The organism is Streptomyces sp. 11-1-2, assembly GCF_003595545.1.
Lineage (GTDB): Bacteria > Actinomycetota > Actinomycetes > Streptomycetales > Streptomycetaceae > Streptomyces > Streptomyces hygroscopicus_B.
Genome location: NZ_CP022545.1, coordinates 3505259 through 3562929, shown reverse-complemented (window position 1 = coordinate 3562929; position 57671 = coordinate 3505259). Strand labels below are relative to the sequence as shown.

Here is a 57671-nt window from a genome sequence, read left to right as displayed (position 1 = left end):
GAGCGCTCAGCGCCCCTTCGGCATCCGCATCCCCTTGGGCATCGGACCCTTCGGAATCGGCATGTTGCTCATCAGATCGCCCAGCGCGCGCAGCCGGTCGTTGACCACCGTGACCTGTGCGCCCGGCAGCACCCGCGGAAGCTTCAGCAGCGTGGTGCGGAGTTTCTTGATCTCGACCTGGCCCTCGCCGGAGCCCACGATCACATCGTGGACCGGGACCTCAGCGACGATGCGCGCCATCTTCTTCTTCTCGGCGGCCAGCATGCCCTTGAGCCGGTTCGGGTTGCCCTCGGCGACCAGCACGACGCCCGCCTTGCCCACCGCGCGGTGGATGACGTCCTGGTTCCGGTTCATGGCCACCGCGGGGGTCACCGACCAGCCCCGGCCCACGTTCTCCAGCACCGCCGCCGCCGCGCCCGGCTGGCCCTCCATCTGTCCGAAGGCGGCCCGCTCGGCACGGCGGCCGAAAATGATCGCCATCGCGAGGAACGCCAGGACGAAGCCCAGGATGCCAGCGAAGATCGGGTGACCGATCAGGAAGCCGATCGCGAGAAGGACACCGAAGGTGACAATCCCCACGCCGGCGACGACAAGAGTGACCTTCGGGTCGACCCGCTTGGTCATCTTGTAGGTCAGGGCGATCTGCTTCAGCCGCCCGGGGTTCTCGGATGTTTCCTTCCTCGCCATACAGCGAAGTTTACGTGGCCTGGGAGGTACTGGTGGACACGGCCTCCAGTACGTGTTCGGCCTCGTCCCGGTCCTTGGCCCGACGGCGGTCCTCGAGCACGGCCGTCCAGGCGTTGCGGCGGGCGGTGCGCTGCCCGCCCCGCAGCAGCAGACCCTCCAGGGCGAGGAGCGCGTCGGTGACGGACGGGCGTACGGGCGCAGCCGGCATGGGTACCCCTCGGAAGCGGCGGATGATCGCTACGCACAACGTATAAGCGGTGCGTGGCTCAATCGTTACCCATTGGTGTTACCAGTGCGTGACTGGCCGGTCAAACACCGATGAAGCCCTGCTGCGGCCCGTATCCCGCCCTTGACCTGCGGCGTTTTCGGAGCCCTCGGATATGTGTGTGCTCGCAATCACACAGCGTGTTGCTCACACGGCCGATCGGAGCACGTTACGTGACGGAGTGTGAACTCAGACCGCCGGGGAGGCCGCGGCGACATTGCGCCGCTCGATGGCCTGCTGGTACAGACGGCCGGCCCGGTACGAGGAGCGGACCAGCGGGCCGGACATGACGCCCGCGTAGCCGATCTCCTCGGCCTCCTCCTGGAGCTCCACGAACTCCTGGGGCTTGACCCAGCGCTCCACCGGATGGTGCCGGGCGGACGGCCGCAGGTACTGGGTGATGGTGATCAGCTCACAGCCCGCGTCATGGAGGTCCTGCAGCGCCTGGCTGATCTCCTCGCGCTCCTCGCCCATGCCCAGGATCAGGTTGGACTTGGTGACCAGACCCGCCTCGCGCGCCTTGGTGATCACCTCGAGCGAGCGCTCGTAGCGGAAGCCGGGACGGATGCGCTTGAAGATCCGCGGCACCGTCTCGACGTTGTGCGCGAGCACCTCGGGGCGGGACGAGAAGACCTCGGCGAGCTGCTCGGGGACCGCGTTGAAGTCCGGGATCAGCAGCTCCACACCGGTGTTCGGCATCAGGGAGTGGATCTGGCGGACGGTCTCCGCGTAGAGCCAGGCACCACCGTCCTCCAGGTCGTCGCGGGCCACACCGGTGATGGTCGCGTACTTCAGCTCCATCGTGCGTACGGATTCGGCCACCCGACGCGGCTCGTCGCGGTCCAGCTCCTGCGGCTTGCCGGTGTCGATCTGGCAGAAGTCGCAGCGCCGGGTGCACTGGTCGCCGCCGATGAGGAACGTCGCCTCGCGGTCCTCCCAGCACTCATAGATGTTCGGACAGCCCGCCTCCTGGCACACGGTGTGCAGGCCCTCGCGCTTCACCAGGCCGTGCAGTTCGGTGTACTCGGGGCCCATTTTCGCCCGGGTCTTGATCCACTCGGGCTTGCGCTCGATGGGGGTCTGGCTGTTCCGGACCTCCAGGCGCAGCATCTTGCGTCCGTCGGGTGCGACTGCGGACACGTCCGGCACTCCTCTTTGCTTGGCTCTGCTTGGCGGCTCGGCGTGGCGAGTTTGCCGGCGGGCTTTCGAATCGTCGGCGGTCACCAGAGTACGCCCGTGGTTCGTACGCATTTACGTCCAGGGCAACCGATAGCGGCGAGGGCGCATTCCCGGAGGGCCGGACCCGGAAGGGCCGCCTTCCCGGAGTTGCCGGACCCGGCAGGGCTGGGCTGGTAGGGCCCGATCGGCGGGCCCGATCGGCGGGCCCGATCGGTGGGCCCGGCCCGGGAAGGTCAGACCGCCCGGGGCAGCGGGACGGCGGACTCCAGGACCTCTCGCAGATGCCGCTCGACGACCGGCAGCACCTCGGAGATCGGCACATCCCGGCCCAGCTCCTCCGAGAGCGAGGTCACACCCGCGTCCCGGATCCCGCACGGCACGATCCGGTCGAACCAGGTGTTGTCCGGATTGCAGTTGAGCGAGAAGCCGTGCATCGTCACGCCCTTGGCGATCCGCACCCCGATGGCGGCCAGCTTGCGGTCCTCACGGCGCTGCCCGGCGTTGGACGGGGCGTACTCCGGCCCGTTCAGCCGTGCGTCGAACTCCTCGTCCTCCAGCCGCGGGTCGAAGTCCAGCTTCAGCCCGCCGAGCGCGGGGCGCTGATCCACCGGGTCGCCCAGCACCCACACCCCGCTGCGGCCCTCCACCCGGGTCGTCTCCACGCCGAACTCCGCGCAGGTGCGCAGCAGCGCCTCCTCCAGGCGGCGGACATGCGCGATGACGTCCACCGGGCGCGGCAGCTTGAGGATCGGATAGCCCACCAGCTGACCGGGGCCATGCCAGGTGATCTTGCCGCCGCGGTCCACGTCCACCACCGGGGTGCCGTCCAGGGGGCGCTCGTTGTCGGCCGTGCGCCGCCCCGCCGTGTAGACCGGGGGGTGCTCCAGCAGCAGACAAGTGTCGGGGATCTCGTCCGCGAAGCGGGCGGCGTGCACCCGGCGTTGCTCCTGCCACGCCTCCTCGTAGTCCACGGCGTCCGCGCCGAAGCCCAGGTGGACGTAGCGCAGCGCCGGTGAACCGGGGACCGACCCCGGCGAAGCAGTGGTCACGGCGGTCACGGCAAGCTCCTTCTCGGCCCACGTGCGATTGGGGGCGGAGCCTCGCGGCGGCGCCCCCGCCACTGTACGACCGTGTCCCCTTACGTCCTCACCCGGCCCGTTCTCACACGATCGGATGAATGCCGCCCGACGGCCGCGATCAGCCCTCGAGGGGCAGTTACATTCGCGCCGTTCCACAGAGCGATCAGGGAGACCGGCAAGCTGATGACGGAACGACCCCCACAGCGCATTCCCAATCGTCAGCTCGCCGCGCTCATCGCCGAGGCTGGCTTCTCCAACGCTGGGCTCGCCCGGCGGGTGGACCAGCTCGGGCTGGAGCACGGCCTGGACTTGCGATACGACAAGACATCGGTGACGCGGTGGCTGCGCGGACAGCAGCCACGCGGCACCACCCCGGCGCTGATCGCCGAGGTGTTCACCCGGCGGTTGGGGCGTCGGCTGACCGCCCAGGACCTGGGGCTGGACGCCTGTGCGCCCGTCTACGCGGGGCTGGAGTTCGCCGCCACGCCGCAGGAGGCGGTGGACATCGTCAGCGGGCTGTGGCGGAAGGACTCCGGAAGCCATGCGGAGCTGCGGAAGATCGCCTTCACCCCGGCGGGTCTGGTCGTCCCCAGCCGCGACTGGCTGATCGGGCGGCCCGACGACCGGGTGGCGCGCGGTGAGCCACCGGCGGGCGCCGTCCCGGCCGGGACGGGGCTCGGGGGCGGTAGCGGGGCCGGGGCCGCGGCAGGGCGGCTGCCCGCGCAGGGCGGCCGAGCGGGTGGCCCGGCGGGTGGCCCGGCCGGGGTGGCCGGGGTGGCACCGGGACGTGCGGCCATCCAGGGCGCGCACGGCGCTCAGGGCGCTCACGGCGCCCACGGCACTCAGGGCGCCCATGGCACTCAGGGCGCTCACGGTGCCCAGGGCCGGGCGCCGCTGCCCCGTCAGCGCCGGCACGACCGCGACCGGCGCGCACCGGGCTACCGGGTGACCTCCGGCGACATCGCGGCCCTGCGCTCGGTCGGGGAGCTGTTCGCGGCGCTGGACCAGACGTACGGCGGCGGACACGCCCGCCAGGCCCTGGTGCGCTACCTCGAGCACGAGGGCGAGCCGATGCTGCGCGGCTCGTACAACGAGGCGACCGGGCGGCGGCTGTTCGGCGCGGTCGCCGATCTGACCCGGCTGGCCGGATGGACCTCGTTCGACATCGCCGCCCACGGTCTGGCACAGCGCTACTTCGTCCAGGCGCTGCGGCTGGCACAGGCGGCCGGGGACCGCACATACGGCAGCTATGTGCTGGTGACGATGAGCCGCCAGGCCGTCTATCTCGGCCATGGGCGAGAGGCCGTGCAGCTGGCCCGGGTGGCCCAGCAGGGGGTCGGCGGCGGCGCCCCGCCGGTGCTGCAGTCGCTGCTGCACGCGATCGAGGCGCGCGGCCATGGCGTCCTGGGCGAGGTGCGCGCGTGCACCGCCTCGCTCGCCCGCGCCGAGCGGGCGCTGGAGACGGCCCGGCCGGGGGACGAGGTGCCGTACTGGGCGCGGCTCTTCGACGAGGCCCAGCTGGCCGACGAGTTCGGCCACTGCCACCGCGATCTGCAGCAGTACCGGGCCGCAGCCCAGCACGCGGAGCGCTCCCTGCAACTGCACGGCGCCGGGTTCGCGCGCAGCCGGCTGTTCTGCCGGGTGGTCCTGGCGAGCGCGCGGCTGGGCCTCGGCGAGCTGGAACAGGCGTGCCAGCTGGCGGCGGAGGCGGCGCAACAGGCTTCGGAGATGCGGTCGGTGCGGGCGGTGGAGTACGTACGGGACTTCGAGCGCCGCCTGGAGCCCTACCGGGACGCGGCCCCGGCCCGCGGCTACCGGGAGCGAGTGGCGGCGCTGGGGTAGGGGCGGGGGTGTGGAGGGTGTGGGGCGCGGAGGCCGTGGCTGCTCAGGCGGCGGGGGCGCGGGGCGCAGGGGCCGCAGGGTGGGGCGGTGGCTGCTCAGGTGGCGGGGGCGCGGGGCGGACGGTCGCTGATCAGGCGGCGGGGCGCGCGTCCATGCGGTCCAGGACGGGTGCCCGGGCCGGGTGTGGTCAGGTGTCCAGGACAGGTACCCGGGCCGGACGAGGTGGGGTGTCCAGGAGGGGTGTGTCCCAGGGCCAGGAGGGGTGTGCCCAGGGCACCGGGTGGGTCAGACGTCCACGACGACGCCGAAGGTGCGCTCCAGGCCGGTACGGCCCGCATCGGTCAGGTGGATCACGCGGCGGCGGCTGCCACGGCGGATCCAGTCCAGCGCGAACAGCCGGTCCGTCAGGGCGGCGCCCAGCGCCCCGGCCAGATGGTGGCGCTGTTCGGTCCAGTCCACGCAGTAGCGGATCAGCGGGCGGCGCGCGGGGAGCCCATCCGCGTCCACGCCGAACGCCGCCAGCTCCGCGCGCCCCTGGTCCGTCAGCCGGTACGTGGTGTCGTTGCCCGGGGCGGACAGCCGGTCGCTCTCCGCCGCCCCGGGGTGGAAGCGTCCGTCGCCGCCTTCCAGGACCCCGCGTTCCAGCAGCGCCGCCATCAGGGCTACTCCGAGGGCGCCCGCGACATGGTCGTAGCAGGTACGCGCCCGGCGCAGGGCGTGTGCGTGGGTGCTCTGGCGCAGCGAGGTGACCGGCAGCGGCGGGGCGATCCGGGCCAGCGCCTCGAGGGCCTCGCCGACGGCGGGGCCGGTCAGCCGGTAGTAGCGGTGCCGCCCGTGCGGCTCGACCCGTACCACCCCGGCCTCCAGCAACTTGGCCAGATGCCCGCTCACCGTGGAGGCGCTGACCCCGGCCTCGGTGGCCAGCACGCTCGCGGGCAGGGCGCGGCCCTCCAACAGCGCCTGCAGAACGCGGGCGCGAGACGGATCGGCGATCGCGGCGGCAGCGCGGGCGATGTCGGCGTCACGGGCGTCCGTGGTGGTGGCCATGCGTCCAGCCTAGGTCGGGGTCGCTTCGGCAGCGGACGAAGTGTGCGCGGGCGCCCGTGCCAACCTTCGGCGATACGGCCCGCAGTGCGTGCCCTGCGGTGTGTGCCCTGGGCGGGGCTGGGGACCGGGGCCGTGCGATGTGGCCCCCGCTCCGCCCGTCCTGGGCGCGCCACGCCTCAGCCTGCGTGCGTTGGCCTGTGTGCCTTGCCGCTGCGCGTTTGGGGCTGGATGCCTGGCCCTACGCGTCTACGCGCTCGGCGCCTCGGCCTGGGTGCCTTGCGCTGCGTGCTTGGGGTGGGATGCCTCGCCGTATGAGGCTCCGGCCGCAGGCCGTGTGCTGCGGCGGGGGCATGCGCTTTGGGCCGGGCCGGGGGCGGGTGATGCGGTCCGTGGCTCCGTTCCTCGCGCGCCTCGGCGCGCCACGCTTCGGTCTGTGGCGAAGGGATCAGGGGCGAGGGTGGGGGCATGAGGACGTACCGCTCCACGCATCGGATCTCGGAATCCTCGGCCCCGCCCGTGGCGGTCGCCGTGCGGAGGGTGCCGTTGCTCGCCATCTGCCTCGGGTACTTCCTGGTCATCCTCGACGTCACCGTCGTCAATGTGGCCGTACCCCGCATCGGCGCCGGGCTGGCGGCCGGGCAGGGGGCGCTGCAGGGGGCACCTCCCGGCCGAAGGCTGGGGGAGGATCGTGGACGGGTACACGCTGGTCTTCGCCGGGCTGCTGCTGTTCTGCGGCGGGCTGGGGGACCGGCTGGGCCATCGGCGGGTGTTCCTCGCCGGGCTCGGGCTGTTCACGGTGGCCTCCGCCGGGTGCGCGCTCGCGCCGACCGCCGCCGTTTTGGTCGGCGCGCGGCTGGCGCAGGGGGCCGGGGCGGCGACCATGGTGCCCGCCTCGCTCGCGCTGCTCGGGGCGCTGCACCCCGAACCGGCCGCGCGGGCCAGGGCGTTCGGGGTGTGGGGTGGCATCGCGGGGGTCGCCGCCGCGGCCGGTCCGGTGCTCGGCGGGGTGCTGGTGTGGGGCGTGGGCTGGCGGACCGTGTTCCTCGTCAACGTCCCCCTGGGCGTGCTCGCCGTCTGGCTCACCATCCGTCATGTGCCCGGCCCGCGCCGCGTGGGGAGCGTCCGTCGCTGGACCTCGCCGCCCAGCTCACCGGCGTCGTCGCGGTGGCCGCCCTCACGGCCGGGCTGAACGAGGCGGGAGGGCGCGGCTGGACCGATCCGCTGGTGCTCGGCGCCCTGGCGGTCGCGCCGCTCGCGGGAGTGCTGTTCCTGTGGCTGGAGCGGCACGCGGCGGCGCCCGCGCTGCCGCCGCGGCTGCTGACCGGTTTCCGGTTCCCGGCGGCCCTGGCCGTGGGGGTGCTGCTCAACCTCGGCTTCTACGGGCTGCTCTTCCTCACCACCCTCTACTTCCAGCGCCACCGGGGCTGGGACCCGCTCTCCACCGGTCTTGCGCTGCTGCCGATGGGCGCGCTGGTGGCGGTCGCCTCGCCGCTGTCCGGGCGGGTCGCGGCGCGCGTCGGCACCCATGTCCCGGCCGTGGCCGGGCTGTTGACCGGGGCCGTGGGCTTGCTCGGCTGGGCGGCCGTGGGGCCGCATACGCCGTATGCGCTGCTGGTCGTGCCGCTGTTGCTGGCCGGGTTCGGCACCTCGTTCACCATGCCGTCGGCGACGATCGCGGCGATGGAGGCCGCGCCGCACGAGGTGCGCGGCGCGGCGTCGGGCGCGTTCAACGCGGCGCGGCAGCTGGGCAGCGCCATCGGCGTGGCGCTGTTCGGAACCCTCGCCGCGGCGTCCGCGAGCTCCGCCTTCTACGCCGGGATGCGGCTGTCCGCCGTGATCGCGGCCGGATGCTTCCTGGGAGGCGCGGTGCTTGCGGCGGTCTCGGGACCCGCCGCCCGCCCGGCGCCCAACTCCTCTGCCAGCGAGGCGTCTTGACGCGTACGCCAGGGGCTTGGTCGTCGAGGCGCGGGCCGTCGAGCGGCACGCGCTCGTCAGTGCCGCGCCGCGGGTGAGACGGCCCCGGCCTCAGGTCGTGCGGCAGTCGCGGTGGCGGGTGCCGGTTGTCCCGGGCAGCGAGCCGAACCGGGGCCTGAGCCCAGCGGGCCTGCCGTGCACCCCAGGGGGTGACGCCGGTCAGGCCGCCGTGGCGCCGCGGGTGCTGGTCTCTACCCTGCCGCACCCTGCCGCGAGCCGTAACGGGAGCCTGGGCCTCGGTGGCTGGGCACCGCAGGATCGCTCGCGGGTCAGGTAGCTGTGGCGGCGGGTGCTCGTTGTCCCGGGCTGCCAGCCGTGACCGGAGCCTGAGCCTCGGCCGCCGTGCACCGCAGGACGTCGCGCGTCAGGTCGCCGCAGCCGCGGCCGCGGGTGCCCGTTGCTCCGGGCCGCAGGGCGCGTAACCGGAGCCTGAGCCTCAGCAGCGTCCTGCCCCGACACGCATGCGGCCGCTCAGGCCGCCGCAGCCGCGGGTGCCCGTTGCTCCGGGCCGCAGGGCGCGTAACCGGAGCCTGAGCCTCAGCAGCGTCCTGCCCCGACACGCATGCGGCCGCTCAGGCCGCCGCGGCCGCGGGTGCCCGTTGCTCCGGGCCGCAGGGCGCGTAACCGGAGCCTGAGCCTCAGCAGCGTCCTGCCCCGACACGCATGCCGCCGCTCAGGCCGCCGCAGCCGGGAAGGAGCCCGCGCCGGTGTTGCGGGCGTTCGCGTCGGAGCCGGCGTCCGGTGGGGCGCCGAAGTCGCTGAGGACCGCTCGCGCCGCCCGGCGGCCGGAGGCCAGGGCACCCTGGACCGTGCTGGAGTCCCGGTGGTCGCCGCAGACGTACAGCCCCGACAGCAGCCGCACCGGGCGGCGCGGGTCGTGTGGGGCGGGCATGGCCGGGACCGCGTACGGGTCGTGGTGTGTGGCCAGCAGCTCCCAGCCCGCGGTCGACGTGCCGTACACCGCCGCCAGTTGGGCCCTGACGGTCCGGTCGAGTTCGGCGGCGGGCAGCGCGGCGGAGGTGCCCAGCACCGTGGAGGTGATCAGCACCCGGCCGGGCGGGGTGCGGGAGGGGTCGACCTCGCTGGCCACCATGGTGTGGGCGACCGGCCCCCGGCCGCCCGCGGCGAGTATCAGCGCGGGCTCGCGCAGCGGCGGCCGGTCGGCGGTGTGGTGCGTCACGGTCACCGGGTGGAAGGCCGGCACCCGCAGTCCGGGCAGGAGTCCGGCCGCGTCGTGCGCACCGGTGGCCACCAGCACCGCACGGCAGCCGATCTCGCCGTGTTCGGTGGTGGCGACGGCGGTGGTGGAGGCCGATACGGCCCGGACGCCCGTACGGACCGTCCCCGGCGGCAGCGCGGCCGCGAGCAGCTCGGGGACGGTGGACGCGCCGCCCGCCGGAAGGCAGAGGCGGCCGCGTGCGTAGCCGCGCAGCGCGAGGTCGGCGCAGCGGCTGGAGGTGGTGAGGTCCGGGTCGCTCAGCAGCGAGACGAGCAGCGGACGCAGCACCCCCTCGACCGTACGAGCAGGTAGGCCCCGCCCCCCAGGGTCTCGGAGACCGGCCGGTCGGGGCGGGCGAGAAGGCGGTCCGCGGGCAGGGCGGCGAGCCTGCCGAGCGCGGCACCGAGTCGGGCCTGGTCGAGCCCGCTGCCGAGCGGCGCGCGGGCGGCGTTCGCGAGGGCGCGTGCCGTGGTGAATGCGCCCCTCATGCTCCGGGGGGTGTCCACCCGGTGCGTACGCCCCTCGTTGTGGACCAGCACTCCCTGGGCGAAGGGGCGCAGGGCGAGGGCGCCGAGCCCCGGAGTACGCCGCAACTCCGGGAAGGAGGTGTTCATCAAGTGACCGGTACGGTCCAGCCGGAAGCCGTCGACGGTGTCGGTCGTCATCCGTCCGCCCACGTGGGGCGCGGCCTCGAGCACCGTGACCGCCACTCCCGCGTCGGTCAGCCGATGAGCCGCGGCCAGTCCCGCGAGCCCGGCGCCGACGATGACGACGTCCGTGCGGTGCGCGCGCTTGAGCACGTGTCCTCCCCGAGGTCGGTGCGTCCGTCACGGGGGCTGCTGCCCCGGTCGGCGGCCCGGATACGTGGGTCCCGCGTGACGGCTCGCGAGACGGTCTTGACAGTACGGACAAAAACGGTCGATGCCAGACGCGCATCGACCGGGCACGGGCGCACACCGGTCGCACACGTCATCGAGCGATGCGCGACCGGGGGAGTGCGAGGGGCGTCAACGGGGCGCCAACCCTCTTACGGCAGGGCCGCCTTGATGGCCTCGTCCACATGCGGGTGGGTGAAGGTGAAGCCGGAGTCCAGGAGGCGGCGGGGGATGGCCCGGACGCTGCCGAGGACGTCGCCGGACATCTCGCCCAGGGCGATCCGGAGCGCGGGGGCGGGGACCGTGAAGAGCGTGGGGCGGCGCAGCACGCGGCCCATGGCCGCCGTGATCTCGCGGTTGGTGACCGGCGCCGGGGCGGTGAGGTTGACCGGGCCGGTGAGCTCGGGCGTGTCGAGGATATGGCGCAGCGCGGCGATATGGTCCCGCAGCGCGATAAAGCTCCAGTACTGCCGGCCGCTGCCCATCCGCCCGCCGAGGCCCAGCTTGAACAACGGGAAGAGACGCCCCCACGCCCCGCCCTCGGAGGAGATCACCAGGCCGGTCCGGGTGAAGACCGTACGGACGCCCGCCTCCTGCGCCGCGGTCGCCGCCTCCTCCCAGTCCTGGCAGAGATCCGGAAGAAAACCGTGGCCGGGGGGCGCACTCTCATCGACCGCGCGCTCCCCGGTGTCACCGTAGAACCCGACCGCGCTTCCGCTCACCAGCACCCGTGGCGGGGTGTCCAGCGAGGCGATCGCCTCGGCGAGGGCGGCGGTGCCCAGCACCCGGCTGTCCCGGATCTCCTTCTTGTACGCGTCGGTCCAGCGCCGGTCGCCGACGCCCGCGCCCGCGAGATGGACCACGGCCTCACAGCCCATCAGTCCTTTCGTGTCCACCCGCTCCCGCCGCGGGTCCCACTCCACCTCGTCCTGCGCACGCGGCGGACGCCGCACCAGACGCACCACCTGGTGGCCGTCCTCCCGCAGCGAGCGGACGAGTGCCGTGCCGATGAGCCCTGAGGAGCCGGTGACCGCGATACGCATGGCCCCCATCCTGCCCTCGATCACGGGAGAGATGTCGGACAACAGGCGGGCGTGGCACAGTGACTCGCATGTCCCAGCCCTCCGGCCCGCCTCAGCCGTCTGGCCCGCCTCAGCCGTCTGGCCTGCCCCGGGCTTCCGGCCTGCCTGAGCCCTCCGGCCGACCCCGAGCGTCCCGGCAGCCCGAACTGGTCGTCCGCCCCGCCGTGATCGACGACGAGACGGCGCTGGCCGAGCTGGACCGCCGCACCTGGTCGGTGCTGCATTCCGTACAGCCGAAGCCGCAGCCGCCGTACGACCTCTTCTTCACCCGGCGCAACCGCGTCGAGCACATCCTCGTGGCCGAGCTCGGCGGATGCCCCGTCGGCTATATACGGCTCGTGCCGTCGACCCCGCTGGCCTGCAACACGCATGTCCGCCAGATCCAGGGGCTCGCGGTGGACGAGCGGACGCGGGGCAAGGGCGTGGCGCGGGCGCTGCTCGGCGCCGCGTACGAGGAGGCACGGCGGCAGGGCGCGACCCGCATCACGCTGCGCGTGCTGGGCCACAACACCCCGGCACGGCGGCTGTACGCGTCGGAGGGGTTCGCGGTGGAAGGCGTGCTGCCGGGGGAGTTCCTGCTGGCGGGGGAGTACGTGGACGATGTGCTGATGGGGCGCTCGCTGGACCGCTGAGGCGCTGATGGGGCGTTGCCGAGACGCTGCTGAGCGCCGGAGGGTCAGCCCCTGAAGCGTCAGCCCCTGAAGCGTCAGCCCTTGAAGCGCTCCCACAGCCGGGGATACCGCTGCGCCAGCACCGCCTCGCTCTCGAAGTCGAGGGGCTCCCCGATCGGTTCCCGGGGCGCGGGGGCGAGCCCCAGCTCCGGCAGGGGCGCCCCGGTCAGCCGCTCGTACGCCTCGTCCGCCGCGTACCCCAGGTCCTCGCAGTCGCCGTCCACCTGCTCATCGAAGTCCTCGAGCAGGTCGGCGAGTGCGTCCGGATCGTGCAGCGCGCCCTCGAAGATCTCCCGGCCCTGGCCGATCAGCCAGAAGCGGAACGCCTCGAAGGCATCGTCGCTGACCCCGCCGAGCAGCACCCAGGCGGCGCCCCACACGTCCCAGCGGTACGCCCGGTTGGAACGGGCCTCGAAGTGCCGGGCGAAGTCCAGCACCGCGTCGGGGTCGAGTTGTGACAGCGAATCGACGAGCAGGTCGGACTGGTCCTCGGGGTCGCCGTCCGCGACCTCCCGGGCGCTGTCGACCAGCCCCCAGAACTCCGTTTCGTCCATCATCACGGGACCTCGTCCATCATCACGGGACCAGGATCGGCCCTCCCGCGCACCCCCGCACGCGGAACGCGCCGGATGCGACCGCTTCGTAATACCAGACAGAAGATGTCGGATTTCCCTGCGAAGGTCGACCTGGGTCGCCCCGGATCGACTGGGTTCGACCCGGGTCGACCCAGGTCACCCACATGGCATCCCCACCGAGAGGACGTATGGACGTGAGCACACAGGGCGCACTGGCGGGCAGGGTCGCGCTCGTCGCGGGGGCGACGCGCGGCGCGGGCCGGGCGATGGCCGTCGAGTTGGGGGCGGCCGGGGCCACCGTCTACGCGACGGGGCGCACCACACGGGAGCGCGTCAGCGAGGTGGGGCGGGCCACGGAGACCATCGAGGAGACGGCGGAGCTGATCACGGCCGCGGGCGGTACGGGCATCGCGGTGCCGACCGACCATCTGGAGCCCGAGCAGGTCCGGGCGCTGGTGGAGCGGATCGACCGGGAGCAGGGCCGGCTGGACGTCCTGGTCAACGACGTATGGGGCGGCGAGGCGCTGATCGAGTTCGGCAAGAAGACCTGGGAGACGGATCTGACGGGCGGGCTGCGGATGCTCCGGCTCGGCGTCGAGACCCACCTCATCACCAGCTACTACGCACTGCCGCTGCTGATCCGGCACCCGGGCGGGCTGGTGGTCGAGGTGACCGACGGCAACGAGGAGTTCAACAAGACCTACCGCGAGAACCTCTTCTTCGACCTCACCAAGAACGCCCCGATCCGGACGGCCTTCGGGCTCGCGGAGGAGCTGAAGGAGTTCGACGGCACGGCGGTGAGCATCTCGCCGGGCTTTCTGCGCTCCGAGCAGATGCTGGACCACTTCGGGGTGACGGAGGAGAACTGGCGCGACGCGGTGGAGAAGGAGCCGCACTTCGCCATCGCCGAGTCGCCGTACTTCGTCGGACGGGCCGTCGCCGCGCTCGCCGCCGACCCGGACCGGGCGCGCTGGAACGGGAAGTCCGTCTTCAGCGGAGATCTGGCCAAGGTCTACGGCTTCACCGACCGGGACGGCTCCCGGCCGGATGTCCTCGGCTACTTCCAGGACGTCGTCTTCGGCGGCAAGGCGGGCACGGCCGCGGACTACCGATAGGGCGAGAGCGCGGAGCCTTGCCGGGGCCGGGCCCGGCGTCCCGGGCAACGGCTTGGCGCCGTACCGGGGCCGCGCTTGGGCGTCTTATCGGGGCCGGGCCCGGTGGTGTCCGGGGCGATGGCTTGGCCGTCTTACCGGGACTGCGCTCGGCGGCGTCCCGGGCGACGGCTCGGCGCTCTACGGGCGCGGTGCGCCGTGGCCCCCGGTAGAGCGCCGCGGTCACCGGCGTGCTCCGCAGCCGCCGGGCCCGCGGTCCCGGGGGGAACGCCGTGGTCGCCCGCAGCGCACTGTGGTCACTCGTAGCGCTCCGCCGTGCGGCGCGCCGCCTCGGCGAAGAGCGCTCGCAGCTCCGGCGGCCCCAGCACCTCCGCCTCCGGGCCGAGCGCGAGCAGCTGGGCGAGGGCGACCTCGTACGACTCGATGGGCAGGGTGACGGTGAGCCGCCCCTGCCCGTCGGGCTCCCCGGCCTCGCGTACGGCCTCCTCGGCCGCCGTCCGGTCCGTGACATGCGGCAGCCCCCGGGCACCGGCCGGGGTCAGCCGTACGACGGCCTTCTCCCGCAGGATCGAGCGGGCGAACTGATCGGCCCGCTCCTCCCAGAAGCCGGGCAGGTCGAAGTCCTCGTCCCGGGTGAAGTGGGTGCCGTCCGGTTCGACGGCCGCGAAGCGATCCACCCGGTACACCCGGAAGCCGCCCTCCGCGCGGGCCGCGAGATACCAGACGCCCGCCTTGAGTACGAGCCCGTACGGTTCGAGCTCCCGCCGGACCTCCGCGTCCCGGCGCTGGTAGCGCACGGTGATCCGCAGATCGTCCCAGACCGCGTCGGCGATCCTCGGCAGCAGCTCCGGCGCCTCCGGCTCCCGCCACCAGCCCGGGGCGTCGAGATGGAACCGCTGGGCCACCGTGTGCGAGGCGTCCCGCAGCTCCGGGAGCAGCGCGGCGGACACCTTCAGCCGGGCGGCGGAGGCGGCGTCCGCGAGCCCCATCTCGCGCAGCGCGGAGGGGACGCCGGACAGGAACAGCGCCTCGGCCTCGGTCCGCCCGAGGCCGGTCAGCCGGGTGCGGTAGCCGCCGATGAGCCGGTAGCCCCCGGCCCGGCCCCGGTCCGCGTAGACCGGGATGCCCGCCTCGGAGAGCGCGGCGGCGTCCCGGGTCACGGTGCGCTCGGAGACCTCCAGCTCCCGCGCCAGCTCGGCCCCCGTGATCGAGGGTCGAGCCTGGAGCAGAAGCACCATCTTGATGAGCCGGGCAGCACGCACGCGCTCATCATGCCGCCTCCCTCCGGTGGACGCGGCGGTTCGCGGTCATCGGAGGGACACGGCGGTCATCGGAGGGATACGGCCGTCGCCGGGGGACACGGCGCCGCGGCGGTGCCGTCAGATGCCGTACCGCTTCGCGGCCTCCTTGGGCGCCGTGGCCCGTATCGCGCCCTGACGGGCCAGCCGGGACAGCGGTGGAGTTCAGAGCTCAATCCGTGCCAACTTCGAGAGCTTCAACAACTGCGCGTTGCTCCTCCGGTGCAGGGACGACACCACGCGGAACACTTCTCGACCCATCGGATGGATACGTGCCATCTGTGGTGCGGCATCCCAGGCGATGCTCAGGTTCTCCAGAGCCCCGTCACGGTCCCCGAGGTCAAGCTGAGCCCTGGCGTAGTTGATGTGCGTCGGGGCTACCCGTGTCGGAGGCAGACCCGCGAGGGCGGCAGGCAGGTCGTCAGTCATCCTGAGCGCATCCTGGGGCCTACCAAGATCCACGCGCGTGGCAAGTTCGTGCGTGAACGTGTTCTGAGGTCCCACCGTCAGACCATGCACATCTATGTCGCGACCAATGCTGATGTCGGCGTTGTGAGCAGAGTCGATATGGCGCTGAGCTTCCCGCTTCGCTTCCCGTTTATCTGTCAGCCGACCAGCAAGGGTCATCCCTCGGAGGTTCAGGATGGATACCGCGATGTCGCGATCAATTCCGCTGAGCGATGCCTGTGCTTTGGCGATCGCCCGATCCACAAGCGTCAGCCCACGCTCGACATGGCCGAAGTTGAGATACGTACCAGCCCTGTCCCGAGCCGCGATGGCTTCGCCAAGAGGGTTGGATTTCTGATCCACAGCCCAACTCTGCCGAGCCACGGCCAACTCTGCCAGGTCCATCCAGCGATGCCGGGCGGCGAGCCAGTACACGGAGCTGTAGACCTCCGCGAGCGCCATCCAGGCTTCAGCGGTGTTGGCTGTGTGTGCGTGTGCCGTGGCGTCCCGTAGAAGGTCTGGGAGTAACTTCTTGAGTCCCACCACGTCTACGGCGTCCCGGTATCTTCCCACGGCCGCCAGAGCCGCACTGATGCGCGGCTCCTCCTCGGCAGGTCGCCTGTCCGGCAGGTCGTAGTCCCTGATGGCAGCCCGGAGCGCGGCGAGGCGCGCTTCATCCTCCTGAGCGACAGGGATACGGCCAAGTACCTCGTCCATGGTCACACCGAAGGCGCGAGCCAGAGCAGCGGCGACGGCAGGCGTCAGCGTCCGGTCTCCTACCTCGATTTTGGACAGGAGCGACAAAGAGATGGTGGCCTGGCGAGCCGTGTGGATCTGACTCCAGCCGCGCTCCTTGCGGAGCACCGCGACGTTGGCGCCGGGGGCAAGCTCAGTGGTGCTCATGGGCTCAGTCTTCCTCGCGGATACAGGTCCTGTCAGCCATAGTCACAGGTGGGCCAATGCCCGCACCATCTCAGTGCAAAGGTTGTGCAAGTCCCCGCATTCGGGTGGATGTTGACTGGACGTACGACAACCTGAAGCCGACGAAGCCATGTGTCCGTCGGGCAGTAATGACAGCACGGTGGAGATCCGGACTCTCGGGAGGGAAAACGATGAGCATTCAATTGGGCATTTTATTCGCACAAGGCGGCGGGCACGGAAAGGACGACGAGGGAGGCGACGAGCACCCCGGGCAGCCGTGGACGCCCACCGACGAGCCCCACCCGGACGGTTCGACGCCTCCCGGCGATGGGACGCACCGGAAGTGACAAGCGCGGCTGAGCAGGCGGGGCGGCCCACTCGTGAGGAGCTGGGTCGCCTCCTCCTCGACACGGGCGCCATGTCGGCCGAGTGGGCCCCGGCCTATGAGGCCGTGCCACGCTCCCGCTTCCTGCCTGCCCTGATATGGCCGCATGACATGGCCACCGGCCAATACTCCACGGTCAGCGAAGAGCGGGATCCGGAAGCGTGGCAGCGATACGCCGACTCCGACGATCCCATCGTCACGCAATGGGACGACGGCGCGCACGAGGGCCCCGAGCCGGGCAAGTCCTTCAGTTCCTCGTCGTCCATGCCGAGCCTGGTGTTCGCCATGCTGGCCGACCTGGATGTGAAGCCGGGACAGCGGGTGTTGGAGATCGGTACGGGCACGGGATGGAACGCGGCTTTGCTGGCGTACCGTCTGGGCGCCGAGAACATCGTCACCGTGGAAGTGGACGGCGCCGTCGCCTCGGATGCCCGGGAGTCCCTGGACCACTTCGGGCTCCCCGTGCGGGTGGTGCACGGGGATGGGCTCCTCGGGTACGCCGCACGGGCTCCGTACGATCGCGTCATCGCCACGTGCGGGTTGCGGAAGATCCCGTTCGCGTGGGTGGAGCAGTCGAAGCCGGGCGGGGTGCTCCTCGTTCCCTGGGGGACGTACTACGGGCCGGGCGAAGCGACCGCCCGACTCGTGGTCGCCCGGCACGGACTCAGCGCGTCAGGGCCGTTCACCCGGCCCGTGGCGTTCATGCGTCTGCGCTCTCAACGGTTCGTGTGGCCCCGGCACGACGAGTACGTCCCGCCGGGGGCACTGGACGCGGCGGACACGTCAACCACGACGCTCACCGAGGCGCAGCTCTGCGGCACCGGGAGTTTCGACGCCGTCGGTTTCGCCTTGGGGCTGCGGGTGCCTGACGTTGCCCACAACCCCGACCGCAAGCGGGATGGTCGGCGCGCCGTGTGGTTCTACGGAACTCGCGGCAGCTCGGACAGGTCCTGGGCGGTCACCGTTTTCCGTGATGACCGCAAGAAAGCCAAGGTCTACCAGTCCGGCCCCCGCCGACTGTGGGACGAGGTGGAGAGCGCCTACCACTGGTGGGTCGGCTACGGCGAACCGGATCACTCCCGGTTCGGTCTCACGGTCACGGCCGAAGAGACACACGCTTGGCTGGACGACTCCGCGAACTCCTGGCCCCTGTGAAACGACCGGCCCGCCCATACGCCGCCATGGCGTATGGGCAGGGCTTCCGCATTCCGCGGTGCGCCTCAGATGCCGTACCGCTCCGCGGCCTCCTTGGGCGCGGTGGCCCGTACCGCGCCCTGCCGGGCCAGCCGGGACAGCGCGGCCACCACGATGGCCGGGGCGTCCACGCCGAAGTGGCGGCGGGCGGCCTCGCGGGTGTCGGAGAGGCCGAAGCCGTCCGTGCCCAGCGAGTACCAGTCCTGCTCGACCCACTGGCTGATCTGGTCGGGGACGGCCCGCATCCAGTCGCTGACGGCGAGGACCGGGCCCGGTGCGCCTGCCAGGGCACGGGTGACGTACGGGACCCGGTCTTCGCCACTGAGCTGCGCCGCGTCACAGGACAGGGCGTCACGGCGCAGCTCGCTCCAGGAGGTGGCGGACCACACGTCGGCGGCCACGCCCCAGTCGTCGGCGAGGAGTTTCTGGGCCTCCAGCACCCAGTGGATGGCGGTGCCGGAGGCGAGGAGCTGGATGCGGGGGGAGTCCCCGGCCGGGGCCGTGGCCTCCTGGTAGCGGTACAGGCCCTTGAGGATGCCCTCCTCGACGCCTTCGCCCTCAGGGATAGGCGGCTGGACCTTGGTCTCGTTGTAGACGGTCAGGTAGTAGAAGACGTCCTCGGCCTCGGGGCCGTACATCCGCCGCAGACCCTCCCGCACGATCACGCCGATCTCGTACGCGAACGCCGGGTCGTAGGCGAGCGCCGCCGGGTTGGTGGAGGCGATCAGCGGGGAGTGGCCGTCGGCGTGCTGCAGGCCCTCGCCGGTCATCGTCGTACGGCCGGCGGTGGCGCCGATGAGGAAGCCGCGGCCGAGCTGGTCGGCGAGCGCCCACATCTGGTCGGCGGTGCGCTGCCAGCCGAACATCGAGTAGAAGATGTAGAAGGGGATCATCGGCTCGCCGTGGGTCGCGTACGACGTCGCGGCGGCGGTGAAGTCGGCCATCGAACCGGCCTCGGTGATCCCCTCGTTGAGGATCTGACCGTTCTGCGCTTCCTTGTAGTACAGGAGCTGATCGCGGTCGACCGGGTCGTAGGTCTGGCCGAGCGGGGAGTAGATCCCGGCGGTGGGGAAGAGCGACTCCATGCCGAAGGTCCGCGCCTCGTCCGGCACGATCGGCACCCAGCGCCGCCCGGTCTCCTTGTCCCGCATCAGGTCCTTGACCAGCCGGACGAACGCCATGGTGGTGGCGATCTCCTGGCTGCCGGAGCCCTTGGCGAGCGCCTCGAAGGGCTTCGCGGACGGCTCGGGCAGGGCCACCGCGTGGACCTTGCGGGCCGGGGCGGGGCCGCCGAGGGCCGCGCGGCGCTCCTGGAGGTAGCGGACCTCGGGGGAGTCGGGGCCGGGGTGGACGTAGGGGACGAGGCCGTCGTCCAGCTTGCTGTCCGGGATGGGGAGTTCGAGGAGGTCCCGCATGGCGCGGAACTCCTTGCCGGTCAGCTTCTTCATCTGGTGGTTGGCGTTGCGCGACTCGAAGCCGGGGCCCAGCGTCCAGCCCTTGACGGTCTGGGCGAGCACGACGGTCGGGGCGCCCTTGTGCTCCACGGCCGCGCGGTAGGCCGCGTACACCTTGCGCGGCTCATGGCCCGCGCGCGAGGTGTGGAAACACTCGGTGAGCTTGGCGTCCGTGAGCCCCTGGGCCAGCCGGGCCAGCTCCGGCTCGGCGCCGAAGAAGTGCTCGCGGATGTAGGCCGCGTCGCGGGTCGCGTACGTCTGGAACTGGCCGTCCGGGACCTCGCGCAGCCGGCGGACCAGCGCACCCGAGGTGTCCAGCGCGAACAGCTCGTCCCAGGCGGAGCCCCACAGCGACTTGACCACGTTCCAGCCCGCCGCGCGGAACTGGGCCTCCAGCTCCTGCACGATCTTGAAGTTGGCGCGCACCGGGCCGTCGAGCCGCTGCAGATTGCAGTTGATGACGAAGGTGAGGTTGTCCAGGCCCTCGCGCCCGGCGAGTGCCAGCGCGGCCGTCGACTCCGGCTCGTCCATCTCGCCGTCGCCGAGGAAGGCCCAGACGTGGGAGTTGGCGGTGTCCTTGATGCCGCGCGCGGCCAGATAGCGGTTGAAGCGGGCCTGGTAGATCGCGGAGATCGGGCCGAGACCCATCGAGACGGTGGGGAACTCCCACAGCCACGGCAGCCGCCGCGGATGCGGATAGGACGGCAGACCCTCCCCGCCCGCCTCGCGGCGGAAGTGGTCCAGATGGCGCTCGGTCAGCCGCCCGTCGAGGAAGGCGCGGGCGTAGATACCGGGGGAGGCGTGGCCCTGGATGTAGAGCTGGTCGCCACTGCCGTCCGCTTCCTTGCCGCGGAAGAAGTGCTGGAAGCCCGTCTCGTAGAGCCAGGCGGCGGAGGCGAAGGTGGCGATGTGGCCGCCGAGGCCGTCACGGCTGCCGCGGGTGACCATCGCCGCCGCGTTCCACCGGTTCCAGGCGGTGATGCGGCTCTCCATGGCCTCGTCGCCCGGGAACGCGGGCTCGGCGGCCGTCGGGATGGTGTTGACGTAGTCCGACTCCAGCAGGGGCGGCAGGGCGAGCCCGGTGCTCTCGGCGCGCTCCAGGGTGCGGCGCATGAGGTACGAGGCGCGGTGGGACCCGGCCGCCTGCGCGACGGCGTCCAGGGAGGCGCCCCATTCGGCGGTCTCCTCGGGGTCACGGTCGGGAAGCTGGTCGAGCGCACTCGGCCGCGTGCGTGCGAGATCGGTCATGAAACCGACTGTAAGTCTGATCGATGATCGATCAAAGATCTGTCGAGGAAAAAGTGCTCCGCAAGCCGAAATTGGCATTCCGTGCCGCGAAACTAGGCACGCGGTGCACAGCCGAGGACATGGTCCTTGACCAGTTCGCCCACCCTCGGGTCCCGCCGCTTGAAGGCGTCCACCACGGCCTGGTGCTCCTCGGCGTACGACTCCTGGACGGTGCCCAGCCAGCGGATCGACAGCGTCGTCCAGATCTCGATGCCCAGCGACTCCCAGGTGTGCAGCAGCACGCTGTTCCCCGACGCCCGCACCAGCTCCCGGTGGAACGCCACGGTGTGCCGGACCTGCGCCTCCGCGTCGGCCTTACGGTCCGCCTCGTACAGCGCCCGCACCTCGGGCTCCAGGGCGGAGGTGTCCTCGGCCAGTACGGGCGCGGCCAGCTCCGCCGCGATCTGCTCCAGCCCGGCCCGTACCGGATAGATCTCCTCCAGGTCGGAGGCGGTCAGATTCCGCACTCGGACGCCCTTGTTGGGGGCCGACTCGATCAGCCGCAGCGACTCCAGCTCCCGCAGCGCCTCCCTTACGGGCGTCTGGCTGACCTCCAGCTCCGTGGCGATCCTGCGCTCCACGATCCGCTCGCCCGGCTTCCAGCGGCCGCTGACGATGCCCTCCACGATGTGCTCGCGGATCTGCTCGCGCAGCGAGTGGACGACGGGCGGGGCCATGGGGAGCTCCTTAGAACCAGCGGTGAACAGTAGCCATTATCCCGGTACTGCGGTAACGAAAACCGCGCCCCGCACGGAAAGCCCGTGCGGGGCGCGGCAATGCCTCGAAGAGATCCTCGGAAGGCTCAGAGACCGAGGTCCACCTCGAACTCACCGGTCTCCAGGATCTCCTTGACGGCCGTCAGGTAGCGGGCCGCGTCGGCACCGTCCACCAGGCGGTGGTCGTAGGAGAGCGCCAGGTACGTCATGTTGCGCACCGCGATGGTCTCGCCCAGCTCCGGGTGGTCGATGACCACCGGGCGCTTGACGGTCGCGCCGATGCCCAGGATGGCGACCTGGTTCGGGGGCACGATGATCGTGTCGAACAGCGCACCGCGCGAGCCGGTGTTGCTGATCGTGAAGGTGGCGCCGGACACCTCATCCGGAGTGATCTTGCTGGAGCGGACCTTGCCCGCCAGCTCCGCCGTCTTCTTGGCGATACCGGCGATGTTGAGGTCGCCCGCGTTCTTGATGACCGGGGTCATCAGGCCCTTCTCGGCGTCCACCGCGATACCGACGTTCTCCACGTCGAAGTACGTGATGGTGCCGTCGTCGTTGATCCGGGCGTTGACGGCCGGGTGGGCCTTCAGCGCCTGGACGGCGGCCTTCACGAAGAACGGCATCGGCGAGAGCTTGACGCCCTCGCGCTGCGCGAACGCCTCCTTGGCCTGCGCGCGCAGCCGCATGACCTTGGTGACATCCACCTCGACCACGCTGGTCAGCTGCGCCTGCTCGTGCAGGGCCTTCATCATGTTGTCGCCGATGACCTTGCGCATCCGCGGCATCTTGATGGTCTGGCCACGCAGCGGGGACGCCGCCTGCGGGGCGGCCTTCGGCGCGGCGGCGGCCGGGGCGGCCTGGGCCTGGGCGGCGGCCTTGGCGGCCTCGGCGGCGGCGATGACGTCCTGCTTGCGGACGCGGCCGCCGACGCCGGTGCCCTTGACGGTGGACAGGTCCACGTTGTTCTCGGCGGCCAGCTTGCGCACCAGCGGGGTGACGTAGGCGCCCTCGGCCTCGGGGGCCGCGGGAGCGGGGATCGACGGGGCTGCCGCGGCCGGAGCCGGGGCGGGCGCCGGAGCGGCCGGGGCCGGGGTGACGGCCTGCGGCGCGGGGGCACTCGGGGCCTGCGGGGCCGGGGCGGGCGCCGGGGCCTCCTGGACCGGCGCGGGGGCCGGGGCGGCCGGGGCGGGCGCGGCGGCCGGAGCGGCAGCCCCCTGACTGGCCGTACCGATCACGGCCAGCTTGGCGCCGACCTCGGCGGTCTCGTCCTCGCCGACCAGGATTTCCAGCAGGGTGCCCGCGACCGGGGCCGGGATCTCGGTGTCGACCTTGTCGGTGGACACCTCGAGCAGCGGCTCATCGGCCTCGACGGACTCGCCGATCTCCTTGAGCCAGCGGGTCACGGTGCCCTCGGTCACCGATTCGCCCAGCGCGGGCAGGACCACATCGGTGCCCTCGGCGCCACCGGCCGGAGCGGCGGCGGCAGGGGCAGGTGCGGGGGCCTCGGCGGCGGGCGCCGGGGCGGGCTCGGGCTGAGCCGCCGGAGCGGGCTCGGCCGCGGGGGCGGGGGCCTCGGCCGGAGCCGCCCCGCCGTCGTCGATAACGGCCAGCTCGGCGCCGACCTCGACCGTCTCGTCCTCGGCCACCTTGATGGACGTCAGCACACCGGCCGAAGGGGCCGGGATCTCGGTGTCGACCTTGTCGGTCGACACCTCGAGCAGGGGCTCGTCGGCCTCGACGCGCTCACCTTCGGCCTTGAGCCAGCGGGTGACGGTGCCCTCGGTCACGCTCTCGCCGAGCGCCGGCAGGGTTACGGAAACCGCCATGGTGTTCGGTTGCTCCTTAACGATCTTTGCGGATGGTTCGCGCTCGGGATGATCAGTCGTGGGAGTGCAGCGGCTTGCCGGCCAGGGCCAGGTGGGCCTCGCCGAGCGCCTCGTTCTGAGTGGGGTGGGCGTGGACGAGCTGCGCGACCTCGGCGGGCAGCGCCTCCCAGTTGTAGATCAACTGAGCCTCGCCGACCTGCTCGCCCATCCGGTCACCGACCATGTGGACGCCGACGACGGCACCGTCCCGTACCTGCACGAGCTTGATCTCGCCCGCGGTCTTGAGGATCTTGCTCTTGCCGTTGCCCGCGAGGTTGTACTTCAGGGCGACGACCTTGTCCGCACCGTACAGCTCCTTGGCCTTGGCCTCGGTGATGCCGACGGAGGCGACCTCGGGGTGGCAGTAGGTCACCCGCGGCACGCCGTCGTAGTCGATCGGAACGGGGTTCTGGCCCGCCAGCCGCTCGGCCACCAGCATGCCCTCGGCGAAGCCGACGTGGGCGAGCTGGAGAGTGGGGACCAGGTCGCCGACGGCGGAGATGGTCGGCACGTTGGTCCGCATGTACTCGTCGACGAGGACATAGCCGCGGTCCATGGCGACCCCGGCCTCCTCGTAGCCCAGGCCCTGCGAGACCGGGCCACGGCCGACGGCCACCAGCAGCAGCTCGGCCTCGAAGGTCTTGCCGTTCTCCAGCGAGACCTTGACGCCGTCGGCGGTGTACTCGACGCCGGAGAAGCGGGAGCCGAGGGAGAAGTTGATGCCGCGCTTGCGGAAGGCGCGCTCCAGCAGCTTGGAGCTGCTCTCGTCCTCGACCGGGACGAGGTGGGGAAGCGCCTCGACGATGGTGATGTCGGCCCCGAAGGACTTCCACGCGGAGGCGAACTCGACGCCGATGACGCCGCCGCCCAGCACGACCGCGGACTTCGGCACGCGGTCCAGCACCAGCGCGTGATCGGAGGAGATGACGCGGTTGCCGTCGATCTCCAGGCCGGGAAGGGACTTGGGCACCGAACCGGTGGCCAGCAGGATGTGGCGGCCGGTGTAACGCTCGCCGTTCACATCGACAGAGGTCGGGGAGGACAGTCGGCCCTCACCCGTCACATAGGTGACCTTGCGGGAGGCGATCAGGCCCTGCAGACCCTTGTACAGGCCCGAGACCACGCCGTCCTTGTACTTGTGCACACCCTCGATGTCGATGCCCTCGAAGGTGGTCTTCACACCGAACTCCGAGCCCTCGCGGGCCTGGTCGGCGAGCTCACCGGCGTGCAGCAGCGCCTTGGTGGGGATACAGCCACGGTGCAGACAGGTGCCGCCCAGCTTGTCCTTCTCGATCAGGGCGACGTCCAGACCCAGCTGCGCCGCGCGCAGGGCAGCGGCGTAACCGCCGCTACCGCCTCCGAGGATCACTAGGTCGAAAACGGTGCTGGCGTCGTTCGCCACGTCACGTCCTCCATGCATGGTGCGCCGGGGCCGGCCTTGGTCGGCCGGGCGGCGGCGTGTGTTCGGCCGCTTCTTACGTCGGCGGCCCTGGTGTCGGGGGCCCTGTCCTGCCGGGACAACATCTTCGCACTTGTTGGGAGGGGACGGGACGCGGGGCCGCTGTGTGAGAAATCTCCAGACCCCAGTTCAGGGGTTACTCCTGCGTATCCGGAACGCGGAGCCCCGTCGATTTCGTTGAGGGCGAAATCGACGGGACTTTCGGCCCTATGGGCCGGTGGTCGCGATGCGTTGTCGCGGGGCGCCGCTGCGTTGCGGGCGCCGCCGCGTTGCGTTGCTGTGCTGCGTTACGCCGCTGCGTTGCGCTCGGCTCAGCCGAGATCGCCGTCGGCGGCGCGCTCGGCCAGCCGCACCAGGGTGCGGACCGCGGCGCCCGTGCCGCCCTTGGGGGTGTAGCCGAACGGACCGGACTCGTTGAAGGCCGGACCCGCGATGTCCAGGTGGCCCCAGGTGATCCCGTCCGCCACGAACTCGTTCAGGAAGATCCCGGCCACCAGACCGCCACCCATGCGCTCGCCCATGTTCGCCAGATCGGCGACCGGGGAGTCGATGCCCTTGCGGAGGTGCGTGGGCAGCGGCATCGGCCAGGACTGCTCACCGGCCTCCTCCGCGATCTCGTGCAGCGAGGTGCGGAACGCCTCGTCGTTCGTCATGATCCCGAACGTGCGGTTGCCCAGCGCGAGAACCATCGCACCGGTCAGCGTCGCCACGTCCACGATCGCGTCCGGCTTCTCCTCACCGGCGCGGGTGATCGCGTCGGCGAGCACCAGCCGGCCCTCGGCGTCAGTGTTCAGCACCTCGACGGTCTTGCCGCCGTACATCGACAGCACATCGCCGGGGCGGGTGGCCGAACCCGACGGCATGTTCTCGGCCAGCGCCAGCCAGCCCGTGAGGTTGACCCGCAGGCCCAGCCTGGCGGCGGCGACGACCGTGGCGAACACGGCGGCGGCACCGCTCATGTCGCACTTCATCGTCTCGTTGTGACCGGCCGGCTTGAGGGAGATACCGCCCGAGTCGTAGGTGATGCCCTTGCCGACCAGGGCGAGCGTCTTCTCCGCCTTGGGGTGGGTGTACGCGATCCGCACCAGCCGCGGCGGGGCGTCCGAACCCTGGCCCACGCCGAGGATGCCGCCGTACCCGCCCTTCTTGAGCGCCTTCTCGTCCAGCACCTCGGTCTTGAGACCGTGCTCCTTGGCGGCCGCGACCGCCTCGGCCGCGAAGTCGGCCGGGTTGAGGAGGTTGGACGGGGTGTTGATCAGGTCCCGGGCGCGGTTGATCTCCTCGACCAGGGCGCTGGCGCGCTCGGCGGCCGCCTTGTACGCCTTGTCGCGCGGCTTGCCGCCGACCAGGGCGACCTCGGCGAGCGGGCCGTTGTTCTTCTTGTCGGTGTCCTTGGCGTTCTTGGCGCTGCCGCCGTTGCCGTTGCTCTTGTCGTACGTGTACGCCCCGAGCAGCGCGCCCTCGGCGACCGCGGCGGCGGCCGCCACGTCCTCGATCGGCAGCGCGAACGCGCCCTTCTTCGAACCGGACAGCGCGCGGGAGGCCACCCCCGCGGCCCGGCGCAGCGTCTCGGCGTCATAGCCGTCGTCCTTGGCCGGGATGTCGCCCAGCCCGACCGCCAGCACGACCGGGGCCTTGAGGCCGGACGCGGCGGGCAGCTTGGTCACCTCGCCCTCGGCGCCGGTCGCGCCGAGCGTCTCCAGAACGGCGGCCAGCTTTCCGCCGAACGCCTTGTCCACGGCCTCGGCGCCGGCGGCGACGACGGGGCCCTTGGCCCCCTTCGCCACGCCGACGACGACGGCGTCCGCGCGCAGTGCCGCGGCGGACGAGGTGCTGAGAGTCAGAGCAGTCACAGTGGTCGGGTCCCTCTTCCGATAGTTCGTCGGCCGATATGGGTTGTAGGCCGCGCCCCTCCGCATCGTATGCCTAGGCCCTATTTGGGGCTCGGTTCTCCCCCAGCTATCGCTGGGAGGTGCCCCCGCCGGAAGACCCAACGGCCCGGATGCGCCACGACACCCTGCGGCTTGGCCCAACAGGCGGGGTGCCCTCGGGCTTACCGGATGGGAGTGGCCGGGATAGCCTTCCGCGCGATGGACACCACGCCGGAGCCGCCGCAGTCGCAATCGCAGCCGTCCGCACGCTCGCCGGAGGCGGAGGCCCAGCCCGAGGCCGAGCCCGAGAGCGCGGAAAACTCCGAGCGTTCCGAGCCCTCCGAGCCTTCCGAGGGATCGGAGCGCCCGGAACGGCCCGAGCATCCGCCGCGTCCCGCCTACGATCCGCCGCCCGCGCACGCTCCGCGTGCCCCCTGGGCCGACGGGGTCCGCTTCGCCTTCGGCACGCTCACGGTGCTGCCCGTACGGGGCACGCGCTGGGACCGGGAGGCGGCGCACGCGGGGATGCTGTGCGCTCCGTTGGCCGGGCTGACCGTGGGGCTGTGCGCGGCGGCGGTGGGTGGGGTGTTGCTGTTCCTGGGCGGTGGGGCGCTGTTGGCGGCCGTCGCCACCGCCGCGATACCCGCCGTACTGACCCGCGGCCTCCATCTCGACGGGCTCGCCGACACCGCGGACGGGCTCGGCAGCGGCAAACCGGCCGAGGACGCGCTGCGCATCATGAAGCGGTCGGACATCGGGCCGTTCGGCGTGATCACGCTGCTGTTCGTCCTGCTGGGCCAAGTGGCGGCGCTGGCCCAGCTTTACGGGCAGAGCTGGGCGCACGGCGCGGTCGGGGCGGCCGTGGCCGGGGCCGCCGCGCGCTGCGCCCTGACACTCGCGGCCCGCGTGGGTGTTCCGGCGGCGCGGCCGGAGGGGCTGGGCGCGGCGGTCGCGGGCACCGTGCCGTGGCGTTCCGCCGGTGTGGTGGCGGCGGTGGTGGTGGTCGGCTGTGCGGTGGTGGCCATCCCCTTCGGCCCGTACGCCGTCGTCCGTCACGCCTTCGCCGCGCTGGCCGCGCTGGCGGCCGCCGAACTCCTCCTGCACCATTGCCGCCGCCGTCTCGGCGGGGTGACCGGCGATGTCTTCGGCGCGCTCGCGGAGACGGCCGCCACGATGGCCCTGGTGGTCCTGACCTTCGGGTAGGGCCCCGCACATAGGGGAGGCCCGGCGGTCCTCGACGCCTGCGGCGGGCTGTTCCCTCCCCGCCCCTTCCCGCGGCATCGATCTGCGGCTCCGCCGCGTGGCGGGGCTCCGGGGGGCGAAGCCCCTGGCAACGGGCGCGGGTGGGCTGTTCCCCGCCCCGCCCCTTCCCGCAACTGGAGCTCCGCCCCCAGACCCCGGGTCCGGGGGCGGAGCCCTTGGTATCGGGCGCAGGTGGGCTGTTCCCTTCCCTGCCTCTTCCCGCAATTGGGGCTCTGCCCCAGAACTCTGGGTCTGGGGGCGGAGCCTTTGGTATCGGGTGTGGGTGGGCGGTGCTTTGTCGCAGTATCGGTATGCGGCTCCGCCGCGTGGTGGGGCTCCGCCCCAGGCCCCGGGCTCCAGGGGCGAAGCTCCTGGTAACGGGGGCCGGCGGGCGGGCTGTTCCCCCCTCCCCGTGCCTTCTCGTGGCATCGGTGTGCGGCTCTGCCGCAGAACCCGGGGTCCGGGGGCGGAGCCCCCGGTATCGGGAAGGGGCGGGGTGGGGAAAGATCCGCCGGACGCCCCTAGCCGTTGGCCTGGGGGTCTTCCGGGTCCTCCGGGTCCTCCGGGGCCTCGGAGCCCTCGGACGTCGCCGGGTGCTCCGAGGGCCCCGAGCCCTCGGAGCCTTCCGAGCGCTCCGGAAGCTCCGCGTGCAGCGCAGCCGCCGCCTGCACCAGCGGCAGGGCGAGCAACGCCCCCGTGCCCTCGCCGACCGTGACGCCATGGTCGAGCAGCGGCGTGAGGGCGATGCGGTCGAGGGCCTTCTCCTGGCCGGGCTCGCCGCTGGCCTGACCGGCCAGCCACCAGTCCGGGGCGCGGAACGCCACCCGCTGGGCGACCAGCGCGCAGGCCGCCGAGACGACGCCGTCGAGGATCACGGGGGTGCGGCGTACGGCGCTCTGCAGCAGGAAGCCCGTGATCGCGGCGAGGTCGGCACCGCCAACCGTGGCCAGCAGCTGGAGCTGATCGCCGAGCACCGGGCGGGCCCGGCGCAGCCCGTCGCGGATCGCGGCACACTTGCGCATCCAGGCGAGGTCGTCGATGGCGGCCCCGCCGCGGCCGGTGACCACGGACGCGTCCGTACCGCACAGCGCGGCGATCAGCGTGGCAGCCGCGGTCGTGCCGCCGACGCTGAGGTCACCGAGGACGAGAAGGTCGGTGCCGGAGTCCGCTTCTTCGTCGGCGATGGCCATCCCGGTGCGGAAGGCCCGCTCGGCCTCGTCCAGGGTGAGCGCGTCCTCGATGTCGAGCCGGCCGGAGCCGCGGCGTACGCGGTGGCGGGTGACCTCCTCCGGGAGGTCCTCGGGGTCGCAGTCCAGCGCCATGTCGATGACCCGGATGGACGCGCCGAGGCGGGCGGCGAGGATGGCGGCAGGGCTTTCGCCGTCGAGCACGGCGCGGACCAGGCGGTGGGCGCTCCTGGCGGGGCGGGCGGAGACGCCGAGGTCGGAGATGCCGTGGTCGCCCGCGAAGAGGATGACGCGGGGCCGTTCGACGGGTTTGACCGGCACCCGCTGCTGTGCGGCGGCGAGCCATTCGCCGAGTTCGTCCAGCCGCCCGAGCGCGCCCGGCGGCACCGCGAGCCGCTCGCGGCGCTCCTCGGCGTCACGCCGGATGCCCCCGTCGGGGCGTTCGATCAGGTCGACGAAGTCATCGAGATTCAGGCCGCTCACGGGCGGAACCCTACCGGGCGAAGGCGCGTCTGGATGATTGAGGTCGTGATCGAGGTCGTGATCGAGGTCGTGATCGAGGTCATGATCGAGGTCATGATCGAGGTCATGGGAATGCCGGTGGCCGGGCGACGCTTCGGGGCTGAACTTTTGTGGTCCACTGACTGAAGTCCGCCCGATCTTGGCTGAAAACAGGGGGATGCCCCTTAGCGTCCCACCTTATGAAAAACATACGGACGGTGGTCGGGCTCTGTCTCGCACTGCTCTTCCTTGTGCTGGGCATCGGTGCTCAGCCTGCTGCGGCGCATGTTTCGCGCCAGCATGCCGAACTGGTCGTCGCCACGGGCGACAAGGTCACCAGTGGCCGTCTGATCGTCCATCGCGACCTGGTGTCCCCGGAGCGGGCCGGAGCCTGGGCCACTGGGCTGCTGCCGGCCGGCTGCCCGGCGACCGGCTCCGGCGTTCCCGGTGACGACGGCGGGGTGCCCGGCGGAGTCGTGATCGAGCTGGCGTGGAGCTGCCACGTCAACGCGCTCGACCTGAGCCAACTGCTCCAGCAGGGCGGACTGACCCAGGTCGTCGTCGAGTTCGACGGCACCGCGGTCGATGCCTCCGCCGATGCGCCGCTCGTCGACGCCAAGGGCGCGCACGCACTGCCCGGCTTCCCCTGGCTCACCGTCGCCCTCGCGTCGGCGGCCGGTCTGGTGCTCGTACTCGCCGCACTGCGACTGCCCACCCTGCTGCGAGTGTCACGGCGGCTGCCGCGCACCGGCCGCCGGTGGCGGATCGCCGCCGCGAGCGCGGTCGCGCTGTCCTTCCTCGTGCCCCAGGCGGCCCTCGCCGACGACCCGGCGCCGGACACCGCCACCGTCGAGGGCACCGTCTTCAAGGACGGCAACGGCAACGGCAAGCGGGACAAGGGGGAGCGGGCCATGGCCGGCGTCGATGTCACCGACGGCGCCGTGTGGGCCACGACCGGCGCGGACGGTTCGTACTCGCTCACCATCGATCCGAACCGGCGCGAGACCGACATCGTCAGCATCGTCTCGCCCGATGGCTATACGCCGGTGCTGCGCAAGGACTACATCCCCGAGTTCTTCCACAAGGTCCCCGAGACCGGCGGCAGCGGCGTCGACTTCGCGCTGGTGCCGGACCGCCACGCCGCCGATCCGACCGAGACCTGGGTCATGAACTCCGACCCCGAGGTTGGCAACCGCACCGACGACGAGGCGCGCACGGCGCTGCCCCAGTGGACGGGGCAGGTCCAGGCGATGTCCGAGGTCGACGGCGCCACGATGCAGATCGCGACCGGCGACCTGACGGTCACGGACTACGCGGATGAGCCGCGCAGGCAGGGCGCGTACGACCTCTTCAGCAAGGGGCTGGAGCAGGGGCGGCTCGGCCACCCCTTCTACCCGGTCATGGGCAACCACGACTTCGGCGGTACGGCCACCTCCCAGGGCTACGCCGGCAGCATGGAGTACTACCGCCGCAACATGGCTCCCGAGTGGTACAGCTTCGACCGCAACGGCCGTCACATCGTCGTACTCGAGGACAACTACGACGCGAGCGGGCTCAAGCCGCAGTTGGAGTGGCTGCGCAGGGACCTGGCCCAGCACGCGGTCGGCAAGCAGGTGCTCGTCTTCGCGCATCGCTCGCTGTTCACCCAGTGGGGCCCCGGCGCGGGCATGCAGCCGACCATCGACGAGCTGGCCAAGTACGACGTGCGGATGGTCGCCGCGGGCCACAACCAGCAGGCGGAATACCGCCGTGGCGCGTTCAAGCGCTCCGTCGAGATCAACAACCAGGGCACCTACGGAATCGACGGAGCCCACCCCGACTACAAGGTGCTCGACTTCAGCGGCATCACGGACGATCCGCACACCCGCCGCAACGAGGACACCGGCCAGGTGACCGGTATCCACCGGCAGTTCGACATCGACGACGACAGCGCGCTGGTCAGCCCCGCGCAGGGCAGCGTGCACGGCTCGACCGCCAAAGTCCCCGTCGAGGTGTACGCCGAGGACGACGGCCGCACCCCCAGCCGGGCGTCGCTGACCGTACGGGACAGCCGCGGACATGTGGTGCGGCGCACCGGCCTGCGCTTCGGAGCAGGAGCCGCCGAACCCGGCATCGAGAACTGCTACACCCCGCCGGGTGGCAAGCCCGAACCCTGCCCCGACGCACGCGGGGCGTGGACCCGGGCGAGTGGCACGCTGAACGGGCTGCGGCCCGGCACCTACACCACCGAGACGAAGGTGTACGACACCCGGGGCAAGGCGTTCCCCACGCTTCCCGCGCTGAAGAGCACCTTCAAAGTCGCACCGGACTCCGAGCTCCCCCGGCCGAGGGCCGGGCACAACTGGCTGCGGCAGGGCGGCGACGAGGCCGGGCGGTCCGCGAGCCCCGACGAGCCGGGCGCCCGGCTCGACCTGCGATGGGCCCGGCACACCGGCGAGCAGTTCAACCTGAACGGCTCGGTGGTCGCGGACGGCAAGCTGATCGTCTCGTCCCGCGCCTTCGACTCGCCGTACAGCATGATGCTCGCCTACGACATCGCCTCCGGGCGGGAGATCTGGCGCACCTACCTGGACGGCGACGCCGAATCGGCGCCGACGATCCACGGCGGACGGGTGTATCTGACCACCGGCGTCGGACGGATCTACGCCCTGGACACCGGGAACGGCCATATCGCCTGGGAGTCGATCGACCGCGAGGAGAAGCACGGCGACACGGTGCGCCGCTACGGCCGCGCCGGTGGACCGGTCAGTGTCTTCGCGCTCACCGGACAGGACCGCGACGTGGCCGTCTACCAGGACTGGGACACGATCCGCTGCCGTGACGCGAAGACCGGCACCCCGCTGCCCGGCGGCTTCGGCGCCGCGGCCTCCTGGGGGCAGTCCCACAGCACGGCGGTGCGCGAGCCCGGCTCCAACACCGCCTATCTGCACTCCTCGTCGAGCAACACGGTCATCGCCATGGATCTGGCGAGCTGCCAGCAGCTCTGGGTGAAGGACACCGGGGGCGGCATCGACAGCCACTCCTCGCCCGTGCTCACCGACCCCGCGTCGGGCGCGGCGAAGCTGGTGACCTTCACCGCCTCCGGAGCCCGCGGGCACGACCCGAAGACGGGCGAGGTGACCTGGCAGTCGAAGCTGGGCGGCGCCGGCACCTGCGAGCCGGGGCCGGCCCCGCTCACCAGCCCGGCCGTCTGGGGTGACACCGCCTATGTCGCGGGACGTGACGGCGTCGTCCGCGCCTACGACACGAGCGCGGCCGACCCCTCGAAGCCGGTGTGGGAGGCGAAGTCCGGCTATCTGCCGGGGGAGAGCCCGCTGGACGACAAGTGGCGGGTCGCCATGGGATGCAAGGCCGGTGCCGGTTCGCCGACGACGCATCCGCTGGTGACCAAGGCCCTCGTATACGTGGGGACCTGGGACGGGCGGCTGCTCGTCCTCGACCGTGCCACCGGTCGGCAGCTTGCCGCGTACAACCTCGGCGCGGGCGTCGCGTCGGCCCTCTCCGTCAGCGGTGACCGGATCTTCGTCCTCACGGACGACGGCACGGTCCACGCGCTGGCCGCGCGCCGGGACTGAGGGGAAGCACCACCGTGCGAACACTCCGCACCGGGGTGCTGCTCGTGCCGGCCGCCGTGTCCGCGCTGCTGTTCGGCAGCGCGGGCACGGCCCAGGCGCACCCCTTCGGCGCACCGCCGGTCGTCAGGGTCGAGGCGGCGGGCTCCGCCGTGGAGACGACCTGGTCCGCGCAGCGGGACGACGTCGCCGCCCTGCGCAAGAAGGCCGACGGCGATGTGGCGGGCTATCTGCGCGCACATATCGCCGTACGCCAGGACGGCAGCCCGTGCCGGGTGGACCGGGCCGACGGCATGACGCTCCACTTCGTCTGTCCACGCCCGGTGGACCGGATCACCCTTACGGTCACCGTGCTGACGGACGTCCATCCCGCCTACCGGACGCTGTCGGTGACCGATCAGGGCGGCGGGGGGCTGCACACGGCGAAGGAACCCACGCGCACGCTCGCGCTGACCCCGGCGGCATCGGCCAACTCGCCGTCGTCGCCCAGTGGCTGGACCAGTTGGACGACCGATCTGGTCTCCCTCCTGGACCATGGGGCCGCCGTCCCGGTGGCGCTGCTCGTGGCGGCGGCCGTGGGCGCGCTGCACGCCTGTGCTCCCGGGCACGGCAAATCGCTGGCCGCCGGGTATCTGGTGGGTGGCCGGGGCCGACCGCGGGACGCGGTGTGGCTGGGCGGCATCGTCGCCGTGATGCATACGCTCTCGGTCGCGGTCCTCGCGGTCGGCTGGTGGCTGACGGCGAAGAACGCGCCGGACATGAAGCTGCTGACGGGGTGGCTGCAACTGCTCGCGGCGCTGGTGGTGGCGGGGGTGGGGGTGAGCCTGCTGTGGCGGCATCTGCGTCACCGCGGGCACCATCCCCCGCACCACCACGATCACGGTCACTCGCACCACGGTCACTCGCATCACGGTCATGGTCACGGTCACGCACATCGCCACGATCAACGGCAGGGGCACAGCCACCACATCCCCGACGCCCCCTCGCTGCTCACCTGGCGAGGTCTGGTCGTGCTCGGCACCTCCGGCGGTCTGCTGCCGTCACCGTCCGCCTTCCTGGTCCTGCTCACCGGGCTGCTCACCGGCAGAACCGGCATCGCCCTGGCGATGGTGGCCGCCTTCGGCGCCGGCATGGCGCTCACCCTCATGAGCGTCGGCCTGATCGTGCTGCGCGGGCGGGACGCGCTGCTGGACCGGGCCTCCCGGTCCGCCGTGCTGCGCACCTGGGTGCCGAGGATTCCGCTGTTCGCCGCCTCGGCGGTGGCGGCCGGAGGCGCGGTGGCGGCGGCGCTCGCCGCGGGACGGCTCCTGGCACCGTAGAGGGCGGCGCCCCGCGCTCAGCCCCGGAGGGGGAGGGCCTGCCCGGCCACCACCAGCAGCACCTGCTCGCACTCCTCGGCGAACATCGCGTTCAACCGGCCCAGTTCATCGCGGAAGCGGCGGCCGGAGGCGGTCGCGGGGACGACGCCGGAGCCGACCTCGTTGCTCACCGCGACCACCGTACGGCTGGTGGCGCGGACCCCGGCGACGAGGGCGGACACCCGCTCGCGGAGGGCGCGTTCACCGCCGTTCGCCCACTTCTCGTCGTCCCAGGCGTTCACGGAGTCCATCGCGTCGGTGAGCCACAGCGCCAGGCAGTCGATGAGCAGCGGTGGGCCGTCCTCGGCGAGCAGCGGTGTCAGATCGCAGGTCTCGGCGGTGCGCCAGGAACCGGGGCGGCGCTCGCGGTGGGCGGCGACGCGGGCGGCCCATTCGGGGTCGGCTTCGCGGGTGCCGCCCGTGGCGACGTACAGGACGTCGGGGAAGGCGGCCAGCCGCCGTTCCGCCTCCAGGGACTTACCGGACCGGGCGCCGCCCAGCACCAGCGTGCGGCGCGGCAGATCCGGCACCGCGGAGTACTCGCCGACGATCAGCGTCCGCCCGTCCGGCACCGCCCGCGCGCCCGCCGTGGCCAGACGGCGGTGCAGCTCCCGGCCGGGCGGGGTGGTGTGGTCGAGATGGACGGCCAGGACGTCGGTGGTGGCGCCCACGGCGCCCGAGGCGCGCAGGGCGGCCAGGGCGTCGGGGCGGCCCAGCACGTCGAGCAGCACCATGTCGTACGGCTCGGCCGGATCGGCGAGGCCCGCGGCGGCGGCGCCCGGCGGGAGGTACAGCAGCCGGGTGCCGTCGGGGCCGGTGACCTCGTAGCCGGTACCGGGGGAGTCCAGCGCGACCGCCCGCACCCGGTGGCCGCTGATCAGGGGCAGTGTGCGGCCGTCCGGCACCCGCCCCGGCGCCGGCAGTCCGGCCGGGAACTCGACGGCCGGGCCCGCGTGCGGATGGGAGAGCAGCACCTGCCGGACGCCGGCCAGCGAGTGGCCGGCCCGCGCGGCGGCGAAGGCGGCCCCCGGGGTGAGGTCGATCAGCAGCGCGCCGTCGATCAGCAGCGAGGTGGCGGCCCGCGCCTCCTCGCCGACGGCGGCGGCACAGGAGGCGCAGGGGCAGCCGTGGCGCGGCAGCCCGTCGGGGGCTCCGGTGCCCAGAAGAGTGAGTTCCACGCCCCGATCGTCTCGCGTCCGATCCCACGGGTCGCGCGGGGCCACCCCGTACGGAGTGATCAGTCACCTAGGCTGCGGGCAGACATCACCTGTGGACCGGCGGGTATCACCTGTGGGCCGGCGGGATGGAGGAGGCTGGAATGGCGTGGACATGGCGGTTCGAGAAGTCCGACGGGGCGGAGACGAAGCCCGCGGTGCAGCCGGAGGAGTTCCCGACCCAGGGGGACGCGGAGTCGTGGATCGGTGAGGAGTGGCGGGCGCTCCTCGAAGGAGGCGCGGAACAGGTGACGCTCTTCGAGGACGGCACGAAGATCTACGGCCCGATGAGCCTGCACGGCGAGTAGACAAAACGCCTGACGGACAAGCGCGCCTGACGGACAAGCGCACCGAATGGGCAAACGCGCGGAGTAGGCAAAGGCACCGAGTAGGGCAGGCGCGCCCAAGCGCAGTCGGGCGCGCCGGGCAGGACCCGCGCGGGGTGGCGGTGCCCACCGCCACCCCGTCGCCGGATCAGCCGCGTACCCCGCACAGATGCAGCAGCGCCGCCACCGCGCGGTACGGATCGGTGCGGCCGGCCCGCTCCTCGGCGGCCAGCAGCCGCTCCCACTCCGGGGAGCCGGGCGGCTCGGCGTCGTCCGGGGCGAGGTCGGTGAAGACCCGCACGCCGTACCAGGTGCGCAGCGGCGCGCCGATCGCGGTCAGGGTCTCGGTCAGCTCCTCGCGCCGGTCCGCGCGCACCGGCAGCCCGATCCGGTTGGTGTACGAGGGGGAGTCGAAGGCGGTCAGCGCCGTGTCCCAGTCCCCGGCCAGCCCCGGCCGCATCGCCAGCGCGTCACCGTTGCGCACCAGCAGGGAGAGCAGACCGCCGGGGGCCAGCACCCGGGCCAGCCCGGCGAGCAGCGGATCCGGTTCGGGCAGATACATCAGCACCCCGTGGCACAGCACCACGTCGAAGGTGCCCGGCAGGAAGTGTGCCCCGGTCTCCCGGCCGTCGCCCTCGAGGAGCCGTACGCGTCTTCGGATGCCCTCGGGCTCGTCGGCGAGCGCGGTGCGGGCCGTCTCCAGCATGGTGGGGTCGGACTCCAGCCCGGTGACCTCATGGCCCGCGCGGGCCAGCCGCAGGGCCTGGGTGCCCTGGCCGACGCCCACGTCGAGCACCCGCAGCCGCTGTCCCACCGGGAAGCGGGCGGTGATCTGCTCATCGAGCTGGCGGGCGACCAGCGCCTGCCGGACGGTGTTCCGCAGGCCCCCGAGGTGGCTCAGCCAGCCGGGCGCCCCGCCGGTGAAGCCGGAGGGTCTGCCGCTCAGGGTCGCTCTCCGCGCTTGACCTGCGGCTTGGGCAGCCGCAGTCGGCGCATCTGGAGGGTACGCATCAGGGCGTACGCCACCGCGCCGCGCAGATTCTCGTCGGGGAAGCGCTGGCGGAGCTGCCGCTTGAGCTGGAAGCCGAAGAAGATGGAGTTGATCACGATCAGGACGATGACCACCATCCACAGCAGCAGCACATAGCTCTGCATGGCCCCGGCCTGGATCATGCTCAGGATCAGGATGACCACCGCGAGCGGCAGGAAGTACTCGGCGACGGAGAACCGCGAGTCCACGAAGTCGCGGGCGAAGCGCCGCACCGGACCCTTGTCGCGGGGCGGCAGATACCGCTCGTCGCCCCCGGCCAGCGCCTCGCGCTGCTTGGCCAGGTCGGCGCGGCGGGCCTCGCGGGCACGCTTGCTGGCGTCCTTACGGTTGGCCGGCGTCTTCGCCAGGCTGCGGCGCTGCGACTGGGCCTCGCTCCGCTTGGGAGTGGGGCGGCCCTTGGGCGCCTGCGGGTCACGGGTCTGCTGCGGCTGGTCCGCGGTCACCTTGGTGGTTGCGGCCTGCTCATCCTTGGAACGGCTTCGGAACACAAGGCCCAAGGGTACGGGTTGCGGAGTGTGCGCCCCAGCCTCAGGGGGAACGATCAGGCAACGGAGTCCCGCCGTATCGGGACACAGGGGACACACTCCTCCTTGCGCCGGAGGCTCCCGCGCTCTGATCGTCCTGCAGGAGGAGCGCGAGCGGGCTGGAACAGTGCGGTAATGGAAGCGGGCCCCGTAGGCTGGGTCTGTTGGAGTGCCGGAGTCACACGTCCGTCAGAAGGGGGCGCGCGAGGCCCATGAGCGGTGTCATGAAGCGTATGGGGATGATCTTCCGCGCGAAGGCCAACAAGGCCCTGGACCGGGCCGAGGACCCGCGCGAGACCCTTGACTACTCGTACCAGAAACAGCTTGAGCTGCTCCAGAAGGTGCGGCGTGGCGTTGCCGACGTGGCGACCTCGCGCAAGCGTCTTGAGCTGCAGCTCAACCAGTTGCAGGGGCAGTCCACCAAGCTGGAGGACCAGGGGCGCAAGGCGCTCGCGCTCGGCCGGGAGGACCTGGCCCGCGAGGCGCTCTCCCGCCGCGCCGCGCTGCAGCAGCAGGTCACCGACCTGGAGACCCAGCACCAGACGCTGCAGGGCGAGGAGGAGAAGCTGACCCTGGCCGCCCAGCGGCTGCAGGCCAAGGTCGACGCCTTCCGCACGCGTAAGGAGACCATCAAGGCCACCTACACCGCGGCCCAGGCGCAGACCCGTATCGGTGAGGCGTTCTCCGGCATCTCCGAGGAGATGGGCGACGTCGGCATGGCGATCCAGCGTGCCGAGGACAAGACGGCGCAGCTGCAGGCCCGCGCGGGCGCGATCGACGAGCTGCTGGCCTCCGGCGCCCTGGACGACCAGTCCGGCATGGCCACCAAGGACGACATCGCGGCCGAGCTCGACCGGATCTCCGGCGGTACGGACGTGGAGCTGGAGCTGCAGCGGATGAAGGCCGAGCTGGCCGGGGGCAGCCCGCAGCAGGCGATCGAGGGCGGCAAGACGGACGAGGCCCAGCAGTCCCAGACCCCGCACAAGTTCGACAAGCAGTAGCCCGCGCCCCGCCTGGGCGAGGTCTCCAAGGAGGTCGTCATGATCGTACGGATCATGGGGGAGGGCCAGGTGCGGGTGGCCGAAAGCCATCTGCCCGGACTGAACAGGCTGGACGGCGAGCTGCTCGCCGAGATCGAGGGCGGCGATCACGAGGGCTTCCGGAAGACCCTGGGCGCGCTGCTGGACGCGGTGCGCTCGGCCGGTGAGCCCCTGCCCGACGACGCCCTCCAGCCGTCCGAGCTGATCCTCCCCGCGGCCGGCGCGACCCTCGAGGAAGTCAAGGCGATGCTCAAGGACGACGGCCTCATTCCGGGCTAGTGCGGCGCACCCCCCGGACCACACTCCAGCACAGGTCGTGCCTCCCTTCACCGGCCGGGTACGGGCCGCCCGTCAAGCCGGGCGCCCCGCGGCGGCCCTTACCGTTGGATTCCGTGACTCCCCTCGCCGTCGGGCCGGGTCTGGCCCGTCCGCACCGCTGGCTGTGTGCCCACCCCCGAGCCCTGGACACCCTGGTGGCGATCGGGGTCCTCGCGCTGATCCTGATCGGCGCCGTGGCCGGTCCGCGCATGCGCCACCAGCCGCTGGGCCCCTTCTTCGTGCTGCTGGCCGTCCTCGCCGCCGCCTCGCTGGTGTTCCGCCGCGATCTGCCCCGCGGGGTGCTCGCCTTCACCGTCGCCCTCACCCTCGTCGAGATCGTCACCAATGACGAGGGCCCGCCGCGCACCTCGATCGTGTTCGGGGTCGTGGTGGCGCTCTACACCGCCGCGACCCGCACCGACCGCCCCACCACCTGGCGGCTCGGCGCCGCCACGGCCGTGCTGCTCACCGGGGCCGGGATGCTCTTCTCGCTCAACCCCTGGTACTCGCAGGAGAACTGGGGCCTGTTCGCCTGGGCCGGGCTGGCCGCGGCCACCGGCGACGCGGTGCGCAGCCGGCGCGCCTATGTCGCCGCCATCGAGGAGCGGGCGGTCCGCGCCGAGCGCACCCGTGAGGAGGAGGCGCGCCGCCGGGTCGCCGAGGAGCGGCTGCGGATCGCCCGTGAGCTGCACGATGTCGTGGCCCATCACATCGCGCTGGTCAATGTCCAGGCCGGGGTCGCCTCCCATGTCATGGACAACCGCCCGGACCAGGCCAAGGAGGCGCTCGCCCACGTACGGCAGGCGAGCCGCTCGGCGCTGGAGGAGCTGCGCGCCACGGTCGGCCTGCTGCGGCAGTACGGCGACCCCGCCGCCCCCACCGAACCGGCACCCGGCCTCGCCGTCCTGGACCAGCTCGTGGACGGCTTCGTACGGGCCGGGATGCGGGTCCGGGCGCAGCCGCCGGAGGCGCTGGGCCCGCTGCCGGGCTCGGTGGACCTCACGGCCTATCGGGTCGTCCAGGAGGCGCTGACCAATGTGCACAAGCACGCCGGGCCCGGGGCCACGGCCGAGATCCGCATCGCCCGTGTCGGCGGCGCTGCCGGGAGCGCCCTGGAGGTCACGGTCGAGGACGACGGGGCGGGGACGCGGCCCGAGGGGCCGGAGGGGGAGCCCCCGGCGCCCGGGGAGGAGACCGGCGGCGGCGGACACGGCCTGCTGGGCATGCGCGAGCGCGTGACCGCGCTGCGCGGAAGCTGCGAGGCGACACCCCTGCCCGAGGGCGGTTTCCGGGTGCGGGTGAGACTGCCTCTGCAGCCGCGTAGGGGAGGGGACTGATGACGATCAAGGTACTGCTCGCGGACGATCAGGCGCTGCTGCGCAGCGCGTTCCGCGTCCTGGTGGACTCCGAGGCGGACATGGAGGTGGTGGGGGAGGCGTCCGACGGCGCGCAGGCGGTGGAGATCGCCCGTACCCGGGGCGCCGACGTCGTCCTGATGGACATCCGGATGCCCGGTACGGACGGGCTGGCCGCGACCCGCATGATCACCGAGGATCCGCAGCTATCGGACGTCCGGGTGGTCATGCTGACGACCTTCGAGGTCGACGAGTACGTGGTGGACTCGCTGCGGGCGGGGGCCAGCGGTTTCCTCGGCAAGGGCGCCGAACCCGATGAACTGCTCGCGGCGATCCGCATCGCGGCCGCGGGCGAGGCGCTGCTGTCCCCGGTCGCGACCAAGGGGCTGATCGCCCGTTTCCTGGCCCAGGGCGACGGGAGCGGCGACGAGGGCGCCTATGACGCCTCACGGCTGGACGCCCTCACCGTCCGCGAGCGCGAGGTCCTGGTCCAGGTCGGGGGCGGGCTGTCCAACGACGAGATCGCCGCCCGGCTGGAGGTCAGCCCGCTCACGGTCAAGACGCATGTCAACCGCGCGATGGCCAAGCTGGGCGCCCGCGATCGCGCCCAGCTTGTGGTGATCGCCTACGAGACGGGGCTGGTCCGCGCGGGCGCCTAGCGCCCGCGCGGGCGGAGCCCGGGACGCTGCCTAGGGCAGCGCCAGCATCCGCTCCAGGGCCAGCTTGGCGAAGTGCTCCGTCTCCTGGTCGACCTGGATGCGGTTGACCACCTTGCCGGCCACCAGCGACTCCAGCGCCCAGACCAGATGCGGCAGATCGATCCGGTTCATGGTCGAGCAGAAGCAGACCGTCTTGTCGAGGAAGACGATCTCCTTGCCCTGGTCGGCGAAACGATTGGCCAGGCGCCGTACGAGGTTCAGCTCCGTGCCGATCGCCCACTTCGAACCGGCGGGGGCGGCCTCCAGGGCCTTGATGATGTACTCGGTCGAGCCCACGTAGTCGGCCGCCGCCACGACCTCGTGCTTGCACTCGGGGTGCACCAGCACGTTCACACCCGGTATCCGCTCGCGCACATCGTTGACCGAGTCCAGCGAGAAGCGGCCGTGCACCGAGCAGTGGCCGCGCCACAGGATCATCGTCGCGGCCCGCAGTTGCTCGGGGGTGAGCCCGCCGTTCGGCTTGTGCGGGTTGTAGACGACGCAGTCCTCCAGCGACATGCCCATGTCGCGGACCGCCGTATTGCGCCCCAGATGCTGATCGGGCAGGAACAGCACCTTCTGGCCCTGCTGGAACGCCCACTCCAGGGCCCGCTCGGCATTGGACGAGGTGCAGATCGTGCCGCCGTGCTTGCCGGTGAACGCCTTGATGTCGGCCGAGGAGTTCATGTACGAGACGGGCACCGTCGCCTCCGCGACGCCCGCCTCGGTCAGCACCTCCCAGCACTCGGCGACCTGCTCGGCCGTGGCCATGTCGGCCATCGAGCAGCCGGCCGCCAGATCGGGGAGGACGACCTGCTGGGCCTCGGTGGTGAGGATGTCGGCGGACTCGGCCATGAAGTGCACACCGCAGAAGACGATGTACTCGGCGTCCGGCCGCGCGGCCGCGTCCCGGGCCAGCTTGAAGGAGTCACCGGTGACATCGGCGAACTCGATGACCTCGTCGCGCTGGTAGTGGTGACCGAGGACGAAGACCTTGTCCCCGAGCTTCTCCTTGGCCGCGCGGGCGCGTGCCACCAGATCCGGGTCGGAGGGCGCCGGAAGGTCTCCCGGGCACTCCACGCCGCGCTCGCTGCGGGGGTCGGCCTCCCGGCCGAGAAGCAGCAGAGCGAGCGGGGTCGGCTGCACATCGAGGGGCTGGGCGGTGGTCACGTCACGCACCCTTCTTTCTTCGCTGGGAACCCTAATCGTCAGAATGACGCTATCTATCATAGTCGCTTCACGTCACTTTGACGAGAGGTATTGTGTCGATGTGACGCATTCCGGAGCGTCCACCCGTATGCGAGCATGAAGGGCAACAGGAGATAAGCGCTGGGCCCGGAATGAATCCGGGACGCCGTTGGTTTGTCACAACGGCAAGTAGTCCGTACGACCCGGGAGAGAAGCAGATGACCGTTCAGGACGAGACCACCGCGAGCGAGGGCATCATCCTGTCCGACGCCGCCGCGTCGAAGGTCAAGGGCCTACTGGAGCAGGAGGGCCGCGACGACCTCGCGCTGCGCGTCGCCGTCCAGCCCGGCGGCTGCTCCGGCCTGCGCTACCAGCTCTTCTTCGACGAGCGCTCGCTCGACGGCGACGTCGTCAAGGACTTCGGCGGCGTCAAGGTCGTGACCGACCGCATGAGCGCCCCGTACCTGGGCGGTGCCTCGATCGACTTCGTCGACACCATCGAGAAGCAGGGCTTCACCATCGACAACCCGAACGCCACGGGCTCCTGCGCCTGCGGCGACTCCTTCAGCTGAGCCCTGGGCGCGGCGGGAAACAGCGAAACGGAAGGGGGCGGGCCCACCGGGCCCGCCCCCTTCCGCATGTCCTGCCGCCAGTCTCGCGGTCCGCTCACTTCCGCAGCGGCACCGTCTCACCGGTGGACCCGTCCACGACCTTCCGGCCGTCCAGCGGCTCCTTCAGCGTCACCTTCCGGTCCAGCTGCTTGGCGATGAGGATGCAGGCCCGCCCCGGATGGGTCGGCTTGCTCTTGAGCTCCAGCGTTACCTGCTTCGAGGTCTCCTTCGCGGAGACCGAGTAGGTGTTGCAGACACCGCCCCAGAAGCGCAGCGTCAGGGTCTTGCCGTCCACGCTGTACGAGGTGATGTCATCCGGCTTGGAGGTCCGCTCGCCCTTGCCCGGCCGGGTCGACGGGGAGTGGCCCGGCTCCTCGGCCTTCTTGATGAACTCCGGCTTCACCGCGGGGTAGGGCAGGGTGACCGCCACCCGGTTGGCCCCGGTCGGCTTGGTCTCGAAGATCCACGACGGCACCAGGGCCCGCCGGCCGTCCACCATGTGCGAGGCGAGGCCGAACGTCACCTTGCGTACGCTCACCTTGCCCGACGGGCCATTGCCCTTGGCCGACGTCGAGTTGAGCCGCTCCAGCGCCTGTTCCGCGCTGAGCACCGGATAGGTGTCGTCCTCCTTGGGCTTGGCCAGCGTGCCGCTGCCGCCGACCAGCTGGCCGTCGGCGCCGACCTGCAGACTGGTCCCCCAGCCGTAGGTGGGCAGATCGGCCACCTTCGGATCGGCGTTCACCATCCGCACGGCGCCGTAGAGGCCACTCGCGTCCAGCTTCGGGTCCGACAGCCCGAGCGCCTTGAGCACCGGCTCGGCGGCGCGCTCGGCCTTCTCCTCGGACACGGCCGCCTCGCGGCCCTCGGCGGCGCCGTTGTCACCGCGCTTGTCGCCGTCGCGGTAGGATGGGCAGCTCTTGTCGGGCTTGTCCGCCCCATCGCCCTTGTCGGTCCGGTCGGCCTTCTTCGCGTCCGGCTTCCCGTCCGGGTGGACGCAGGACGTACCGCCCGGCGACCCATAGCGCGAGTACGACCAGCTACCCGGTCCGTTCTGGCTCACCCGCAGCGTCGGGCCGCTCGCGTCCGGGGTGCCGCCGACCTTCCAGTACCCGTGGTCGGCGCGGGGGCTGCCGGAGACGTCCAGCGCCTTTGCCAGCCGCGCCACATCGGCCTTGGTGACCTTCGGGTCGGTCAGATAGACCGGGGCCTCCTTCGGCCCCTCCGGCAGCTTGCCCGTGACGACGTAGCGGCCGCCGTGTGGATCGGGCTCACCGGGCGCGATGCCCTTGTCTCCGCCTCGCTCGCCGCCCGGGGTGGCGTAGGCGTCCAGTGCGAGGGGCTTGGGCGCTCCGTCCTCGCCCGCCGCGCCCGGACCCCGGGTGCCGCCGTCCGCCGCGGTGGAGGCCCAGTAGGCGCCGCCACCTCCGGCGACCAGCACCGCGGCCGCCACCGAAACGACGGCCAGCGGCGAGCGCCGGCGCGGCCGGGGAGTGTCGTCGGGGGTCTGCGGGGTGTCGGTGTCCTCGGTGCTCACCGTTTCGCTCCTTTGGCTCCGCTCACGTTCTACGGTCCCATCCCTCGCGAGGAGATGCCGATGAGACGGAGCCGAGGCGCGCCCGGTTCCTTCAGTCGCCGTAGTCCGACATCCCGGCCAGCAGATCGGCCGATGCCGCGGGCACGCTGATCCCCCGGATGCGGGAGGCGGCGACCGGTGAAACATGCCTGGCGGAAGGCGATACGGTGACCGCCCAGTGCGGCGCCATCCGGGCACCGTCGCCGCGCAGCTCCTCCAGATACTCGGGCTCGATGGCTCCGGTGGCGGGAAGGGCGGGGCCGAGGTGCTGGGGCATGATGCCTCCTGGTCCATGGGGGTCGCCGACGCGTACCCCCGTCTACGCACCGTATTCAGCGGGTGTCGGTGAAGAAAGCCCTACTATTGGGTAGTTTCTTCCGTTCGTATGGACAGGGCTGAGCAGATAGCGTGAAGCGTCCGTCTCTCTCCGCCCCCGCAGGAGCGACTCCGTGCGTATTGCCGTAACCGGCTCCATCGCCACCGACCATCTGATGTCCTTCCCCGGCCGCTTCGCCGATCAGCTGGTCGCCGATCAGCTGCATACGGTCTCCCTCTCCTTCCTGGTGGACACCCTCGATGTCCGCCGTGGAGGAGTCGGCCCCAACATCTGTTTCGGCATGGGCGTGCTCGGCCTGAGCCCGATCCTGGTCGGCGCGGCCGGCGAGGACTTCGCCGACTACCGCGCCTGGCTGGACCGGCACGGTGTGGACACCGTGTCCGTCCGGATCTCCGAGGTCAAGCACACCGCTCGCTTCGTCTGCACCACCGACGCCGATCACAACCAGATCGCGTCCTTCTACACCGGTGCCATGAGCGAGGCCCGCCAGATCGAGCTGCGGCCGGTCGCGGAGCGCGCCGGCGGCCTCGACCTCGTGCTGATCAGCGCGGACGACCCGGAGGCCATGGTCCGCCACACCGAGGAGTGCCGCTCGCGCGGCATCCCCTTCGCCGCGGACCCCTCCCAGCAGCTCGCCCGCATGGAGGGGGAGGACATCCGGGTGCTGATCGGCGGCGCGGAGTACCTCTTCACCAATGAGTACGAGGCCGCGCTGATCGAGACCAAGACCGGCTGGACCGCGGAGCAGATCCTCTCCAAGGTCGGCACCCGGGTCACCACGCTGGGCGCGCAGGGCGTGCGCATCGACCGCGAGGGCGAGGAGCCCGTCGTCGTCGGCTGCCCGGAGGAGGACCAGAAGGCCGACCCGACCGGCGTCGGCGACGCCTTCCGCGCGGGCTTCCTCTCCGGTCTGTCCTGGAACCTCTCGCTCGAGCGCGCCGCCCAGGTGGGCTGCATGCTGGCGACGCTGGTCATCGAGACGGTCGGCACCCAGGAGTACGAGCTGCGCCGGGGCCACTTCATGGAGCGCTTCGCCAAGGCGTACGGCCATGAGGCGGCGGGCGAGATCGCGCCCCACCTCCCCTGAACCCCGCTGGGCGCCCAGGGGGCTCTCGTGCTCCCTGGGCCCCGCCGCGGCCTCTGCGGATCCGCCGTGGCCCCTGGATCCCGCCTAGCTTCCCGCGGCTTCGCCGTGGCTTCCCACAGCTCCGCTGTAGTCCCCTGGGCCCGCCAGTGCCCAATGGGCCCGGGCCCGCCAGGGCCTAGGCGCGGCGGCGGACCCGGTAGGCCACGCCCCGATCGGCCGTCCGCTCGCCCTCGTAGGTCTGGCCCCGCATCTCGCACCAGGCCGGGATGTCCAGCCGGGCCGCCTCGTCGTCGGACAGCACCACCACCACACCGCCCACCGGCACCTCGCCGATCACCTTGGCCAGCTCGATCACCGGGATCGGGCACCGCTTGCCGAGCGAGTCGACCACCAGCGCGACCTCGGGCTCGGGCTCGGGGTCCGGGTCCGGCGCGACGGCGGCCTGGGCAGGCTTCGGCGCACCCAGGCGCTCCCGCACCTGCGCCACCACCCCCGGCAGCACCTCCAGGAACCGGTCCACCTCCGCCTCGGCCGTACCGCGCGGAAGCGAGACCCGGACATTGCCCTCGGACAGCACCCCCATGGCCCGCAGCACATGGCTCGGGGTCAGCGTGGACGAGGTGCAGGAGGAGCCGGACGAGACCGAGAACTCCGCGCGGTCCAGCTCATGGAGAAGCGCCTCTCCGTCGACATAGAGACAGGAGAAGGTCACCAGATGCGGCAGCCGCCGCTCCGGATCGCCGACCACCTCGACGTCCGGGACCAGCTCCGGCACCCGCGCCCGGATCCGGTCCACCAGCCCGCGCAGCCGCTCCGCCTCCGCGGCGGCCTCTGCGGTGGCCTCCGCCCGTACGGCCCGCAGCGAGGCGGCCGCGGCGACGATGGCGGGGAGATTCTCGAACCCGGGGGAGCGGCCCGACTCGCGCTCGTCCGTGGGCGGGACCGTACGGAAGCGCACCCCCTTGCGCACCGCGAGCAGCCCCACCCCCGCAGGGCCGCCCCATTTGTGGGCACTTGCCGTCAAGAGCGACCAATTGCCCTCCGTGGGGCCCCAGCCGAGCGACTGCGCCGCGTCCACGAGCAGCGGTACGCCCGCCGCCGCGCACTCCTCGGCTGCCTCGGCCACCGGCTGCAGGGTGCCGACCTCGTGGTTGGCGGACTGCAGACAGGCCAGCGCCACCCCGTCCGGGGCCTCCCGCAGGGCCGCCGCGTACGCACCCGGCGCGACCCGTCCCGTACGGTCCACCGGGACCTCGGTGAGCGTGCCGCCGTCCGCCTCGTGCGTGGCCGCCGCGTGCAGCACCGAGGAGTGCTCCACGGCGGAGACGACCAGATGGCGGCCCGCGCGCCGCCGGCCCGCGAGCGCCCCCGCGATACCGTCGTGCACCGCGCGCGTCCCCGAAGGAGTGAAGACGAGCTCGTCCGGGCGGCACCCGACGGCCTCGGCCGCCGCCTCACGCGCGGCGTCCAGCAGCAGCCGGGCCCGCCGCCCCTCCCGGTAGAGGCGCGAGGGGTCGGCCCACCCCTCGTCGAGTGCGGCGAGGAGCGCCTGCCGGGCGACGGGGTGCAGGGGAGCGGACGAGGCCGTGTCGAAGTAGGGCACATACGGAACGCTAGTCGCCGGGGCAGGCAAACGGACGGGCGCGCCCCGCGCGGGGCACCTCCGGTGCCGAAGCCAGGGACGTGCAGGGACCGGAGCCAGGTCCGCACCGCGACCGGAGCGGGGGCCGCACCGGGACCGGAGCCGAGGCCGCACCGGGACCGGAGCCGAGGTTGCACCGGGACCGGAGCGGGGCCGCACCGGGACCGGAGCGGGGTCGCACCGGGACCGGGGGCCGAGGTTGCCCGGGGCCGGAGCGGGGGCCGCACCGGGGCCGGAGCGGGGTCGCACCCGGGCCGGGGGCCGAGGCTGCACCGGGGCCGGGAGCCGGGGTTGCACCGGGGCCGGAGCGGGGTCGCACCCGGGCCAGGAGTGGAGACTGCACCGAGACCGGGAGCCGAGGCCGCACCCGGGCCGGGAGTGGAGGTTGCACCGGGACCGGAGCGGGGTCGCACCGGGGCCGGGATCCGGGGCTGCATAGGGGCCGGGGGCCGAGGTTGTACCGAGACCGGAGCAGGGGTCGCACCCGGCCGAAGCCGGGGCCGTAGCGAGGCCGCTCCGCGACCGGAGCAGGGGTCGCACCCGGTCGAAGCCGGGCCCGCACCGGGGCCGAAGTCAGGGCCGGAGCGGGGGTCGCACCCGGCCGAAGCCGGGGCCGAAGCCGGGGCCGGAGCGGGGGTCGCACCGGGTCGGGAGCCGGGGCTGCACCGGGGCCGGAGCGGGGCCGCTCCGCGACCGAGAGCCGAGGCTGCACCGGGGCCGGAGCAGGGGTCACACCCGGCGGCAGCCGGGCCCGCACCGGGGCCGGAGCAGGGGTCGGAGCAGGGGTCACACCCGGCGGCAGCCGGGCCCGTGGCCAGGCCCGGAGTTCGGGGTGGGGCCGGGCCGGAAAAGGCGGCCGGAGCCCGGGATTCCACCCCTTCGTGGAGCGCCCCGGCGAGTTGGGCACCCTCCCCGCGCGACCCCAAATGGCGTCCAGTAGGGTTTGGTCCGCATAAACATCCAAACCCCTGCCCGCACTGGGCCGGCGACCGACCAGAAGACGGCCGCGGCCGACCGCGCGGGCGAGACTCTCGGGAAGGCGCTACGTGAGTCCCAACGGCTCCGACCGCTCGTCGCGGCGCCCGGTGCGGCGGAAGCTGCTGCAGGCGCTGGCCGCGGGCTTGGTCCTGGCGACCGCCACCGGTTGCACATCAAAGGACTTCCCCCGCCTTGGAATGCCTACCCCCGTCACGGAGGAGGCGCCGCGGATCCTCTCTCTGTGGCAGGGCTCGTGGGCGGCGGCGCTCGCCACGGGCGTCCTGGTCTGGGGCCTGATCATCTGGGCGGTTATCTTCCACCGTCGCAGCAGGACCAAGATCGAGGTTCCCGCGCAGACCCGGTACAACATGCCGATCGAGGCGCTGTACACCGTGGTCCCGATCATCATCGTCTCGGTGTTGTTCTACTTCACCGCACGCGATGAGAACGCGCTCCTCAAGACCTCCAAGAAGCCCGACCACGTGGTCAACGTGGTGGGCTATCAATGGAGCTGGGGCTTCAACTACATGGAGAACGTGGACGGGAGCACCGCCAGTCCGAAGCAGGAAGCCAAGGAGATCTCCTCGATCCCCCAGCGCATGCTCAACGCCGTCCCCAAGGGCGCCGAGGGCGTCTACGACGCCGGCACCCCCGCTGAGCGGAACCCGCAGACCGGCAACCCGGGTCCGACCCTGTGGCTGCCGAAGGGCGAGTCGGTCCAGTTCATCCTGACGTCCCGCGATGTCATCCACTCGTTCTGGGTGGTCCCCTTCCTGATGAAGATGGACGTCATCCCGGGTCACACCAACCGTTTCGAGGTCACCCCGAACCGCGAGGGCACCTTCATGGGCAAGTGCGCCGAGCTGTGCGGCGTCGACCACTCCCGGATGCTCTTCAACGTCAAGGTCGTGTCGCCGGAGCGCTACCAGCAGCACCTCAAGGACCTGGCGAAGAAGGGCCAGACCGGCTACATCCCGGCGGGCATTGAGCAGACGGACGCCGCCAAGAACGCGGAGACCAAGATCCAGTGAGCATCCTCAACGAACCCCAGGGTGCCGGTACGACCGCCTCGCAAGAGCGGGAGATTCCGGTGCGTCGGAAGCAGCCGGGCAATGTCGTCGTCAAGTGGCTGACCACCACCGACCACAAGACGATCGGCACGCTCTACCTCGTCACGTCGTTCGCGTTCTTCTGCATCGGCGGCCTGATGGCGCTCTTCATGCGCGCCGAGCTGGCCCGGCCGGGCACGCAGATCATGTCGAACGAGCAGTTCAACCAGGCGTTCACCATGCATGGCACGATCATGCTGCTGATGTTCGCCACCCCGCTGTTCGCGGGCTTCACGAACTGGATCATGCCGCTGCAGATCGGTGCGCCCGATGTGGCGTTCCCGCGGCTGAACATGTTCGCGTACTGGCTGTATCTCTTCGGCTCGCTGATCGCGGTGGGCGGGTTCCTGACCCCGCAGGGCGCGGCCGACTTCGGCTGGTTCGCCTACTCCCCGCTGTCGGACGCGGTCCGTTCGCCGGGTGTGGGCGCGGACATGTGGATCATGGGTCTGGCCCTTTCCGGCTTCGGCACGATCCTCGGTGCGGTCAACTTCATCACCACGATCATCTGCATGCGCGCTCCGGGCATGACGATGTTCCGCATGCCGATCTTCACCTGGAACGTGCTGCTGACCGCGGTGCTGGTGCTGCTCGCCTTCCCGGTGCTGGCCGCCGCGCTGTTCGCCCTGGAGGCGGACCGTAAATTCGGGGCACATGTCTTCGACGCGGCCAATGGCGGCGCGTTGCTCTGGCAACACCTCTTCTGGTTCTTCGGCCATCCAGAGGTGTACATCATCGCGTTGCCGTTCTTCGGCATCATTTCCGAGGTCATTCCGGTCTTCTCCCGGAAGCCGATGTTCGGTTACATCTCCCTGATCGCCGCGACGATTTCCATCGCCGGTCTCTCGGTGACGGTGTGGGCCCACCACATGTATGTCACCGGCGGAGTGCTGTTGCCGTTCTTCTCGTTCATGACGTTCCTGATCGCGGTGCCGACCGGTATCAAGTTCTTCAACTGGATCGGCACGATGTGGAAGGGGTCGCTGAGCTTCGAGACCCCGATGCTCTGGGCGGTCGGCTTCCTGATCACCTTCACCTTCGGTGGTCTGACCGGTGTGATCCTGGCGTCGCCGCCGATGGACTTCCACGTCTCCGACTCGTACTTCGTGGTGGCCCACTTCCACTACGTGGTCTTCGGCACCGTGGTCTTCGCGATGTTCGCCGGATTCCACTTCTGGTGGCCCAAGTTCACCGGCAAGATGCTGGACGAGCGGCTCGGAAAGATCACCTTCTGGACGCTGTTCGTGGGCTTCCACGGCACGTTCCTGGTGCAGCACTGGCTGGGCGCCGAGGGTATGCCCCGCCGGTACGCCGACTACCTGGCGGCCGACGGCATCACCACGCTGAACACCATCTCGACCATCAGCTCCTTCCTGCTGGGCCTGTCGATCCTGCCGTTCCTCTACAACGTCTGGAAGACCGCCAAGTACGGCAAGAAGGTCGAGGTCGACGACCCCTGGGGCTACGGACGTTCGCTGGAGTGGGCGACCTCCTGCCCGCCCCCGCGGCACAACTTCCTCACCCTGCCGCGGATCCGCTCCGAATCCCCGGCGTTCGACCTGCACCACCCGGAGATCGCGGCGCTCGACCAGCTCCAGAACCACGGTGCGCCCGATGAGGACAAGGCCCTCGCGGGTGGTAAGGAGGCCGGCAAGTGAAGGTCCAAGGCCGGATGTTCATCTGGCTGGCCGTCTTCGTCCTCGTCATGGCGATCGTCTATGGCGTGTGGTCGAAGGAGCCGGCCGGTACCACCGCGCTCTTCCTGGCCTTCGGGCTGAGCATCATGATCGGCTTCTACCTGGCCTTCACGGCGCGCCGGGTGGACGTCGGAGCGCAGGACAACAAGGACGCGGATATCGCGGACGACGCCGGCGAGCTGGGTTTCTTCTCCCCGCACAGCTGGCAGCCGCTCTCCCTGGCCGTCGGTGGCGCCCTGGCCTTCCTGGGCGTGATCTTCGGCTGGTGGCTGCTCTTCTTCTCGGCCCCGATGGTCATGATCGGTCTCTTCGGCTGGGTCTTCGAGTACTACCGCGGCGAGAACGCCAACCAGTAACCGGCCAGTCGGCTGACGCGACCGGCGAAACGAGCGGGGCCCGGACACCTCCCCAGGTGTCCGGGCCCCGCTCGGCGTTGCCGGCCGGGCGCCGGGCCATGGCCCCGGTGGGTCCGTCGGTTCACCCCGCTGCCTCACTCCGCGCGCCGTTCACGGACGCCGTTCTTACGTTGAGTCCATGAGCCACACACCTCGATCACTCCGAAGCCGGGCGGTGCTGACCTGCGCCCTGCTGGTGGCGCCGCTGATAGCGGGTGTGAGCGGATGCGCGGGATCTCCCGACCCCCTGTCCGCCAAGCCGTACGACGCCGCCGACCAGATCTCGTTCAGCGGTGACGGCGACGGCCGCAAGGCCGATCCGGACAAGCCGCTCGAAGTCACCGCCAAGGGCGGCGACAGCCGGATCACGGATGTCACGGCCACCGACGCCGGGGGCCGCTACGTCCGCGGCAAGCTGGCCGACGACGGTAGGCGCTGGCGCAGTACCGTGCCGCTGGCCGCCGGCGCCCACTACACGCTGAAGGTGTCCACAGAGGACTCCAACGGCGCTCCTGGCCGCCGTACGGTCGACTTCACCACCAGCTCCGCCCGCCGGCTGCTGAAGGTCTCCTTCGGCCCCAAGGCGGGGGAGTACGGGGTGGGGCAGCCCATCACGGCCAAGCTGAGCCGGCCCGTCAAGGACCCCTCGGCCCGCGCCGTGATCGAGCGCGCCCTGAAGGTGGACTCACGGCCCGCCGTGGAGGGCGTCTGGCACTGGGTGGACAGCCGCAACCTGCACTACCGCCCGCAGGAGTACTGGCCCGCCCACGCCACCATCACGGCGCACTCCAACCTCAAGGGCATCAGGATCGGCGGCGGCCTCTACGGCGGCGATGCCAAGTCGCTGCGGCTGACCACCGGCGACCGCCTGGAGGCCCTCACCGACTCCGGCACCCACCAGATGACGGTGAAGCGGAACGGGGTGCCGATCCGGACCATCCCGATCACCACCGGTATGCCCGGATTCGACACCCGGAACGGCATCAAGGTGGTGCTGGCCAAGGAATCCGCCGTACGGATGACGGGTGCCAGCATCGGGCTCGGCGCCGGCTCCTACGACCTGATGGTCTACTGGGCCGCCCGGGTGACCAAGAGCGGCGAATACGTCCACGCCGCGCCCTGGTCCACCGGTTCGCAGGGCTACGCCAACGTCAGCCACGGCTGCACGGGCATGAGCACGGCGAACGCCGAGTGGTTCTTCAACACCGTGCGCCTGGGTGACATCGTCCAGGTCGTACACAGCAACGGAGACGACATGGCGACGTTCGACAACGGCTACGGCGACTGGAACATGGCCTGGGCGGACTGGCGCAAGGGCAGCGCCGTCTCCGGCGGTCAGTCCGACGCCACGCCCGCCGACTCCGCCCGGCTCCGTCCCCAGGTCTGAGCAGGAGCAGGGGTGCGGACGGTGAGGTCAGGCGCCCACGGAGAGCCGCCGGCGGAGCAGCCCGGCCAGCGCGTCCGCCAGGGCCACCGGGTCCACCGGATGCGTGACCGCGGCCTCCGCGCGGCTCCAGGTGGCCAGCCAGGCGTCCTGCGGGCGGCCGATGAGCAGCAGCACCGGCGGGCATTGGAAGATCTCGTCCTTGATCTGCCGGCAGACGCCCATCCCGCCCGCGGGCGCCGTCTCACCGTCCAGCACACAGGCGTCGATGCCGCCCTCCTCCAGTGCCGAGAGAACGGCCGGGAGGGTGGCGCACTCCAGAAATTCCACCGGTGGCACATCGGCGGCGGGCCGCCGGCCGGCCGCGAGGCGCACCTGTTCGCGGGTGCTCGCGTCATCGCTGTAGACCAGCACCGTTGCGATCGGCCGCATCATGACCTCCGGGCGAAGTAAGTGATCTGCCGGGCTCCTGTGGCGGATGCTACTCCCGTACAGCCGTCCGGAGGAGGGGGCGTACGGATCTCTCCCTCCTTCGGGGGACTGTCCCGAACAACCCCGACGAGCAGGGTCGATGCCCTCGCCACGGTCCTTGACACTCCGAACGGGACCCCCGGGAGTGAGCGCTGGATAAGCGACCGACATAATGTCGGTCGTGGCGACAGCAACAGCAGTAGAAACCGGGCACGCGCACCCGTCGGTCAACCGGCCGAACCTCACCAGCGTCGGAACCATCATCTGGCTGAGTTCCGAGCTGATGTTCTTCGCGGCCCTCTTCGCGATGTACTTCACCCTGCGATCGGTGACCGGAGCCGAGCACTGGAAGGAAATGGCGTCCGCGCTGAACTTCCCGTTCTCCGCGACGAACACCACGATCCTGGTGCTCTCCTCCCTCACCTGCCAGCTCGGCGTCTTCGCCGCCGAGCGCGGCGACGTGAAGAAGCTGCGCACCTGGTTCGTGATCACCTTCATCATGGGCGCGATCTTCATCGGCGGTCAGATCTTCGAATACACCGAGCTGGTCAAGAAGGACGGGCTCTCGCTCTCCTCCGACCCGTACGGCTCGGTGTTCTACCTGACCACCGGCTTCCACGGCATGCATGTGACGGGCGGCCTGATCGCCTTCCTGTTTGTCCTGGGCAGGACGTACGCGGCCAAGAGGTTCACCCACCAGCAGGCGACGGCGGCCATCGTCGTGTCCTACTACTGGCACTTCGTCGATGTCGTCTGGATCGGCCTCTTCGCCACGATCTACATGATCAAGTAAGCCGGTCACCGCACCGGAATCACGTCCTAAACAGCATCGACGCAGAAGATCCTGACACCGGGGTAATCCGTGAAAAAGCTCTCCGCACGACGGCGCCATCCGCTGGCTGCGCTCGTCGTCCTACTCTTCGCGCTGGCGGTCACTGGGGGGCTGTACGCCGCGTTTTCGCCGAGCGAGGCGAAGGCCGACGACAGCTCCGCCCAGTCCCTCGCCATCGAGGAGGGCAAGAAGCTCTATGCCGTCGGCTGCGCCAGCTGCCATGGCACGGGCGGTCAGGGGACCTCTGACGGCCCGAGCCTGGTCGGCGTCGGCTCCGCCGCCGTGGACTTCCAGGTCGGCACCGGCCGTATGCCCGCGCAGCAGCCGGGCGCCCAGGTGCCGAAGAAGAAGAAGATCTACTCGGACGCCGATACCGAGCAGCTCGCCGCCTACATCGCCTCGCTCGGTGCGGGTCCGGTGACGCCCACCAAGAGCGAGTACAGCCCGGACGGCGCGGACGTGGCGAAGGGCGGGGAGCTCTTCCGTACGAACTGCGCGCAGTGCCACAACTTCGCCGGCAAGGGTGGCGCCCTGACCAACGGCAAGTACGCACCGGGCCTCGAGGGGGTCAGCGCCAAGCATCTCTACGAGGCCATGCAGACCGGCCCGCAGAACATGCCCAACTTCCCCGACACCGTGATGCCGGCGAAGAACAAGCAGGACATCATCGCCTACCTCGACACGGTCAACAGCGACAAGAGCAAGACCCCCGGTGGCCTCGAGCTCGGCGGGCTCGGCCCGGTGAGTGAGGGTCTGTTCGGCTGGGTCTTCGGCATGGGCGCGATGATCGTCCTCACCATCTGGGTCGCCGCCCGGACCGCAAAGGCCAAGAAGTCATGAGTAGCCACGAGATTTCAGAAGCAGAAGACAAGCTGCCGGAAGAGCGAGGGGCCGAGAGCGCCGTACGGCCGGTCGAGGACCCGTTCGCCGACCCGGGGCTGCCCCCGCACGAGCACCGTGTGCAGGACATCGACGAGCGGGCCGCGCGGCGCTCCGAGCGCACCGTCGCCCTGCTCTTCACGGTCTCGATGGTGGCCACGATCGCCTTCATCGCCGCGTATGTGGCGCTGCCGGTCGACAAGTACATCTACGTCTTCCCGATCGGGCACATCAGCGCGCTCAACTTCGCGCTCGGTGTGACGCTCGGCATCGCGCTGTTCTCCATCGGCGCGGGCGCGGTCCACTGGGCCCGCACCCTGATGTCCGATGAGGAGATCGCCGACGAGCGGCACCCCATCGAGGCCAGCCCCGAGGTGAAGTCCAAGGTCCTCGAGGATTTCGCGGCCGGCGCCAAGGAGTCCGGCTTCGGCCGGCGCAAGCTGGCCCGCAACACCCTCTTCGGCGCGCTCGCGCTGGTGCCGCTCTCCGGCGTCGTGCTGCTGCGCGACCTCGGTCCGCTGCCGGGCACCAAGCTGCGGCACACCAAGTGGGCCAAGGGCAAGCGGCTGATGAACTACAACACCATGCAGCCGCTGCGCCCCGAGGACATCTCCGTCGGTTCGCTCACCTTCGCCATGCCCGAGGGCATGAGTGAGGACCAGCACGACTTCCAGACGGAGATCGCCAAGGCGGCCCTGATGCTGGTCCGGCTGCAGCCGGAGAACATCAAGGACAAGCGCGAGCTGGACTGGTCGCACGAGGGCATCGTCGCGTTCTCCAAGATCTGCACCCACGTCGGCTGCCCGATCAACCTCTATGAGCAGCAGACGCACCACGTCCTGTGCCCCTGCCACCAGTCGACCTTCGACCTCTCCGACGGTGGCCGAGTGATCTTCGGTCCGGCCGGTCACGCGCTGCCGCAGCTGCGGATCAGGGCCAACGACCAGGGGTACCTCGAAGCCATGGGCGACTTCCCGGAGCCCGTCGGTCCTGCTTACTGGGAGCGCGGATGAGTACTACAAGCGACAGCGGTGCGCAGCAGCGCCGCGGCAAAGCGCCCGCGGGCGAGCGTGTCGCCGACTGGGCCGATGGCCGGCTGGGTGTCTACAGCCTGGCCAAGGCCAATATGCGCAAGATCTTCCCGGACCACTGGTCCTTCATGCTGGGCGAGGTCTGCCTCTACAGCTTCATCATCATCATCCTCACGGGTGTGTATCTGACGCTGTTCTTCCACCCCAGCATGGAAGAGGTCACGTACCACGGCCCGTACGTCCCGATGCAGGGCGTCAAGATGTCCGAGGCGTTCGCCTCGACGCTCGACATCAGCTTCGAGGTGCGGGGCGGTCTGCTGATCCGGCAGATTCACCACTGGGCCGCGCTGGTCTTCCTGTGCGGCATGTTCACGCACATGATGCGCGTGTTCTTCACCGGTGCGTTCCGCAAGCCGCGTGAGATCAACTGGCTCTTCGGCTTCCTGCTGTTCTTCCTCGGCATGCTGACCGGCTTCACCGGCTACTCGCTCCCCGACGACCTGCTCTCCGGCACCGGTCTGCGGTTCATCGAGGGCGTGTTCCTGTCGATCCCGGTGGTCGGCACCTACATCTCGATGTTCGTCTTCGGCGGCGAGTTCCCCGGGATGGACCTCATCCCGAGGCTCTACCCGGTCCACGTCCTGCTGCTGCCGGGCATCATGCTCGGCCTGCTGGTGGCGCACCTGATCCTGGTCTTCTACCACAAGCACACGCAGTACCCCGGGGCCGGAAAGACCGAGAAGAACGTCGTCGGCATGCCCCTGCTGCCGGTCTACATGGCCAAGGCGGGCGGCTTCTTCTTCCTGGTCTTCGGTGTGATCGCGGTCCTCTCCGCGGTCGCGACCATCAACCCGGTGTGGACCATCGGTCCCTACCGGCCCGATCAGGTGTCCACCGGCGCCCAGCCCGACTGGTATATGGGCTTCGCCGAGGGGCTGGTCCGTGTGATGCCCGGCTGGGAGATCACCGCCTGGGGTCATACGCTCGTCCTGGGCGTGTTCATCCCGATCGTGCTCTTCCCGCTGGTCCTCTTCGCGATCGGGCTCTACCCGTTCATCGAGTCCTGGATCACCGGCGACAAGCGTGAGCACCACATCCTGGACCGTCCGCGCAACGCCCCGACCCGTACGGCCTTCGGTGTCGCCTGGCTGACCGCGTACTTCGTGATGCTGATCGGTGGCGGTAACGACCTGTGGGCCACCCACTTCCACCTGTCGATCAACTCGATCACGTGGTTCGTGCGGATCGGCTTCTTCGCCGGCCCGGTCCTGGCGTTCATCGCCACCAAGCGGATCTGCCTCGGCCTCCAGCGGCGCGACCGCGACAAGGTGCTGCACGGCCGTGAGACCGGCATCATCAAGCGGCTGCCGCACGGTGAGTTCGTCGAGGTCCACGAGCCGCTCGCGCAGGAGCAGCTGCACATGCTGACCCAGCACGAGCAGCCCGAGCCCTACGAGATCGGCCCCGAGACCGACGAGAACGGGGTCAAGCGGAAGGTGACGCCCGCGCAGCGGGTCCGTTCGAAGCTCTCCAAGGGCTACTACGGCGAGGACAACGTCATTCCGAA

Annotated in this window: 49 protein-coding genes and 1 pseudogene (1 of these 50 cut by a window edge); 26 read left to right on the top strand and 24 right to left on the bottom strand. The window is 71.3% G+C overall.

Annotated elements, in window-relative coordinates:
• Nucleotides 1–6: 6 nt before the first annotated feature.
• The 4 genes from CGL27_RS15035 to lipB all read right to left on the bottom strand — a co-directional run bounded on the left by CGL27_RS15035 (nt 7) and on the right by lipB (nt 3189).
• Nucleotides 7–687, bottom strand: a complete 681-nt coding sequence (locus CGL27_RS15035; RefSeq protein ID WP_078641007.1) for a DUF4191 domain-containing protein — start codon at nt 685–687, stop codon at nt 7–9.
• 10 nt (nt 688–697) lie between these two features.
• The gene (locus CGL27_RS15030) at nt 698–895 is read right to left on the bottom strand and encodes a hypothetical protein (RefSeq protein WP_078641006.1); all 198 of its coding nucleotides are present in this window, start codon (nt 893–895) and stop codon (nt 698–700) included.
• 246 nt (nt 896–1141) lie between these two features.
• Complete coding sequence (gene lipA / locus CGL27_RS15025) at nt 1142–2092, bottom strand: lipoyl synthase (RefSeq protein WP_078641005.1); 951 nt, start codon at nt 2090–2092, stop codon at nt 1142–1144.
• A 272-nt stretch (nt 2093–2364) separates the two neighbouring features.
• On the bottom strand, nt 2365–3189 hold the full coding sequence (gene lipB, locus CGL27_RS15020) for a lipoyl(octanoyl) transferase LipB (RefSeq protein WP_205587698.1): 825 nt from the start codon (nt 3187–3189) through the stop codon (nt 2365–2367).
• A gap of 204 nt (nt 3190–3393) precedes the next feature.
• On the opposite strand from lipB, the gene CGL27_RS15015 reads away from it, so the two are divergent.
• On the top strand, nt 3394–5052 hold the full coding sequence (locus tag CGL27_RS15015; protein WP_119987296.1) for a regulator: 1659 nt from the start codon (nt 3394–3396) through the stop codon (nt 5050–5052).
• A 285-nt stretch (nt 5053–5337) separates the two neighbouring features.
• Here the strand turns inward: CGL27_RS15015 and CGL27_RS15010 are convergent, their stop codons facing one another.
• Nucleotides 5338–6099 carry a helix-turn-helix domain-containing protein gene (locus tag CGL27_RS15010; protein WP_119987293.1) on the bottom strand — a complete coding sequence of 254 codons (762 nt, stop codon included), beginning with the start codon at nt 6097–6099 and terminating at the stop codon, nt 5338–5340.
• A gap of 688 nt (nt 6100–6787) precedes the next feature.
• Between CGL27_RS15010 and CGL27_RS50960 the strand changes: the two genes are divergently transcribed.
• A complete protein-coding gene (locus tag CGL27_RS50960; RefSeq protein ID WP_205587697.1) occupies nt 6788–7288 on the top strand; it encodes an MFS transporter in 501 nt (166 codons plus the stop codon).
• The gene (locus CGL27_RS50955) at nt 7264–8034 is read left to right on the top strand and encodes an MFS transporter (RefSeq protein WP_205587696.1); all 771 of its coding nucleotides are present in this window, start codon (nt 7264–7266) and stop codon (nt 8032–8034) included. Before CGL27_RS50960 ends, CGL27_RS50955 begins: the two co-directional genes overlap by 25 nt.
• Nucleotides 8035–8746: 712 nt before the next feature.
• On the opposite strand, the pseudogene CGL27_RS15000 reads toward CGL27_RS50955, so the two are convergent.
• Both CGL27_RS15000 and CGL27_RS14995 read right to left on the bottom strand, forming a co-directional pair.
• A pseudogene (locus tag CGL27_RS15000) lies at nt 8747–10092 on the bottom strand (NAD(P)/FAD-dependent oxidoreductase).
• Between the two features lie 227 nt (nt 10093–10319).
• The gene (locus tag CGL27_RS14995) at nt 10320–11219 is read right to left on the bottom strand and encodes a TIGR01777 family oxidoreductase (protein WP_078641000.1); all 900 of its coding nucleotides are present in this window, start codon (nt 11217–11219) and stop codon (nt 10320–10322) included.
• Between the two features lie 59 nt (nt 11220–11278).
• Between CGL27_RS14995 and CGL27_RS14990 the strand changes: the two genes are divergently transcribed.
• Nucleotides 11279–11881 (top strand): GNAT family N-acetyltransferase, encoded by a 603-nt coding sequence (locus CGL27_RS14990; protein WP_240450500.1) that lies wholly within the window; start codon nt 11279–11281, stop codon nt 11879–11881.
• Nucleotides 11882–11955: 74 nt separating this feature from the next.
• Here the strand turns inward: CGL27_RS14990 and CGL27_RS14985 are convergent, their stop codons facing one another.
• Nucleotides 11956–12474 carry a DUF4240 domain-containing protein gene (locus CGL27_RS14985; RefSeq protein WP_078647360.1) on the bottom strand — a complete coding sequence of 173 codons (519 nt, stop codon included), beginning with the start codon at nt 12472–12474 and terminating at the stop codon, nt 11956–11958.
• Between the two features lie 209 nt (nt 12475–12683).
• Here CGL27_RS14985 and CGL27_RS14980 point away from each other — a divergent pair, with 209 nt between their 5' ends.
• Entirely contained in the window at nt 12684–13610 is a 927-nt protein-coding gene (locus CGL27_RS14980; RefSeq protein ID WP_078640999.1) for an SDR family oxidoreductase, read from the top strand.
• Nucleotides 13611–13903: 293 nt separating this feature from the next.
• On the opposite strand, the gene CGL27_RS14975 is transcribed toward CGL27_RS14980, so the two are convergent.
• Nucleotides 13904–14869, bottom strand: coding sequence for a WYL domain-containing protein (locus tag CGL27_RS14975; protein ID WP_119987290.1), 966 nt, complete (start codon nt 14867–14869; stop codon nt 13904–13906).
• A 201-nt stretch (nt 14870–15070) separates the two neighbouring features.
• A complete protein-coding gene (locus CGL27_RS14970) occupies nt 15071–16255 on the bottom strand; it encodes a helix-turn-helix transcriptional regulator (protein ID WP_119987287.1) in 1185 nt (394 codons plus the stop codon).
• A gap of 209 nt (nt 16256–16464) precedes the next feature.
• Between CGL27_RS14970 and CGL27_RS50030 the strand changes: the two genes are divergently transcribed.
• On the top strand, nt 16465–16620 hold the full coding sequence (locus tag CGL27_RS50030; RefSeq protein WP_162952983.1) for a hypothetical protein: 156 nt from the start codon (nt 16465–16467) through the stop codon (nt 16618–16620).
• On the top strand, nt 16617–17813 hold the full coding sequence (locus CGL27_RS14965) for a methyltransferase domain-containing protein (RefSeq protein WP_240450499.1): 1197 nt from the start codon (nt 16617–16619) through the stop codon (nt 17811–17813). Before CGL27_RS50030 ends, CGL27_RS14965 begins: the two co-directional genes overlap by 4 nt.
• Before the next feature lie 65 nt (nt 17814–17878).
• On the opposite strand, the gene aceE is transcribed toward CGL27_RS14965, so the two are convergent.
• From aceE to CGL27_RS14940, 5 genes are all read right to left on the bottom strand, one after another.
• Nucleotides 17879–20554, bottom strand: a complete 2676-nt coding sequence (aceE, locus tag CGL27_RS14960; protein WP_119987281.1) for a pyruvate dehydrogenase (acetyl-transferring), homodimeric type — start codon at nt 20552–20554, stop codon at nt 17879–17881.
• 92 nt (nt 20555–20646) lie between these two features.
• Nucleotides 20647–21270: a GntR family transcriptional regulator gene (locus CGL27_RS14955; protein WP_078640996.1), complete on the bottom strand. Its 624-nt coding sequence runs from the start codon at nt 21268–21270 to the stop codon at nt 20647–20649.
• Between the two features lie 125 nt (nt 21271–21395).
• Nucleotides 21396–23135, bottom strand: coding sequence for a 2-oxoglutarate dehydrogenase, E2 component, dihydrolipoamide succinyltransferase (gene sucB, locus CGL27_RS14950; RefSeq protein WP_078640995.1), 1740 nt, complete (start codon nt 23133–23135; stop codon nt 21396–21398).
• 52 nt (nt 23136–23187) lie between these two features.
• The gene (gene lpdA / locus CGL27_RS14945) at nt 23188–24576 is read right to left on the bottom strand and encodes a dihydrolipoyl dehydrogenase (RefSeq protein ID WP_014060097.1); all 1389 of its coding nucleotides are present in this window, start codon (nt 24574–24576) and stop codon (nt 23188–23190) included.
• 368 nt (nt 24577–24944) lie between these two features.
• The gene (locus tag CGL27_RS14940) at nt 24945–26486 is read right to left on the bottom strand and encodes a leucyl aminopeptidase (RefSeq protein ID WP_119987279.1); all 1542 of its coding nucleotides are present in this window, start codon (nt 26484–26486) and stop codon (nt 24945–24947) included.
• A gap of 237 nt (nt 26487–26723) precedes the next feature.
• Here CGL27_RS14940 and CGL27_RS14935 point away from each other — a divergent pair, with 237 nt between their 5' ends.
• Nucleotides 26724–27707 (top strand): adenosylcobinamide-GDP ribazoletransferase, encoded by a 984-nt coding sequence (locus CGL27_RS14935; protein ID WP_276147855.1) that lies wholly within the window; start codon nt 26724–26726, stop codon nt 27705–27707.
• A gap of 560 nt (nt 27708–28267) precedes the next feature.
• Here CGL27_RS14935 and cobT read toward each other — a convergent pair.
• Entirely contained in the window at nt 28268–29416 is a 1149-nt protein-coding gene (gene cobT / locus CGL27_RS14930; protein WP_205587695.1) for a nicotinate-nucleotide--dimethylbenzimidazole phosphoribosyltransferase, read from the bottom strand.
• Between the two features lie 33 nt (nt 29417–29449).
• Here cobT and CGL27_RS53135 point away from each other — a divergent pair, with 33 nt between their 5' ends.
• Genes CGL27_RS53135 through CGL27_RS14920 form a run of 3 tightly spaced genes read left to right on the top strand, consistent with a single transcriptional unit; the run spans nt 29450 to nt 34325 of the window.
• A complete protein-coding gene (locus CGL27_RS53135; RefSeq protein ID WP_276147854.1) occupies nt 29450–29581 on the top strand; it encodes a hypothetical protein in 132 nt (43 codons plus the stop codon).
• A 53-nt stretch (nt 29582–29634) separates the two neighbouring features.
• A complete protein-coding gene (locus CGL27_RS14925) occupies nt 29635–33009 on the top strand; it encodes a PQQ-binding-like beta-propeller repeat protein (protein WP_119987273.1) in 3375 nt (1124 codons plus the stop codon).
• A 14-nt stretch (nt 33010–33023) separates the two neighbouring features.
• A complete protein-coding gene (locus tag CGL27_RS14920; RefSeq protein ID WP_240450498.1) occupies nt 33024–34325 on the top strand; it encodes a hypothetical protein in 1302 nt (433 codons plus the stop codon).
• A gap of 17 nt (nt 34326–34342) precedes the next feature.
• Here the strand turns inward: CGL27_RS14920 and CGL27_RS14915 are convergent, their stop codons facing one another.
• Complete coding sequence (locus CGL27_RS14915; protein WP_119987270.1) at nt 34343–35542, bottom strand: bifunctional adenosylcobinamide kinase/adenosylcobinamide-phosphate guanylyltransferase; 1200 nt, start codon at nt 35540–35542, stop codon at nt 34343–34345.
• A 140-nt stretch (nt 35543–35682) separates the two neighbouring features.
• Here CGL27_RS14915 and CGL27_RS14910 point away from each other — a divergent pair, with 140 nt between their 5' ends.
• Nucleotides 35683–35886: a hypothetical protein gene (locus CGL27_RS14910; protein WP_014060091.1), complete on the top strand. Its 204-nt coding sequence runs from the start codon at nt 35683–35685 to the stop codon at nt 35884–35886.
• A gap of 166 nt (nt 35887–36052) precedes the next feature.
• Here the strand turns inward: CGL27_RS14910 and CGL27_RS14905 are convergent, their stop codons facing one another.
• Together CGL27_RS14905 and CGL27_RS14900 are read right to left on the bottom strand one after the other, a co-directional pair.
• Nucleotides 36053–36805 carry a methyltransferase domain-containing protein gene (locus CGL27_RS14905; protein WP_119994390.1) on the bottom strand — a complete coding sequence of 251 codons (753 nt, stop codon included), beginning with the start codon at nt 36803–36805 and terminating at the stop codon, nt 36053–36055.
• 41 nt (nt 36806–36846) lie between these two features.
• Nucleotides 36847–37443 (bottom strand): DUF3043 domain-containing protein, encoded by a 597-nt coding sequence (locus CGL27_RS14900; protein ID WP_107439335.1) that lies wholly within the window; start codon nt 37441–37443, stop codon nt 36847–36849.
• A 260-nt stretch (nt 37444–37703) separates the two neighbouring features.
• Here CGL27_RS14900 and CGL27_RS14895 point away from each other — a divergent pair, with 260 nt between their 5' ends.
• The 4 genes from CGL27_RS14895 (at nt 37704) to CGL27_RS14880 (ending at nt 40851) form a co-directional block, all read left to right on the top strand.
• On the top strand, nt 37704–38480 hold the full coding sequence (locus CGL27_RS14895) for a PspA/IM30 family protein (protein ID WP_119987267.1): 777 nt from the start codon (nt 37704–37706) through the stop codon (nt 38478–38480).
• A 39-nt stretch (nt 38481–38519) separates the two neighbouring features.
• Nucleotides 38520–38798: a hypothetical protein gene (locus CGL27_RS14890; RefSeq protein ID WP_119987264.1), complete on the top strand. Its 279-nt coding sequence runs from the start codon at nt 38520–38522 to the stop codon at nt 38796–38798.
• 104 nt (nt 38799–38902) lie between these two features.
• Nucleotides 38903–40174, top strand: a complete 1272-nt coding sequence (locus CGL27_RS14885; RefSeq protein ID WP_119987261.1) for a histidine kinase — start codon at nt 38903–38905, stop codon at nt 40172–40174.
• Nucleotides 40174–40851 (top strand): response regulator transcription factor, encoded by a 678-nt coding sequence (locus CGL27_RS14880; RefSeq protein WP_078640986.1) that lies wholly within the window; start codon nt 40174–40176, stop codon nt 40849–40851. The genes CGL27_RS14885 and CGL27_RS14880 overlap by 1 nt, the downstream gene beginning before the upstream one ends.
• Nucleotides 40852–40881: 30 nt before the next feature.
• On the opposite strand, the gene nadA is transcribed toward CGL27_RS14880, so the two are convergent.
• Nucleotides 40882–42060 (bottom strand): quinolinate synthase NadA, encoded by a 1179-nt coding sequence (gene nadA / locus CGL27_RS14875; RefSeq protein WP_078647356.1) that lies wholly within the window; start codon nt 42058–42060, stop codon nt 40882–40884.
• Nucleotides 42061–42296: 236 nt separating this feature from the next.
• Here nadA and CGL27_RS14870 point away from each other — a divergent pair, with 236 nt between their 5' ends.
• A complete protein-coding gene (locus tag CGL27_RS14870; protein WP_044576747.1) occupies nt 42297–42650 on the top strand; it encodes an iron-sulfur cluster assembly accessory protein in 354 nt (117 codons plus the stop codon).
• Nucleotides 42651–42744: 94 nt separating this feature from the next.
• Here CGL27_RS14870 and CGL27_RS14865 read toward each other — a convergent pair whose 3' ends face one another.
• Complete coding sequence (locus CGL27_RS14865) at nt 42745–44223, bottom strand: hypothetical protein (RefSeq protein ID WP_119987258.1); 1479 nt, start codon at nt 44221–44223, stop codon at nt 42745–42747.
• A 91-nt stretch (nt 44224–44314) separates the two neighbouring features.
• Nucleotides 44315–44539 carry a hypothetical protein gene (locus tag CGL27_RS14860; RefSeq protein WP_119987255.1) on the bottom strand — a complete coding sequence of 75 codons (225 nt, stop codon included), beginning with the start codon at nt 44537–44539 and terminating at the stop codon, nt 44315–44317.
• Nucleotides 44540–44711: 172 nt separating this feature from the next.
• On the opposite strand from CGL27_RS14860, the gene CGL27_RS14855 reads away from it, so the two are divergent.
• The gene (locus CGL27_RS14855; protein ID WP_119987252.1) at nt 44712–45686 is read left to right on the top strand and encodes a carbohydrate kinase family protein; all 975 of its coding nucleotides are present in this window, start codon (nt 44712–44714) and stop codon (nt 45684–45686) included.
• 175 nt (nt 45687–45861) lie between these two features.
• On the opposite strand, the gene CGL27_RS14850 is transcribed toward CGL27_RS14855, so the two are convergent.
• On the bottom strand, nt 45862–47289 hold the full coding sequence (locus CGL27_RS14850) for a cysteine desulfurase/sulfurtransferase TusA family protein (RefSeq protein WP_119987249.1): 1428 nt from the start codon (nt 47287–47289) through the stop codon (nt 45862–45864).
• Nucleotides 47290–48374: 1085 nt separating this feature from the next.
• Between CGL27_RS14850 and coxB the strand changes: the two genes are divergently transcribed.
• From coxB to CGL27_RS14830, 4 genes are all read left to right on the top strand, one after another.
• Nucleotides 48375–49337 (top strand): cytochrome c oxidase subunit II, encoded by a 963-nt coding sequence (gene coxB, locus CGL27_RS14845; RefSeq protein WP_119987246.1) that lies wholly within the window; start codon nt 48375–48377, stop codon nt 49335–49337.
• Nucleotides 49334–51073: a cytochrome c oxidase subunit I gene (gene ctaD, locus CGL27_RS14840; RefSeq protein ID WP_078640980.1), complete on the top strand. Its 1740-nt coding sequence runs from the start codon at nt 49334–49336 to the stop codon at nt 51071–51073. The genes coxB and ctaD overlap by 4 nt, the downstream gene beginning before the upstream one ends.
• Nucleotides 51070–51468 carry a cytochrome c oxidase subunit 4 gene (locus tag CGL27_RS14835; protein ID WP_078640979.1) on the top strand — a complete coding sequence of 133 codons (399 nt, stop codon included), beginning with the start codon at nt 51070–51072 and terminating at the stop codon, nt 51466–51468. The genes ctaD and CGL27_RS14835 overlap by 4 nt, the downstream gene beginning before the upstream one ends.
• A 178-nt stretch (nt 51469–51646) precedes the next feature.
• Entirely contained in the window at nt 51647–52894 is a 1248-nt protein-coding gene (locus CGL27_RS14830; RefSeq protein ID WP_119987243.1) for an Ig-like domain-containing protein, read from the top strand.
• Nucleotides 52895–52921: 27 nt separating this feature from the next.
• On the opposite strand, the gene CGL27_RS14825 is transcribed toward CGL27_RS14830, so the two are convergent.
• Nucleotides 52922–53323 (bottom strand): hypothetical protein, encoded by a 402-nt coding sequence (locus CGL27_RS14825; protein ID WP_014060073.1) that lies wholly within the window; start codon nt 53321–53323, stop codon nt 52922–52924.
• Nucleotides 53324–53534: 211 nt separating this feature from the next.
• On the opposite strand from CGL27_RS14825, the gene CGL27_RS14820 reads away from it, so the two are divergent.
• From CGL27_RS14820 to CGL27_RS14805, 4 genes are all read left to right on the top strand, one after another.
• Entirely contained in the window at nt 53535–54155 is a 621-nt protein-coding gene (locus tag CGL27_RS14820; protein ID WP_059143403.1) for a heme-copper oxidase subunit III, read from the top strand.
• Between the two features lie 69 nt (nt 54156–54224).
• The gene (locus tag CGL27_RS14815; protein WP_078640977.1) at nt 54225–55034 is read left to right on the top strand and encodes a c-type cytochrome; all 810 of its coding nucleotides are present in this window, start codon (nt 54225–54227) and stop codon (nt 55032–55034) included.
• Nucleotides 55031–56086, top strand: a complete 1056-nt coding sequence (locus CGL27_RS14810) for a Rieske 2Fe-2S domain-containing protein (RefSeq protein WP_078640976.1) — start codon at nt 55031–55033, stop codon at nt 56084–56086. The genes CGL27_RS14815 and CGL27_RS14810 overlap by 4 nt, the downstream gene beginning before the upstream one ends.
• Nucleotides 56083–57671: the 5' portion of a cytochrome bc complex cytochrome b subunit gene (locus tag CGL27_RS14805; protein ID WP_078640975.1), read on the top strand. Its footprint extends 52 nt past the window's final position; the window shows 1589 of its 1641 coding nt (coding positions 1–1589); its start codon is at nt 56083–56085; its stop codon lies beyond the right edge, outside the window. Before CGL27_RS14810 ends, CGL27_RS14805 begins: the two co-directional genes overlap by 4 nt.

Bases quoted from the DNA above. Each gene is read 5' to 3' on its own strand.
- CGL27_RS15035 (WP_078641007.1), bottom strand. From the start codon at position 687: ATGGCGAGGAAGGAAACATCCGAGAACCCCGGGCGGCTGAAGCAGATC.
- CGL27_RS15030 (WP_078641006.1), bottom strand. From the start codon at position 895: ATGCCGGCTGCGCCCGTACGCCCGTCCGTCACCGACGCGCTCCTCGCC.
- CGL27_RS15015 (WP_119987296.1), top strand. From the start codon at position 3,394: ATGACGGAACGACCCCCACAGCGCATTCCCAATCGTCAGCTCGCCGCG.
- CGL27_RS15010 (WP_119987293.1), bottom strand. From the start codon at position 6,099: ATGGCCACCACCACGGACGCCCGTGACGCCGACATCGCCCGCGCTGCC.
- CGL27_RS14995 (WP_078641000.1), bottom strand. From the start codon at position 11,219: ATGGGGGCCATGCGTATCGCGGTCACCGGCTCCTCAGGGCTCATCGGC.
- CGL27_RS14990 (WP_240450500.1), top strand. From the start codon at position 11,279: ATGTCCCAGCCCTCCGGCCCGCCTCAGCCGTCTGGCCCGCCTCAGCCG.
- CGL27_RS14985 (WP_078647360.1), bottom strand. From the start codon at position 12,474: ATGGACGAAACGGAGTTCTGGGGGCTGGTCGACAGCGCCCGGGAGGTC.
- CGL27_RS14980 (WP_078640999.1), top strand. From the start codon at position 12,684: ATGGACGTGAGCACACAGGGCGCACTGGCGGGCAGGGTCGCGCTCGTC.
- CGL27_RS14970 (WP_119987287.1), bottom strand. From the start codon at position 16,255: ATGAGCACCACTGAGCTTGCCCCCGGCGCCAACGTCGCGGTGCTCCGC.
- CGL27_RS50030 (WP_162952983.1), top strand. From the start codon at position 16,465: ATGAGCATTCAATTGGGCATTTTATTCGCACAAGGCGGCGGGCACGGA.
- aceE (WP_119987281.1), bottom strand. From the start codon at position 20,554: ATGACCGATCTCGCACGCACGCGGCCGAGTGCGCTCGACCAGCTTCCC.
- CGL27_RS14955 (WP_078640996.1), bottom strand. From the start codon at position 21,270: ATGGCCCCGCCCGTCGTCCACTCGCTGCGCGAGCAGATCCGCGAGCAC.
- sucB (WP_078640995.1), bottom strand. From the start codon at position 23,135: ATGGCGGTTTCCGTAACCCTGCCGGCGCTCGGCGAGAGCGTGACCGAG.
- CGL27_RS14935 (WP_276147855.1), top strand. From the start codon at position 26,724: ATGGACACCACGCCGGAGCCGCCGCAGTCGCAATCGCAGCCGTCCGCA.
- CGL27_RS53135 (WP_276147854.1), top strand. From the start codon at position 29,450: ATGATTGAGGTCGTGATCGAGGTCGTGATCGAGGTCGTGATCGAGGTC.
- CGL27_RS14925 (WP_119987273.1), top strand. From the start codon at position 29,635: ATGAAAAACATACGGACGGTGGTCGGGCTCTGTCTCGCACTGCTCTTC.
- CGL27_RS14910 (WP_014060091.1), top strand. From the start codon at position 35,683: ATGGCGTGGACATGGCGGTTCGAGAAGTCCGACGGGGCGGAGACGAAG.
- CGL27_RS14895 (WP_119987267.1), top strand. From the start codon at position 37,704: ATGAAGCGTATGGGGATGATCTTCCGCGCGAAGGCCAACAAGGCCCTG.
- CGL27_RS14890 (WP_119987264.1), top strand. From the start codon at position 38,520: ATGATCGTACGGATCATGGGGGAGGGCCAGGTGCGGGTGGCCGAAAGC.
- CGL27_RS14880 (WP_078640986.1), top strand. From the start codon at position 40,174: ATGACGATCAAGGTACTGCTCGCGGACGATCAGGCGCTGCTGCGCAGC.
- CGL27_RS14870 (WP_044576747.1), top strand. From the start codon at position 42,297: ATGACCGTTCAGGACGAGACCACCGCGAGCGAGGGCATCATCCTGTCC.
- CGL27_RS14860 (WP_119987255.1), bottom strand. From the start codon at position 44,539: ATGCCCCAGCACCTCGGCCCCGCCCTTCCCGCCACCGGAGCCATCGAG.
- CGL27_RS14830 (WP_119987243.1), top strand. From the start codon at position 51,647: ATGAGCCACACACCTCGATCACTCCGAAGCCGGGCGGTGCTGACCTGC.
- CGL27_RS14825 (WP_014060073.1), bottom strand. From the start codon at position 53,323: ATGCGGCCGATCGCAACGGTGCTGGTCTACAGCGATGACGCGAGCACC.
- CGL27_RS14820 (WP_059143403.1), top strand. From the start codon at position 53,535: ATGTCGGTCGTGGCGACAGCAACAGCAGTAGAAACCGGGCACGCGCAC.
- CGL27_RS14810 (WP_078640976.1), top strand. From the start codon at position 55,031: ATGAGTAGCCACGAGATTTCAGAAGCAGAAGACAAGCTGCCGGAAGAG.